Origin of the sequence: Planotetraspora thailandica, from assembly GCF_016863335.1 — a bacterium.
Classification (GTDB): Bacteria; Actinomycetota; Actinomycetes; order Streptosporangiales; family Streptosporangiaceae; genus Planotetraspora; species Planotetraspora thailandica.
The window spans coordinates 55,738-112,153 of sequence record NZ_BOOR01000012.1 but is presented as its reverse complement, the minus strand read 5'-3'; the positions used below and the strand labels follow the sequence as shown (position 1 = coordinate 112,153).

Genomic DNA, 56,416 nt, shown 5'->3' with positions numbered 1-56,416 from the left:
CCCCCGCGGCCCCGAGCTCACGCTGGAGCGTGGAAACGGGCACATGGGCCAGATCCCCCACAGTCCGAATGCCGAGCCGTACCAGGGCCTGCTCCGTGCGCTCCCCCACGCCCCACAACGCGGCGACGGGCAGCGGATGGAGGAACTCCACCACCCCGTCGGCCGGGACGACGAGCAACCCGTCGGGTTTGCACTGCCGGGAGGCCAGCTTCGCCACGAACTTGCTGCTCGCGACCCCCACCGAGCACGTGATGCCGTAGCGCTCGGCCACCTGCTCGCGGATCATCTGGGCGATCGCGGCGGGCCGGCCGAGCCGTCGGCGGGCCCCGCCGACGTCGAGAAACGCCTCGTCGGAGGCGATCGGCTCGACCTCCGGGGTGATCGCCTTGAAGATCTCCATGACGCCCCTGGAGACCTCGGCGTAATTCGCGTGGCGGGGCGGGATGATCGTCGCCTGGGGGCAGAGCCTGCGGGCCCGCGTCATCGGCATCGCCGAGTGCACGCCGAACCGCCTCGCCTCATAGGTGGCGCTGAGGACCACGCCGCGCCCGCCCGTCGCACCGACGATGACCGGGGTGCCCCTCAGCTCCGGGCGGTCGAGCAACTCCACGCTGGCGTAGAAGGCGTCCATGTCCACATGGAGGATCGGGCAGCCGCTGTCGTCGGCCGGGCCGTCCTGAGGCGACGGCTCCCGAGGCAGCAGCTGGTTCCGGGACACGCTCGCCAGCCTACCCGAACAGGATTTCTATTCGAAGGTTCTGAGCGCTACCGGTAGGCGATGAAATGCAGCTGGGTCGCGATGTCGCGCAGCACCGGATGCGCCGACGCGGCCTGCTCCAGCGCGGTCAGCGCGCCGGGGTCGCTTTCGGCCAGCATGCCGGGCACGAGATCGGCGAAGATCCGCACGCCGTGGACGTCGCCCAGGGCGAACCCGGTCCGCGCGAGCAGGCCGGACATCTCCTCGCGGGAGAAGCGGCGGGGTGTGGGGTCGCGGTCGCCCCACCGGCCGGCCGCGTCCGACAACACCTGGCGGGCCTCGTCGAAGTGGCCGGCGAGGCAGCGGTGGATCGCCGTCGCGACCGGATTGGCCGCCAGCACGCTCACCGCACCGCCCTCGCGCAGGACGCCCCTGACCGCGCCGAGCGCACCCACCGGGTCCTCCACGTATTCGAGGACGCTATGGCACAACACCAGGTCGGCGCTGTCGGGCGTGAGGAGGTCGCCGAGATCGGCCGCGTCCCCCTGCAGGCCCTTGACGCCGACGCCGGTCTCCGCGGCGCGGCGCTCCAGGGCCGCCAGCGAGTCCAGAGCCGGGTCGACGACCGTCACGGAGTGGCCCAGCTTCGCGAGCGGTACGGCGAAGCCGCCGGTGCCTCCCCCGGCGTCCACGATGTCGAGCGACTCCCGCCCGGTCGCCGCCACCCGGTCCGCCAGGACCGCGCGCAGCGCCTGCCAGGCGACGGTCTGCCGTGGAGCGTCACGCACGTCCGGCCTCCCAGGTTCCGTGCTCATACCGAGCTCATTCCGACGGGCTCATTCCGACGGTTCCGCGCCTACCGGTCCTGTGAGCGAGAGCGAAGGCTTGAGCTGCTTGAACCGCGCCAACAGGCCGTTGACGAACTGCGGAGACTCGTCCGTGGACAGCTCCGCGGCCAGGTGCACCCACTCGCTGATGACCACGCCTTCGGGAACCTCCTGCGAGGCGAGCATCTCATAGGTGCCCCCGCGCAGGATGTTCCGGTCGACGGCGGGCATGCGCTCGAGCGTCCAGCCTTCGGAATAGGTGGAGATCAGCTCGTCGATCCTGTCGCGGTGCCGGGTCACGCCCTCCACGAGGGTGAAGGTGTACTCGTTGACCGGCGGATCCGACCGTTCGACCCGCTCCGCGAGCACGCTGAGCGGGCTCTCGCTGCGAGCCTCGGCCTCGAACAGGATGTCCAGGGCGCGGCGTCGGGCTTTGCCCCGAGCCGACACTTCAGGCCCGACCGAGGTACTCGCCGTTGCGAGTGTCGACCTTGACCCTCTCGCCGGTCGTGATGAAGAGCGGAACCTTGATCTCGGCGCCTGTCTCCAGCTTCGCCGGCTTGGTGCCGCCGGTGGAGCGGTCGCCCTGGAGGCCGGGCTCGGTCTCGGCGATCGTGAGCTCGACCGCGGCGGGGAGCTCGATGTAGAGGACGTTGCCCTCGTTGATCGCGACCGTGGCCAGCATGTTCTCGAGCAGGTAGTTGGCGGCGTCGCCGACGGCCGCGCGCGAGACGTGCATCATGTCGTACGTCTCGGTGTCCATGAAGACGTAGTCGTCCCCGTCGAGGTAGGAGTACTGCATCTCGCGCTTGTCGACGTTGGCCACGTCGACCTTGACGCCGGCGTTGAAGGTCTTGTCCACGACCTTGCCGGACGTGATGTTCTTCAGCTTGGTGCGGACGAACGCACCGCCCTTGCCGGGCTTGACGTGCTGGAACTCCACGACGGTCCAGAGTTCACCGCCGTCGAGCTTGAGCACCAGTCCGTTCTTAAGGTCGTTCGTCGTCGCCACGTGTGGTTCTCCCGCGTGCGGCTGCCCCTACAGGACGAGCAGCTCCTTGGTCGTCAGTGTGAGGAGCTCCGGCCCGTCGTCACGCGTCACCAGCGTGTCCTCGATGCGCACTCCGCCCCTGCCCGGCAGATAAACCCCGGGCTCGACGGTGATCGGAACTCGATCCTCTAGTCTACCGGTCTTGTCAGGGCCAAGGAACGGGAGCTCGTGGATCTCCAGGCCGACCCCGTGACCCAGCCCATGCCCGAAATGCGGGCCGTGCCCGGCCTCGACGATCGGCTCGCGCGCCGCCGCGTCCACCTCCGCCACGGTCGCGCCCGGCCGTACGGCATGGCGGCCCGCCCGCTGGGCCTGCCGTACGAGTTCGTAGAGGTCCCGCTGCCAGCCGGCAGGCTCGCCGACGGCCACCGTGCGGGTCATGTCGGCGTGGTAGCCGTCGTGGAGCGCGCCGAAGTCCATGGTCACCAGGTCTCCCGGCTCGACCGGCCGGTCGGAGGGCGAGTGGTGCGGAATGGAGCCGTTGGGGCCGGAGGCGACGATCGTGTCGAAGGCGGGCTTGTCCGCCCCGAGCTCGATCATCTGGATCTCGAGCCACCGGGCGATCTCCCGCTCGGTCACGCCGGGCCTGATCCGCCCGATCACCAGGGAGAACGCCTCATCGGTGATCGCGCAGGCGCGGCGCAACGCCTCGATCTCCCCCTCGTCCTTGATCGCCCTGACCGTCTCAACCAGGCCGCCGACCGCAGTGAGCGGCCGCTCGGCCTGGAGGCGGTGATAGACGGAGACCGGCATGCGGTCGCCCTCGACGGCGAGGACACCCGTGCCCGCCCGCGCGGCCAGCACCTTCGCCACCTCGCGATGCTCGATCGTCTCCAGGTCGGGACACACCCGCCGGGCCGTCTCGATGTAGCGGGCGTCGGTGGCGAGCACCGCATCGCCCGACGAGGTCACCAGAACGGCCGCGTTGGAGCTCGCCAGGCCGGTCAGGTAGCGGACGTTGACGGGCGAGGTGACGAGGATGGCGCTCGCGCCGGGAGCTGCGGTCTCCTGGGCGGCGTGGATCTCGGGGGCTGCCTGAAGCTCGACGGCCAGGCGCGCGCGGCGGGCGGCGAATGTCACGGGAGGACTCTACGCCCGGCGCGGCCGGGCGCGGATTCCACGGGTCTGTGCATGATCACGATCGGCGTACGCGCAGGTGGGACGGGCCGGCCGCGAACTTCTGCATGATCACGCATGGGGAAACCGCAGGCCAGGCAGCCCGCGGCCGAACCTCTGCATGATCACGGATCGTGTCCGGGCAGGTGGGGGGCATGATCCGCGAACTTTTGCATGATCACGCGGCGGGGGGTGGGGGTGGGGGTGGTCAGGCGGTGAGGGTTTTGACCTTTTCGATGAGCTTGAGGCGCTCCTCATGGGTGGAGGCGAAGGGCGCGACGTTGAGGGTGGTCACCCCGGCCTCCCGCATCGCGGCGAGACGCTCGCGCACGTGTCCCTCCGAGCCGACCAGCGACATCTTCTCCAGCAGCTCGCGCGGCACCAGGGCTGCGGCCTCGTCCTTCTTCCCCTCCAGGTAGAGATCCTGGATCTGCTCGGCCTCCTTCTCGTAGCCGTAGCGGCGGGCGAGGTCGTTGTAGAAGTTCCTGCCCTTGGCCCCCATTCCCCCGATGTAGAGGGCGGCCATCGGGCGGCCCAGCTCGAGGACGTCGCCGACGTCGTCGCCGATGGCCAGCACGGCCTGGGCGATCACGTCCAGCTCGCCGAGCTCGGGCGCCCGGCGCGCCTTGCCCGCGGCCAGTGAGGCCCCCCACACGTCGGCGGCCTTCTCCGGCATGAAGAAGATCGGCTCCCAGCCTTCCGCCAGCTCGGCGGTCAGCTCGACGTTCTGCGGGCCGATCGCGGCGACGACGATGGGGATTCGCTCGCGCACGGGGTGGTTGATCAGCTTGAGGGGCTTGCCGAGGCCGGTGCCGCCGGGGAGGGGCATCGTGTAGTGCTTGCCGGCGTATTCGAGCCTCTCCCGCCGCCACACCTTGCGGCAGATCTCGATGATCTCGCGCGTACGGCCGAGCGGAGCGGTGTAGGGCACCCCGTGGAATCCTTCGACGACCTGCGGGCCCGAGGCGCCGAGCCCCAGCGTGAACCGCCCGTCGGAGACGTAGTCGAGCCCCGCCGCGGTCATGGCGAGCAGAGCGGGTGTGCGCGAATAGATCGGCAGGATGCCCGAGGCGATCTGCAGCCGCTCGGTGCGAGCGGCGATGTAGCCCATCTGGCTGACGGCGTCGAAGCTGTAGGCCTCGGCGACGAACACGATGTCGAGACCGGCCTTCTCGTAGTCGCCCAGCTCGGCCACGGTCTCCTTGAAGCCCCCGGCATAGTTGAGAGCCATCCCGATGCGCATCCCGACGTCCTTCCCTGGCCGAATACCGAATGTTGTTCCGTTTCGTGCGGCATTCAGAGGTTACTGCACGGCAGCGCCGCCGATCATCGGCCGCCCAGCGACCTCAGGTCCTCCGGGACGTCGATGTCGGCAGGGTCGCCCACGTCGTCGCACGGCACGCCGGTGACGAGGTCAGGGTGCGCGCGCAGGAAGGGCCGGGCACCCACGTCGCCCGTCGCCATGCGGGCGACCTCGGCGAAGTGGGGGCGCGCGATCAGGACCGGATTCCTGGGCGCCCCCCGATACGTCGCCACCGCGACTGCGGCGCCTGCCGCGAACGCGGCGGCAAGCCGGCGCACGGCTTCGGCGGTGACCAGGGGCTGATCGACCAAGGCGATCACGACGGCCTGCGCGGATTCGGGGACGGCGTCCAAGCCCGCACGCAGCGAGGACCCCATCCCGGTGGCCCAGCCGGGGTTGTGCACGGTCAGCGCGCCCGGTACGTCGGCGTCCGCCGCGCCCAGCACGACGATCACCGGGTCGCAGCCGCCGTCACGCAGCAACCGCACGCCGCGGTCGACGAGCCGCTCCCCCGCGAACTCGACCAGCGCCTTGGGCGTCCCGAACCTGCTCCCGGAGCCCGCCGCCAGCAGAACCCCCGCCACACTCACCGCCGCCCCACCCCCCTCTCGTGTCCGTGATCATGCAGAAGTTCGCCCATATCCGCCGCGACCTGCGCCTTCCCTATCCGTGATCATGCAGAAGTTCGGTTCCGGCCCGTCCCACCTGCGCGTTCATGGTCCGTGATCATGCAGAAGTTCGCGCGCATACGCCGCGACCTGCCACGACCTGGCTCACGATCATGCAGGCGAGTCGCCGTGGATGCGCCCGTTCGTCTCCGTCAGCGGCTGACCCGAGCCGCCCCAGCGGAGCTGAATGAGCTCGGCCGCGATCGACACGGCCGTCTCCTCCGGCGTACGGGAGCCCAGATCTAGCCCGATCGGCGATTTCAGCCGGGCGAGCTCGTCGTCGGAAAGCCCCGCCTCGCGCAGCCGCGCCAGCCTGTCGTCGTGCGTCCTGCGCGACCCCATGGCCCCGACGTACGCCGCGGGGGTGCGCAGCGCGACCTCCAGCAGGGGCACGTCGAACTTGGGGTCGTGGGTGAGCACGCAGATGACGGTCCGCTCGTCCACCTGCGCCGTGGACAGGTAGTCGTGCGGCCATTTGACCACCACCTCGTCGGCCTCGGGGAAGCGCTTGGCGGTCGCGAACACCGTCCGGGCGTCGCAGACGACGACGTGGTAGCCGAGGAACTTCCCGATCCGCGCCACCGCCGCGGCGAAGTCGATCGCGCCGAAGACGAGCATGCGGGGCGGCGGGGCGAACGACTGCACGAACACCTGGAGGTCGTCGAGCCGCCGCTCCCCCATGGCGCCGTAGCGCCGGACGCCGGTGATCCCCTGGGCGAGCATGCCCCGCACGTCGTCGTCCACCGCGGCGTCGAGCCGTTCCGACCCCAGCGATCCCGAGGCCGCGCCTTCAGGCGTCCCGTCCGACTCCGGCCAGATGACCCGCCGTGCGCCCACATCACCGGGCCCGGACAGGATGGTCGCCACCGCGACCGGGCGGCGCGCCTGGATCGAGGCGGCGATCTCCCCGAGCTCCGGATAGGTGTCGCGGGAGACCTCCTCCACGAATATGTCGATGATTCCGCCGCAGGTCAGGCCGACCGAGAAGGCGTCGTCGTCGCTGACGCCGTACCGCTGGAGCACCGGCCTTCCGTCGGCGACGACGTCGTGGGCGAGCTCGTAGACCGCGCCCTCGACGCATCCGCCCGACACGCTGCCGACGGCCTCCTCGCCGAAGACGGCCATGGACGCGCCGGGCGGCCGGGGGGCGCTGCGGAAGGTGCCGACGACCGTGGCCAGGCCGAATCGCTCACCCGCCTCCCACCACCGCAGGATCTGCGACAGGACGTCACGCATGACCGCGCCTCTCTCTTCCTGATCCCCGGCCGCCGTCCGCCAGCAGCGCGGCCAGGTCTTCGAACGCGACCAGGCTGTGCCCGGCCACGAAGTCGGTGACGTACGGCAGGGCCGCGACGATGCCCGCCGTGAGCGGCCGGTACGCCGGGTCTCCCTTGTGCGGGTTCGCCCAGATCACCCGGTGGGCCAGCCTGGACAACCGGGCCATCTGGGCGCCGAGGAGCTCGGCCGAGCCGCGCTCCCATCCGTCAGAGGCGATCACGACGGTCGCCCCGCGCGGGTAGGAGAGCCTCAGCAGCGCCTTGATCTCCTCGCCGAGCCGGGTGCCGCCGCTCCAGTCCGGTATGGCGGCGGAGACCGCGGCCATGGCGGCGTCGGGGTCGCGGTGGCGCAGGTCGGCGGTGATCCTGGTCAGCCGGGTGCCGACGCTGAACACCTCGGTCGCCCGCGGCTCGGCCCGCACGAGGGCGTGGGAGAAGCGCAGCAGCGTGTCGGCGTACGGCGCCATCGACCCGCTCACGTCGACCAGCACGACGACGCGGCGGGGCCGGTCGCGGTGGCGCCGCATGCGCAGCCGCGCCGGCTCCCCGCCGCGGCTGACCGCCTCCCTGACCGTGCGGCGGCTGTCGAGCACCCCGCGGTGCGCCGGCGCGAACCGCCGCGAACCGCGGCGTTCCCTCTCGCCGCTCAGCAGCGCCAGCATGCGGTGCACCTGCTCACGCTCCCCCGCGGTCATCCGCGCGACGTCCCTGCTCCGCAGCACCTCGATCTCGCTCGCCGTGGCGGGCACCGCGTTCTGCTCTCCCGCCTGCTCGGGTTCGCGGGAGCCGTACGGCCGGGCCGTCACGCGTGTGACCGTCACGGTCATGCCGGTACGGCCGGGCCGCGGGCGCTCGCCGGAGAAATAGGCGGAGAAGCACCGGTCGTACCGGGGGATGTCGTCGGGGCCCGCGCAGAGGGTGAGCCGGCCGGCCCAGTAGACGTCGCGCTCCTCGGCGACGTTCAAGTGGCCGAGGGCGGTGAGGAACCCCTGCGTGCGCTGGTGGTCGGCGCCGACTCCCGCCGCCCTGAGCGTGCGGGCGAACCCGGTCATCGTGGCGACCAGGGCTCCTGTTCCGGCGGAGCCGATGTCAGGCATTGCCGTTCGCTCCACGGGCGGTGAGCATACCGCCGCGCAGCACGGTCTCCTGGTCCTCGCGGTGCTTGAGCACGGCGCCCAGGGTCGCGGCGGCCAGACCGGGGTCGAGGTCGGCCGCACCGAGGGTCAGCAGCGCCTCGGCCCAGTCGAGGGTCTCCGCGATGCCGGGCGGTTTGACCAGGTCGGCGTTCCTCAGGAGCCCGGCGGCCCGGGCCACCTGGGCGGCCAGCCGTTCCGTGCAGCCGGGCAGGCGTCTGAGCAGGATCGCCACCTCCCGGTCGAATCCAGGATGCTCCAGCCAGTGGTAGAGGCAGCGGCGCTTGAGCGCGTCGTGGACCTCCCGTGTGCGGTTGGAGGTGACCACGACGACCGGCGGGGTCGCGGCGCTGATCGTGCCCAGCTCGGGGATCGAGATCGTGAAGTCCGACAGCACCTCGAGCAGGAACGCCTCGAACTCGTCGTCCGCGCGGTCGATCTCGTCGACCAGGAGCACGCTGGGCTGGGTCTCCACAGCGCGCAGCAGGGGGCGGGCGATGAGGAACCGGCGGTCGTAGATCTCGCCTTCGAGCGCCCGGGCGTCGGTCACGCCCGCCGCCTCCGCCGCCTTCAGATGCAGCAGCTGCCGGGCGAAGTCCCAGTCGTAGAGGGCCTGGGCGGCGTCGAGGCCCTCGTAGCACTGGAGCCTGATCAGCGGGGCGCCGAGCATCGCGGACAACGTCTTGGCCAGCTCGGTCTTGCCGACCCCGGCCTCGCCTTCGAGGAAGAGGGGCCGGCCCATCCTCAGCGCCAGGAAAACCGCCGTCGCCAGGCCCTCGTCCGCGATGTAGTCGTGCCCGTCGAGCAGCTCCGACACCGCGGCCGGGGAGTCGATGTCGGATGCCTTCGTCGTCCGCTCCAGCATCCTTTCAGGCTACGCGTCACCCGGCGGATGACGCTCTGGTCGATTTCGCCAAACCCCGGCCCGGTATCCGGCGGCTCATTCCCCGAGCGCGCTCTTGCGCGCCAGATAACGGCGGAGCAGGAGGGGCTTCAGCAGGCGCACGGGGGCGGGGAAGTTCCCCATCATGATGTCGAGCCCCGGCGCCGGGCGGGGGTCGTGCAGCAGGCCGAGGACCAGCTCAGGACCGGAGCGCGGCGCGCCCGCGATGATCGCCGCGCGCAGGCGGCGGATGTCGGCGTCGGGGACCAGAGGGAACAGGTCCTCCAGCACCGGCTCCTCGTCGTCGAGATGGGCGGTCAGCAGGTCGTGCACCCGCTCCGCCGACTCGGCTGCCAGCCCCGCGTTCCTGCCCCCCGAGGCGGCCGCGCCCTCCCTGCTGACGGCGTCGACGGCCACGGACAGGCTCTTCAGCTCGGCGTCGAGCTTCTCGTGCTCGGCCGTGAGCTCGTCGAGCGCGGCCACCGCGCCGGGGAAGAGGCGGCGCAGCACGGGCCAGAACAGCTCGTCCTCGCTGCTGTGGTGGTGATGGACGAACTCGCCCTGCCACCGGGCCGTCCGCACGATGGCCTGGACGTTCACGGGGGCCTTGACGCCGACGGGTATGCCCTGGGCGAGGCGGCGCGTCGCCGAGGCCGTGAGCGCGGCGCCCCTCCGCATGATCGTGTGTACGGCGAGCAACTCCTCGTAGATGCTCTGGCCTTCCGACAGGCCTGGTGACTGGGGCATGCGGAACCTCCGGGAGAATTCAAGTTATATGGGATGCAACGAATATACAGGTCGCGCATCCAATGCGGAGAGCGCTAGGATTCGGCGGTGCCCCCGACCCGCGCCTACCACTCACCCCGCCGCGAACAGGACGCCGCCGACACGCGCAACGACATCCTGCGGGCGGCACGAGAGCTGTTCAGCGCCCAGGGTTACGCGCGGGTCACCGTGGCCGACATCGCACGGCGCGCGGGCGTGGCGACCAAGACCGTCTACGCGAGCGCCGGCGGCAAGGCCGGCATCTTCACCGAGCTGATCAAGGCGGCGGTGATCGAATCCGGTGCGGCGGAGACGCTGGCCGCGATCCGGCGGACCGGCGACCCCCGCGAGGCGATCGCCGTGCTCGCTCGCGGCACCCGCAACGGCAACGAGACCAAGCGCGACATCATCGACATGCTGTACGCCGCCATGCCCGTCCACGACGACGCCGGGGCCCTGTGGGAAGAGGCGACCGAGAGCTACCGGTCCACGCTGCGCGAGGTCGCCGACCATCTGCACGAGATCGGAGGGCTCGGCGACGGTCTCGACCCCGGCCGGGCCGCCGACGTCCTGTGGCTCTGCTTCGGCATGAGCTCCTGGCGGACCCTCGTCGGAGAGTGCGGCTGGACCTGGGACGAGGCCGAGCGGTGGCTCAGCACGCAGGCCGTCCTGCTCCTCAGGCACGGCCTGCCGGGATCGGCGCTACCGTCGTGAGCGTGACCGACCCCACGCCAGGCACGCGCACCGGGCAGATCGCGCCTTCCGGCTCCGCCCTCGGGCTGCCCGATTCGGCGGCGGCGGACGCGCTCGCCGCGGAGTTGTGCGCGCGCTGGGCCGAGCCGCATCGCCGCTATCACACGACCGTCCACCTGCGCGCGGTGCTGAAGGCGATCGAGCCGCTCGCCGCACTGGCCGACGACGTCGTGGCCGTACGACTGGCCGCCTGGTTCCACGACGCCGTCTACGACGGCCGGCCGGGATGGGACGAGGAGCGCAGCGCCCAGCTCGCCGAGGCGAGGCTGCCCGCCTGCGGCGTGGACCCCGGCCGGGTCCGCGAGGTCGCCAGGCTCGTCCGGGTGACGGCGTCCCACTCCTACGACGCCGGAGATGCCGACGCCGCTGTGCTCTGCGACGCCGACCTGGCCGTCCTCGGCGGTTCGCCGGAGGAATACGCCGCGTATGCGAGAGCCGTACGGGCTGAATATCGCCACGTGCCCGACGACCTGTTCTCCGCGGGGAGGTCGGCGGTCCTGCGCGAGCTCCTCACCGGCCACACCTTGTACGGCACGGCCGCCGCGCGCGACCTCTGGGACGGGCGCGCCAGGGAGAACATGACCCGCGAGCTGGCCGAACTGGCCGGACTCGCCGGCTAACCCGACTGCGACGGCGGCCGGTGCTTGGGGCGGCGCAGGCCTGAGGCGCGGAGGCGGCGGACGAGCTCGGCGCTCGGCACCGGCTCGGCGCCCAGCTCGACGGCACGGTCGTAGACGGTCTCCGGCACGTCGTAGTGGTCGCGGTCGAAGGCCCGCGGGGGCACGTCCAGCGCCTCGGCGAACTCGTGCAGCTCCTCGTACGACTCGTCGCTGACCAGATGCGACCAGAGCAGCCCGCGCGGCCCGGGCCAGTTGGGCCGGTCGATCAGCACGCCCACGTGACCTCCTCAGCCGGACGCTTCCCCGCACTGTATTGCCTTCCGCACACCGCCGCGAAATTACCGATTGACCCGGTAGGAAATATGGGTAACCCTGAAGCGGACATCGCACGCCGTCCCTGCGAGGTACACCCATGGCCGTCCTTGAACTGGAAACCCCGGTCCAAGCCGAGACGCGGCCCGCGCCCCGGGCACAGCGCCGGCGGTTAGGGGGAAAAGCGTGGCAACGCTGGATCAGCCCGCTCGCGCTCGTCGTCGCCTGGCAGGTCGCCAGCTCGACCGGGCTGCTGCCCACGCGGCTCCTCGCCGCGCCCTCCACGATCGCCGCGACCGCGGTCGAGCTGATCCAGACGGGCACGCTGCCCACGGCCATCGCCGTGTCGCTCCAGCGCGTGCTGATCGGCTTCGCCGCGGGCGCGCTCTCGGGAGTCGGCCTGGCGCTGATCTCCGGGCTGAGCCGCAAGGGCGAGAACGCGGTCGATCCGATCATGCAGATGCTGCGGGCGCTGCCGTTCTTCGGGCTCATCCCGCTGTTCATCCTCTGGTTCGGGATCGGCGAGACGCCGAAGGTGCTGCTCGTGGCCCTCGCGGTGTCCTTCCCGCTCTACCTGAACACCTTCGCGGGCATCCGCGGGGTCGACGGCAAGCTGGCGGAGGTCGCCCGCACCCTCGGGCTGGGCAGGGCCCAGTTGATCCGGCACATCGTGCTGCCGGGGGCGCTCCCCCAGACGCTCGTCGGTCTGCGGCAGAGCCTCGGCGTCGCGTGGCTGGCGCTGATCGTGGCCGAGCAGGTCAACGCCAACGCGGGCCTCGGCTACATGATCAACGACGCCCGCGAGTTCCTCCGTACCGACGTGATCGTCGTGGGACTGCTCGTCTACAGCGCCCTCGGCCTGCTCACCGACGCCCTCGTCCGCCTGCTCGAAAGGAGGGCCCTCACGTGGCGACGCGAGTTCCTGGCCCGCTGACCCTTCAGGAGACCCCGGCCCCCGAACGGCAGGTCGTGGCGTCCGTCCAGGGGCTGACCCGCAGGTTCGGCGAGCGCACGGTGCTCGACCGCCTCGACCTGGAGGTCGCGCGCGGCGAGTTCATCGCGCTGCTCGGGCGCAGCGGCTCCGGCAAGTCCACCCTCCTGCGGGCGCTCGCCGGGCTCGACGGGGAGGCCGAGGGCGGCCTCTCCGTCACCGGGTCGGTGGCCGTCGCCTTCCAGGAGCCGCGGCTGGTGCCGTGGAAGCGGGTGCACGCCAACATCACGCTCGGCCTCGCCGTACCGAATCCGAAGGAGAATGCCGACGCGGCGCTCGCCGAGGTCGGCCTGTCGGAGCGGGCGGGCGCGTGGCCGCTCACGTTGTCCGGCGGAGAGGCCCAGCGGGCCAGCCTCGCCCGGGCGCTGGTCAGGGAACCCGACCTGCTCCTGCTCGACGAGCCGTTCAGCGCCCTCGACGCGCTGACCCGCATCACCATCCATCAGCTGGTCCTCCAGCTGTGGTCCGCGCACCGCCCATCCGTGCTGCTGGTCACCCACGACGTGGACGAGGCGCTGCTGCTGGCCGACCGGGTGCTCGTGCTCGACGCCGGACGCATCGCGCACGAGTCGGTCATCAGCGCCGAACGCCCGCGGCACCGCGACCACCCCGACCTCACCTCGCTTCGCACCACCCTGTTGTCCGCCCTCGGCGTCTCCCCCGAAGGAACCTCATGACCAGGAAACTGATCGCCGCACTGTTACTTCTGTTCGCCGGCACGGCCTGCGCCTCGGCCGACTCGACCGGCGGCTCCGCGGGGAGTTCGGGCTCCACCGGCGTCACCTTGCGGGTGGGCGACCAGAAGGCCGGATCCCAGGCGCTGCTCAAGGCGGCCGGCCTCCTCGACGGCACCTCGTACACGATCACGTGGTCGCAGTTCACGTCCGGCCCGCCGATGCTGGAGGCGATCAACGCGGGCGCCGTCGACATCGGCGGCGTCGGCAACACCCCGCCCGTCTTCGCCGCCGCCGCGGGGTCGAAGATCAAGGTGGTCTTGGCGTACCGGCAGAACCTCGCCGGAGCTGCGATCCTGCTGCCGCAGAATTCGGCCATCACCGCACCCGACCAGCTCCAGGGCAAGAAGATCGCCGTCGCCAAGGGCAGCTCGGCTCACTACCACCTGCTGTCGGTGCTCAAGAAGGCCGGACTGTCGTTCAAGGACATCCAGCCGCAGTACCTCCAGCCCGCCGACGCTCTCGCGGCGTTCTCCTCCGGCACCATCGACGCCTGGGCGATCTGGGAGCCCTTCACGTCGCAGGCCGAGCTGCAGAACAAGGCCAAGCTCCTGGTCGACGGCAACGGCTACGTCAACGGGCTCAACTTCCAGGTCGCCGCCCCCGGCGCGCTGGAGGACAAGTCGAAGGACGCGGCGATCCGCGACTTCCTCACCCGTCTCACCAGGGCGCGGGTGTGGGCGGCCAACCACCAGGCCGAATGGGCCAAGGTCTGGGCGCAGGAGACCGGCCTGCCCGTCGAGGTCGCCAGCGCGGCCGTCGCCAACACCGTCGCCACACCCATCGTGATCGACGACTCCGTCGTGTCGTCGGAGCAGCAGATGGCCGACGCGTTCAGCGCCGAAGGGCTCATCCCCGGCGGCCTGAAGTTCTCCGACTACGTAGACGAACAGTTCAACGACATCGTGACGAAGGGGCTGCAGTGAAGTTCCATTGGTTCCTGCCCACGACCGGTGACAGCAGGGCGATCGTCGGCGGCGGGCACGGCCTGCACCGGGCCCACGGCCACTCGGCGTCGGAGGTGTTCCGGCCGCCCACGGTCGACTACTTGGGCCAGATCGCCCGCTCGGCGGAACAGCTCGGCTTCGAGGCCGTGCTCACCCCCACCGGCACCTCCTGCGAGGACGCCTGGCTTATGACGGCCGCGCTCACCCAGGTGACGAAACGGCTGAAGTTCCTCGTCGCGTTCCGGCCGGGGGCGCTGTCGCCCACCCTCGCCGCGCAGATGGCCGCGACCTACCAGCGGATCTCCGGCGGGCGGCTGCTGCTCAACATCGTCACCGGCGGGGAAACGGTCGAGCAGAAGCGCTTCGGCGACCACCTGTCCAAGGACGAGCGGTACGCGCGGACCGATGAGTTCCTCTCGATCGTCCGGGGCGCATGGGATGGGCCGTTCGATTTCAAGGGCGCATACTACGACGTCGAAGGGGCCAGGGTCGCCGAATCGCCTTCCCCCGTGCCCGAGCTGTATTTCGGCGGCTCGTCGGCCGCCGCCGGGCCGGTCGCCGCCAAGCACGTGAACGTGTACCTGACCTGGGGCGAACCGCTGTCGCAGGTCGCCACCAAGCTCGACTGGATCAGGGGGCTGGCCGCCGCCGAAGGGCGCACGCTGCGTTTCGGCATCCGCCTGCACGTCATCGCCAGGGACAGCTCCGCCGAGGCGTGGGAGGAGGCGCAGCGGCTGCTCGACCGCATCGAGCCGGGCGACATCGCCTCCGCAAAAGCCGTCCTCGGCCGCAGCGACTCGGTGGGGCAAAAGCGCATGCTCGCCCTGCACGCGGGCTTCGACAGCGGCAAGGCCCGTGACCTGGAGATCCACCCCAACCTGTGGGCCGGGATCGGCCTGGTGCGCGGCGGAGCGGGAACGGCACTGGTCGGGAGCCACCAGGAGATCGCCGACCTGATCGAGGAGTACGCGGCCCTGGGTATCGAGGAGTTCGTTCTCTCCGGCTACCCCCATCTGGAGGAGGCCTACTGGTTCGGTGAGGGCGTGCTGCCCGAGCTGCGCCGCCGCGGCCTGTTCGGCGCTCCAGAGCCGGTACGGCTCAGCCCCCTCAAGGTGCCGTGATCATGCCTCAAGGTGCCGTGATCATGCAGAAGTTCGACGACATGAGCACTGACCTGGCCGTTCCCGGTTCGTGATCATGCAGAAGTTCGAAGACCTGGCCGCCGACCAGGGCGAACCCCGACCGTGATCATGCAGAAGTTCGCCACCCGCCTCGGCAGCCTGGCCGTACGCCATGCGTGATCATGCGCAGAGGCTCGCCGAGGCGGCGGGGAGGCGAGGCGCCGCCCTCTCCAGCACCGTCTAAACGCGGTCGGGCGCCTCGCCGCGATCATGGATCAGCGCGCTGAGTTCCGAGACCGCCTTCCTCGCCCGCTCCCTCTCCGTGCTCTGGATGCCCATCGCGCCGAGAGCGAGCCCGTTCGCGAGATCCAGCTTGGGCCACGGATCACCCTCGGCCATGGTGATGTCCAGGACCTCGGGCCATTCGTAATGGTGCACCCGGAGCGGGTTCACGATGGTGATCCCCCGCTCGTCGGCCTCGACCCGGGTGCGCCCGAGCAGGTGAAGCAGTCCCGCCACGAGGATCCCGAACACCGCGAGGCCCACCCGGTCAGGCCATTTGAACGCGGCCGGCAACGTGACCGCCAGGAACACGCCGCCGACGACCATGATCACTGCCAGGCCGTACGCGATGATCGGGGCGCGGCGCGGGCGCCATGTCACGGGCAATTTCGGCGTCTCACGCCCGGACGTCTCGTGGTCAGGCATGGCGGCGCTCCACATGCTCCGGGGAACCCGCGGCTTCCCCACGGACACCGGCCTCGATCCCGCAGGCGAAGCCATGGAACCCCGGAACAGGGGCGCCCAACCCATGTCCCGGGAATGCCGTGCCGTACTCGGGGCCGAAGGCACCCTGGCCCACCGTGTGTTCGTGCATGATCACCAATACAGTTTTCCCAGTTGGCGCGGTTCGGATGCGAACATCTGCATGATCACGACCGGAGTCGGGGCAGGCCAGACCGGCTTTCCCCGAACTTCTGCATGATCACGCCAAGGGTAAGGGCTGGCGGGCGCGGGTCTCCCGAGGTTCTGCATGATCACGCCCAAGCCGGGGGGGGCGGGGTCAGGGGGTGAGGGTGCGCAGGGCCAGGGCGGTTTCGAGGGCGGCGACGGTCGCCTCGTATCCCTTGTCCTCCGCGCTGCCGGGCACGCCCGACCTGTCCACGGCCTGGTCCAGGGTGTCGCAGGTGAGCACGCCGTTGCCGACGGGGGTGGACTCGTCGAGCGCCACCCGGGTCAGCCCCGCCGTCACCGAGTCGCAGACGTAGTCGAAGTGGGCCGTCGCCCCCCTGATCACCACGCCGAGCGCCACCACGGCGTCGAACCGCCTCGCCATGGCCTGGGCGACCACCGGGACCTCCAGCGTGCCCGCGACGCGGACCGTGGTCGCGATCGCCCCGCAGTCCTGCGCGGCCTGTACGGCCCTGGCCAGCAACTGGTCGGTGATCTTCTCGTGCCAGCGGGCCGCCACGATGCCGACGGTGAGGCCGCCGGCGTCCACGGCGTGCGCCGCAGGACGCCCGTCTCCACTCATTCCTGCTCTCCTTCTGATGTGTGCGCATCCCCAAAGGTGGCGGGGATGTCGTGGCCGAGGCGTTCGCGCTTGGCCGTGAGATACCGCTCGTTGTGCGGGTTCATGGCGACGGGCATGGCCTCCCGGCCGAGCACCTTGATGCCGAACCCGTCCATTCCCCGCACCTTGGCCGGGTTGTTGGTGAGCAACCGCACCGACTTCACGCCGAGGTCGGCGAGGATCTGCCCGGCATTGGAGAAGTCGCGGGAGTCGACGGGGAGGCCGAGCTCGAGGTTGGCGTCGACGGTGTCGCTCCCCTTGTCCTGCAGGGCGTAGGCCTTCAGCTTGGCGACCAGGCCGATGCCCCGGCCCTCGTGGCCGCGCAGGTAGACGACGACTCCGCGGCCCGCCTCGGAGATGGTCCGCATCGCGTTGTCGAGTTGAACGCCGCAGTCGCAGCGCAGCGAGCCGAACACGTCGCCGGTGAGGCATTCGGAGTGCGCCCGCACGAGCACGTTCTCACCGTCGCCGATGTCGCCGTACACGAGGGCCAGGTGTTCGGCGCCGTCGAGGACGCTCGTGTAGCCGTAGGCGTGCCATATGCCGTACTCGTTGGGGATGCGGGTCTCGGCGACCCGCTCGACCACCCGCTCCGTCCGCCTGCGGTGCTCGACGAGCTGCTCGATCGAGATGAGCGCGAGGTCGTGCTCGTCGGCGAACTCCCGCAGGCGCGGCAGCCGGGCCATCGTGCCGTCGTCGTTGACGACTTCGGCCAGGGCGCCCGCGGCGGACAGGCCGGCGAGCCTGGCGAGGTCGACGGCGGCCTCGGTGTGGCCCTGCCGTACGAGGACGCCCCCTTCGCGGTAACGCAGCGGGAAGATGTGGCCGGGGCGCACCAGCTCGTACGGCTCGGTCGCCGAGTCGCACAGGGTGCGGATCGTCTTCGCCCGGTCGGCGGCCGAGATGCCGGTGGTCACGCCGTGGCGCGCGTCGACGCTGATCGTGTACGCCGTGCCGAGCCGCTCCCTGTTCTCGTGGACCATCAGGGGAAGGCCGAGCCGGTCGAGGTCGGCGCCCTCCATGCCCACGCAGATCACGCCGCTGGTGTACCTGATCATGAACGCGACCAGTTCGGGCGTCGCCTTCGCCGCGGCGAAGATGATGTCGCCCTCGTTCTCGCGGTTCTCGTTGTCGACCACCACGACGGGCTTGCCGTCGCGGATGTCGGCGATGGCCCGCTCGACTGGATCGAGCTTGACGCCCGTCATGCCGTCACCGCCCGCAGCTGCCGGGACTGGCGCAACCAGTCGCGGAACCCGAAGGCGACCATCACCAGGAAGATGCCGTAGACCGCGCCCGAGACGACCAGGCCGGAGGAGAACGCCAGCGGCACGCCGACCACGTCGACGGCCACCCATAGCACCCAGAAGTCCACCAGCGCCTTGCCCTGCGCCCACGTCGCCACCGCGCTGCCGACGAAGATGTACGCGTCGGGCCACGGCGCCCACGAGATGTTGAGCCCGCGCGCGTTGAGGAAGACGAACAGCAGGGCGACGGCGACCGTGCCGAGCGCCATCACGGCGACCAGCAGCGTGCGCTCCCGGGTGCCGGCCGACCTGATCGGCAGCGCGGCTCCGCCCCGGGTGCCCCGCGACCAGCGCACCCAGCCGTAGACGGCCAGCACGCCGAACAGCACCTGCTTGAGCGCGTTGCCCGTGATGTGCGCGCTGACGGAGGCGGCGAACAGCAGCACCGACCCGACGAGCTGCACCGGCCACGTCCAGATCGTCTTCCTGATCGCGAGCCAGACCGTCGTCAGCGCGCAGACGTTGCCGACCAGGTCGGTCCAGAGCACGCGCTGGCTGAAGACGTCGAATCCCGCCTGGGTCCAGCTCATGCCCGCGCCCCGAGGGTGAGCTTCTCGACATACTTCGCGATCACGTCGACCTCCAGGTTCACCGGTTCTCCCGGCTGCTTGCGGCCCAGCGTGGTGAGGCCGAGCGTGGTGGGGATGAGGCTCACGGAGAAGGCGTCCGGCTCGACGGCGACGACGGTCAGGCTGATCCCGTCCACCGCGATCGACCCCTTCTCGACGACGTAGCGGTTCAGGTTCTCGGGGAGGGAGACGCGCACGACCTCCCAGTGCTCCGCGGGTTCGCGCGACAGCACCACGCCGGTGCCGTCGACGTGCCCCTGCATGATGTGCCCGCCGAGCCGCTGGTCGGCCCGTACGGCACGCTCCAGGTTGACCCGCGATCCGGGGCGCAGCGCGCCGAGCGAGGAGCGGTTCAGGGTCTCCTTCATGACGTCGGCGGTGAAGGTGTCGCCCTCGACGCCGGCCACGGTGAGGCAGACGCCGTTGACCGCGATCGAGTCGCCGTGCCTGGCGTCGCCGGTGACGATCTCGCCTCGCACCGACAGGCGTGCCGCGTCGGGCTGGGGCTCGAGCGCGACGACCTCACCGAGTTCTTCGACGATTCCGGTGAACATTCAGCTCTCCTTTGGTGGTGCCGGCCGCAGGACGACCTTGAGGTCCGGCCCGATTCGGGTCACTTCTTCGAATTCGAGACGGTGGGCCTCGGCGATCGTGGTCACTCCCGCCGGCCCGAGTGCCCCGACCCCGGCCCCGAGCAGCGCGGGCGCGACGTATCCGACCACCCGGTCGACGAGTCCCTCGGCGAGGAACGACCCGGCGAGCGTCGGCCCCCCTTCCAGCAGCGCGCTGACGATCTGCCGGCGGTGGAGTTCAGCCATGAGGGCATGCAGGTCTATTCCTCCGGGCCCGCGCGGCAGCCGTACGGCAGGGCCGTGATGACCGCCGAGGTGCTCCGGAAGGGCCGCGTCGTCGGCGACGGCGACGAGGGTCGGGGCGGCGCCGTCCAGCACCCGGGCATGCTCGGGCGTGCGTGCGGCGGAGTCGACGACGACCCGCAGCGGCGGCCGTGCGAGCGTCCGCCCGTCGCGGACACGCGCGGTGAGCAGGGGGTCGTCGGCCAGCACGGTGCCGATGCCGGCGATCACGGCGTCCATGCCGGCACGCAGGCGGTGCACGTCGGCCCGCGCCTCCGGCGAGGTGATCCACTTGCTGGTGCCGTCCCGCGCGGCCGAGCGGCCGTCGATCGTGGCGGCGAACTTCCAGACGATGTACGGCCTGCGCCCGCGCATGAAGGTGAGCCAGGCCTCGTTGACCCGTTCGGCCTCCTCGGCCAGCACGCCGGTCTCGACCGTGATGCCGCTGCGGCGCAGGCGGTCGGCGCCGCCGGTCGCCAGGGGGTTGGGATCGGTGACGGCGATCACGACGCGGGATACGCCCGCGGCGATCAGCGCCTCGCTGCAGGGACCGGTCCTGCCGGTGTGGTCACAGGGTTCCAGGGTGACGTAGGCCGTGCCTCCCCTGGCCCGTTCTCCGGCCTCGCGCAGCGCCTCGACCTCGGCGTGGGGGCCGCCGGCGTAGGCGTGGAAGCCCTCTCCCACGATGTCGCCGGAGGTGTCGAGGATCACGCAGCCGACGACGGGATTGGGGCTCGTGCCCCCCTGGCCGCGGGCCGCGAGACCGACGGCACGCCGCATGTGAAGGATGTCGTCCTGCGGACTCACCCGGGTCGTCCTCTCGTGTCACCACGCGGGCCCCGGGGATGAGACGGACGCGATCACGCGTCACGTCGACGGACACGCCGTGCCTCACGGCACGGTCATCCGTTCGCGCGCTTCCTCCCATCCGGACTTTCACCGTCGGTCCTGGAATCTCACCAGGTCCACCGGCCGATGGCTTCGGCCGGGTCGCGGACTGCCACCCGTCGGTCCCGTGAGGGACCGGGGTGTCACCGCCGGTTCGGAATTACACCGACCCCGGAGCACGCTTGCTCTGTCTTTACCAGTGTGCCACGCATGACACGCACACCATTGTGCACGATCGGTGCAAACCAGGCATAGACCCCCCACCTGCGGCGTAGGTCACGCAGGAAGGGTTTCGGCAGTACCTAAATGTAGTGGATCACCATGGGACCGCGGCCGGCGTGAGAAGTGTCAAGGCTATGTCCGCGTTGTGTCACAAAGTTGTGACAGAGATACCCATGGGCGGATATAAGTATCCTGCTTCGCGTTTTCCGAGGTCAACGGGCACATGAACACAGAATGGTTTACTTTGGACAACGAAGTCGGCAGAAAACCGTGGTGGGCCCTCGAAGCGATTGACCGGCGAAAAATAAGTTGCCAAGGTTCCTTCCAGTCGGATTTCTTCCGGCCGTTAATGGTCCATCTGGGAGCCAGCGCACAACATGACGTCCCCCTCATCGACCGCGACGGAGAACGGCCCTGACGCAGGCGGCTCCGAAGCCGCCGCAACCGGGTCCGCCGCCACCATCGTCGGGCGTTCGCCCGGCCAGCTGATGTGGCGGCGCTTCCGCCGCGACCGGACCGGCGTGATCGCTGCCATCGTCGTGCTCGCGTTCATCTTGATCGCGCTGCTGGCACCGGTGATCTCGTGGGCCTACGGGAAGAATCCAAACGATTACTACGGCCTTAACCAGCCCGGCCTGCTCAACGAGTACGGCTACCCGATCCTGCCGAACGGCGGCATCAGCGGCGACTTCTGGTTCGGCCTCGAGCCCCTCGTCGGCCGCGACGTCCTGACGCAGCTCATCTACGGCATCCGCACGTCGATCACCATTGCGCTCATCGTGACGGTGTTGTCCACCGTCATCGGGGTCACGCTGGGCATCACCTCGGGCTATGTCGGCGGCAAGGTCGACTACGCGATCGGGCGGGTCATCGACACCCTGCTCTCCTTCCCGTCGCAGCTCTTCCTGATCGTGCTCGTCCCGGTCGTCGACGCCGCCCTGGTGCTGCCCACCCAGGAGCCGCCGACCTGGCTCAGGTTCGTGTCGATCTGCATCGTGCTGACCGTGCTCGGATGGGCCACGACCGCCCGGCTGCTCCGCGCGCAGGTGCTGTCCCTGCGGGAGCGCGAGTTCATCGAGTCGGCCCGGGTGACCGGTGCGTCACCGGCCCGGATCATCTTCAAAGAGCTCATGCCCAACCTGTGGACTCCGATCATCATCCAGGCGACGCTCGCGCTGCCTCTGTACGTCGGCGCGGAGGCCGGCCTCGGTTTCCTCGGCGTCGGGATGCCGGAGACCATCCCCGACTGGGGCCGCATGTTCCAAGTGGGCTCCAACGTCTACCACTCCGACGTGACCTATCTCCTGTTCCCGGGCGTGTCGATGTTGATCTTCGTGATCGCCTTCAACCTGCTCGGAGACTCGATCCGCGACGCTTTCGACCCAAAGGCGAAGCGCTGACCCCCCTGAGGAAGGACCATATGAGATCGCATCGCAGGCGAATCGCCACAGCGACGGCAGTGCTCGCCGTGGGTGCGCTGGCGCTGGCCGGCTGCGCCAAGGGCGGAGGCGGCGGCGCCCCCTCCGCGGCAGCGTCGAAGACCCCGCTGGAGAACAAGGCGGTCAGTGCGATCACGGTCGGCACCGCCGCGGACTCGACCGGCCCCGCGCCCGAGGTCCCAGGCGCCAAGCCGGGCGGCACGGCCAACATGATCGACCGTGACGACTTCAGCCACCTCGACCCGGGCCGCGTCTACCTGAACTACAACGCCTCGGTGTCGCTGCTGTTCACCCGGCAGCTCACCAACTACAAGGAAGACGCGTCCGGCAGCATCAAGCTGGTCGGCGACCTCGCCACGGACGCGGGCACCACCACCGACGGCGGCAAGACCTGGCAGTTCACGCTCAAGGACGGCGTGAAGTGGCAGGACGGCACGGCGATCACCTCGGGCGACATCAAGTACAGCTTCGAGCGCCTGTTCGCCGACTTCATCACCGAGGGCCCGGACTACGCCGAGAGCTGGCTCGTCCCGGACCCCAACAAGCCATTCCGCGACCAGTACAAGGGCCCGTACGACGGCAAGGAGCTCGACACGATCGAGACTCCTGACGACAAGACGGTGATCTTCCACCTGAACGCACCCCACCCGGACTTCAACTTCACCGTGGCCATGACCGGCTACGGCGCGGTGCCGAAGGCCAAGGACACCAAGCAGAAGTACGACAAGCAGCCGTTCTCCTCCGGCCCGTACCAGATCGTGAGCCACACCACGGACAAGTCCCTGGAGCTGGAGCGCAACCCGAACTGGGACAAGAACACCGACCCGATCCGGCACGCCTACCCGGACAAGTTCCACATGGAGTTCGGTCTCCAGTCGCAGCAGTCGACGGAGCGGTTCCTGGCCGACACCGGCGCCGACAAGCAGGCGTTCACCTTCCACAACGCGGTGGCGCCCGAGCGGGTCCAGGAGGTGCTCGGCAACGCCGAGGCGATGAAGAGGTCCATCCAGGGCCTGACCCCCTTCACCACCTTCTACAACATCAACACCAAGCGGGTCACGGACGTCAACGTCCGCAAGGCGATCATCACCGCGTGGCCGGCCAAGCAGCTGCAGCAGATCGCCGGCGGTGAGATCAACAGCGGCAAGATCGCCACCACGGTGCTGAGCCCGACCGTCCTCGGTTACGAGGCCTCCGACCAGTACGGCAAGCTGGCCAAGCCCGAAGGCGACCCCGAGGCGGCCAAGAAGCTGCTCGCGTCGTCGAGCACGCCCACCCCGACGATCGTCTACGCGTACAACCAGACTCCGACCCAGGAGAAGATCACGATCGCCATCAAGGACGCGCTGAGCAAGGCGGGCTTCAACGTCGTCGCCAAGCCGCTCAACCCGGCGACCTACTATGACGCGATCGGCCCGGTGGACAACCAGTACGACGTCTACTGGGGCGGCTGGGCGGCCGACTGGCCGACCGGTTCGACCGCGATCCAGCCGCAGTTCGACGGCCGCCTCATCGCGGACAACGCGCCGAACTACACGCACCTGAACGTTCCGGAGATCAACACCGCGATCGACGAGGCCAACAAGGTCACCGACCCCACCGCGGCGGGCAAGGCGTGGGCCGCGATCGACCGGCAGATCATGGACCAGGCCGCGATCGTGCCCGAGTACTACCAGACCTACTTCGGTCTGTACGGCTCGGGCCTCGGCGGCGTCAGGTTCGACCCGATCCAGGGCGAGCAGTCCGCGCTCGACATCTGGGTCAAGTAGCAGCGACCGGCCCCGCCGCCCCGCCCCGAGCGGGCGGGGCGGCGGGGCCACCGGCCCGTTCACCGTCACGACGAGTGCGAGATCATGACCAGCTTTCTGGTACGCCGGGTAGTCGGCGCCCTCGTGATCCTGATCTTCATCAGCCTGATCACGTTCTACCTCTTCTACGCCGTCCCCCGCGACCCCGCCCGGGCCTTCTGCGGCAAGATCTGCCCGCCGGAGACCCTGGAGCTCGTCCGGCACAACCTGGGGATGGACAAGCCGCTGTTCGTGCAGTACTGGCTCTGGCTGTCCGCCATCTTCGTGGGCCGTGACTTCACCCAGTTCGGGCCGTGCCCGGCTCCCTGCCTGGGGTACTCCTTCGCCACCCAGGAGCCGGTCTTCAGCACCATCGTGGACCGATTCCCCGTGACCCTGTCCCTCACGCTCGGCGCGTCCGTCGTCATCCTGTCGTTCGGGATCCTGACCGGGATGCTCGCGGCGTGGAAGGTCGGGCAGCCGCTCGACAAGATCGCCAGCTCCTCGTCGGTGATCGGCGCCTCGCTGCAGATCTACTTCATCGGTCCGCTGGTCGTGTTCCTCCTGGTGGACACCCTCGGGCTGCTCCCGCGCCCCTCGTACGTCCCGTTCACCGAGGACCCCCTCACCTGGTTCGTGCACCTGCTGATCCCGTGGGTGGTCCTGTCGATCATCTTCACCGCCAACTACACCCGCATGACCCGCTCGCAGATGCTCGAGCAGCTCGCCGAGGACTACGTCCGGACGGCGCGGGCCAAGGGGATGTCCGGGCGGTCGGTCTTCTTCCGGTTCGCCTGGCGGGGCGCCATGATCCCCATCATCACGATCTTCGGCGTCGACCTCGCGACGCTGCTGGGCGGCGCGATCATCACCGAGCAGACCTTCACCCTCCACGGCATCGGCGAGCTGGCCGTACGGGCCGTGCTGAACACCGACCTGCCGATGCTCCTGGGGGTGACCGTGGTCGGCGCGGCCGCCATCGTCATCCTGAACATCGTGGTCGACGTGCTGTACGCGTTCATCGACCCCCGCGTCCGGCTGAACTGAGGCGGAGGCCTTCGCACATGCACGCCGTACCCGCCCGCACCGAGCAGACCGAGCAGTACAGAAGCTGGAGCAGTAAGTGACCACCGTGTCGTGGAGCAGCGAGCCGGGGACCTCGCGCGGCCCTGGGCCGTTCCTGTCCGTCCGTGATCTCAGCGTGCGGTTCAGCACCGAGGACGGCGTCGTCCGCGCCGTGGACGGGCTCTCCTTCGACGTGGAGAAGGGCACGACTCTCGGCATCGTGGGCGAGTCCGGGTCGGGCAAGTCCGTCACCAACCTCGCCGTCCTGGGCCTGCACGACCCGGCGCACACCGAGATCGACGGCGAGATCTGGCTGGAGGACCAGGAGCTCGTCGGAGCCTCGGGCGCCACCCTGGAGAAGCTGCGGGGCAACCGGGTAGCGATGATCTTCCAGGACCCGCTGACCTCGCTGTCTCCGTTCCACACGATCGGGCGCCAGATCGGCGAGGTGTACCGCAAGCACAAGGGCGCGAACCGGAAGGAGGCCCGCGAGCGCGCGATCGAGATGCTCGAACGCGTGGGCATCCCGCAGCCGGCCACCCGCGTCGACCACTACCCCCACGAGTTCTCCGGCGGCATGCGCCAGCGCGCGATGATCGCCATGGCGCTCGTGTGCGACCCCGACCTGCTGATCGCCGACGAACCGACCACCGCGCTCGACGTCACCGTCCAGGCGCAGATCCTCGACCTGCTCAAGGACCTGCAGCAGCAGTACGGCACGACCATCATCCTGATCACCCACGACCTCGGGGTGGTCGCCAACACCGCCGACAACGTCCTGGTGATGTACGCGGGGCGGGCCGCCGAGCGGGGCACGGTCCGTGAGGTCCTCAGCAAGCCCCGTCATCCGTACACCTGGGGGCTCCTGTCCTCCATGCCCCGGCTGACGTCGTCGGTGGACGAGCCGCTGGTGCCCGTCCGCGGCACCCCGCCGAGCCTGCTGTCACCTCCCGCGGGATGCGCCTTCCATCCGCGGTGCGACTTCTCGCAGTTGGTCGGATCGGAGCTGTGCTTCACTCAGCGTCCCGACATCTCTCCCGAGAGCGGGCACGGCGACGCCTGCTACCTCACCCTCCAGCAGAAGAGGGACATCCGCACCGGCGAAACCAAGGACCACGCATGAGCGAGACGCTGCTGGAGCTGCAAGGGCTGAAGAAGCACTTCCCCGTCAGGGGCGGCGCGATCATCAAGCATCAGGTCGGCAACGTCCACGCCGTGGACGGCATCGATCTGACGGTGGGCAAGGGCGAGTCCGTCGGGCTGGTGGGCGAGTCGGGCTGCGGGAAGTCCACGACCGGACGCCTGGCCGCGCGCCTGCTGGAACCGACCGCCGGCAAGATCCTCTACGAGGGCCGCGACATCAGCCGCAGCTCCCGTCGTCAGCTCAAGCCGATCCGCTCAGAGATCCAGATGGTCTTCCAGGATCCCTACAGCTCGCTCAATCCCCGCCAGACCGTCGGCACGATCATCCGCGGCCCGATGGAGATCAACGGCATCGAGCCCGAGGGCGGCCGGAAAAAGCGCGTCCAGGAGCTTCTGGAGATCGTCGGCCTGAACCCCGAGCACTACAACCGGTTCCCGCACGAGTTCTCGGGCGGGCAGCGCCAGCGCATCGGCATCGCCCGCTCCCTGGCGCTCAACCCGAAGCTGATCATCGCGGACGAGCCGGTCTCCGCTCTCGACGTCTCCATCCAGGCGCAGGTCGTCAACCTGCTGCAGCAACTGCAGCGCGACCTCGGGATCGCGTTCCTGTTCATCGCCCACGACCTGGCGATCGTCCGGCACTTCTCCCAGCGTGTGGCCGTGATGTACCTCGGCAAGATCGTGGAGGTCGGCGACCGCCAGTCGATCTACGAGCGGCCCCGGCATCCCTACACGCACGCGCTGCTGTCGGCCGTTCCCGAGCCCGACGTGTCGAGCGAGCCCCGTGAGCGCATCCGCCTGGCCGGCGACGTGCCCTCCCCGATCAACCCGCCGTCGGGTTGCCGGTTCCGCACCCGCTGCTGGAAGGCCCAGGAGAAGTGCGCTCAGGAGGAGCCGCCCCTGCTTCAGCTGAACGGCAACCGTGAGGGCCACCTCACGGCCTGCCACTTCCCGGAGGCACCGACCGTGCACGGCGACGACGTGGTGCTCGACCCCGCCCTCGTCTGACCCCGCCTACCCGGAGACCGAGCGGCGCGAGGCTCTCCTCGCGCCGCCCGCAAACTCAGTCCTTCTCGGCCAGCGCGCGCAGATCGCGTATGGCCTGGGCCGGGTCGTCGGCCCCGTAGACGGCGTTGCCGGCCACGAACACGTCGGCACCGGCCTCCGCGCAGCGCTCGATGGTCTGGGCCGACACGCCGCCGTCGACCTGCAGCCAAACCTCCCCGCCGAACTTGTCGATCAGCGCCCGAGCGCGGGAGATCTTGGGCAGCATGATGTCGAGGAAGCTCTGCCCGCCGAACCCGGGCTCCACGGTCATGACCAGGAGCATGTCGATCTCGGGCAGCAGGTCCTCATAGGGGTCGACGGGGGTCGCGGGGTTCAGCGCCAGGCCCGAGCGCGCACCGGCCGCCCGGATCGCCCTCAGCGTCCGCACGGCCGCCTTCGCCGCCTCGACATGGATCGTGACGCTGGACGCCCCCGCCTCGGCGTAGCCCGGCGCCCACCGGTCCGGGTCCTCGATCATCAGGTGGCAGTCCACCGGGATCGACGTCGTCTTCAGCAGCGCCTCGACGACCGGCAGGCCGAGCGTCAGGTTGGGCACGAAGTGGTTGTCCATGACGTCCACGTGCAACCAGTCGGCGACACCTTCGACGCGGGCGGCCTCGTCGGCCAGGCGGGCGAAATCTGCGGAAAGGATGCTGGGCGAGATCTGTACGGCCATAGTGCCAGCAGTCTATTTCTCCTGCCCGCGCCTCCGTTCCCGGCACAGGCCTTGCGGGTTTGTCAGTTGATCGATATATATCGTCTACATGAAGAACCGATCGATGCAGGAACCCACGTTCCTGATCCTCACGGCCCTCGCGGCGGGGCCCCAACACGGCTACGGGATCATCGCCGACGTCCTGCAGATCTCCGGCGAGCAGGTACGGCTGCGCGCGGGCACCCTCTACGCGGCGCTCGACCGCCTCCAGGCGGAGGAGCTCATCGAGACCGACCGCGAAGAAATCGTCGACGGCCGGGCGCGCCGCTACTACCGGCTGACCCCCACGGGCACGAACAGGCTCTCCGCCGAGACCGAGCGGCTGCGCCGCAACGTGGAGACCGCCACCGCCCGGCTACGCCGGCGTCCCGGCCTCGCCCTGTGGTCGCCCGCCCTGCGTCCGGGAACCGCTGAGGGGAGCGCCACGTGAACGCGCTCGAGCGGCGTTATCGCCGATTACTGGCGTGGTATCCGAAGGAGCACCGCGCGGAGCACGAAGCGGAGATGCTCGCCGTCCTGCTCGCCGGGTCTCTCCCCGGCCAGACCCGGCCGTCCGTGCGTGACACGTTGGACCTGGTCCGCGGAGGCCTGTCCATCCGGCTTCGCCGTACGATCAAGCCGGAATCGCGCGGGCACTGGGTCGACGCGTTGAATCTCGCGGCGCTGATCGGGCCGATCATCCTTCTCCTCATGGAGCTCAGCCGGGCGGCCGGTGTCACCGAGGAGGTTCTCCGGGGATTCTCGCCCCCCGAGGATGTGCTGAAGGCGATGGCCTACGTCGCCCCCTATGGGCTGATCGCCGTGCTGGCATGGCTCGGCCGGGCGAAGGTCGCGGCCGTGTGCGCGTGGGCCTGGCTGGCGTTCTATGTCTGGCTGATCATCAGTCCCGACGCGGGTTTGTCCCGTTTCGTGGTGATGGATTCGGGGACCACCGTCCTCTTGGCAACCGCGCCGTGGGCGTTCCCCGGCTGCGTGGTCGCCGCCATGCTCACCCTCGCCCCCTCGCCGGGGCCCGCCCCGCTGGGAACCCGGCGGTTGCTCGCCTGGGCGGCCGTCTTCCTGGCCACGATGGTGCTGGGTGTGCGCTTCGCTCCCGTGGGAGGCCTGCTCATCTACGCCCTGCTGATCGTGACGCTGGCGACCGCATTGCGCTCTCCCATCGGGCGCAGGGCGGCGATAGTGCTGGTGCCCTGGTTGACCGCCGAGATCGGGTTGATACGGGCGGCATGGGTGGTCCCGGCCATCGCCGCATTCACCGCGGCCGCACTCGCCTTCATGTCCTGGCAGGCAAGGGTCGGCCGTGCGCCCGCGGCATCGGACAGGGGCCGAGACTGACCACTCGTCGGTGCGTCACCTACGGCGTAGCAGCGCCAGGAACATCGCGTCGGTGCCGTGCCTGTGCGGCCAGAACTGCACGTACGGACCGTCGCCCAGCGACGGCACCTCGGGCAGGAACTCCCTGGCGTCCAGCACGTCCACCCGCTCCGCGACGCCTTCCACGACGTCGCGCGTCTCGGCGAGATGCGGCGAGCACGTGACGTACGCGACGACGCCACCGGGCCGTACCGACTCGAGCGCGGAATCGAGCAGGCGGCGCTGCAGAGACGTCAGCTCGGGGATGCTCCGGGGGTCTCGCCGCCACCGGGCCTCCGGCCGCCTGCGCAGCGCGCCGAGCCCCGTGCAGGGGGCGTCGAGCATGACCCTGTCGAAGGCTCCGGCACGCCACGGAGGCCGGGTCCCGTCGGCTGTCACGACCTCGGCGTCCTTGGTGGTGCTCCACACCAGGCGGGCGCGGTGATACTGCGCGTCCGCGGCCAGCAGGTGTCCCCCGCCCTGTACGGCGAGCGCGTCGAGCAGCCCGGCCTTGCCGCCCGGTCCCGCGCACATGTCGAGCCACCGGCCGTCGTGGTCGAGCGGCACTCTCGTGAGCGCGAGGGCCACGAGCTGGCTCGCCTCGTCCTGTACGGCCGCACGCGCCTCTCCGACCGCGCGCAGCGAACCGGGGTCGCCCTCGGGCAGGTAGACGCCGTACGGCGAATATCTGGCGCGCTCCCCGCCCGCCTCGAGGAGTTCGTCGACCGAGCACCTGCCCGGGCGTGCCACCAGGGCCACCCGGGGGCGCTCGTTGTCGGCCTCGAGCAGGGCGGCGGTCTCCTCGACGTCGCCGCCGAGTGCGTCGCGGAGCGCGCCGACGATCCAGGCGGGGTGGCTGTAGGAGACCGCGAGGTTGCCGACGGCGTCCTGCTCGCGCGGCGGGGCGACGATGGCGAGCCACTCCTCCAGCGTGCGCCCGGCGACCTTCCGCAGCACCGCGTTGGCGTAGCGCGAGGGGCCTGCGCCGACGCGGAGCCGCACGAGGTCGATCGTGGCGCTCACGGCGGCGTGCGGGGGGATGCGCGTCTTGAGCAGCTGGTGCACGCCGAGGCGTATCGCGTCGAGCAGGGGCGGGTCCACGTGCTCCGGGGCACGGTCGCTGCACGCGGCGATGATCTCGTCGTAGGTGCCGAGGCCGCGCAGCGTCCCGTAGGCGAGCTCGGTGGCGAGGGCGGCGTCGCGCCCGGAGATGCGGCGCTGGCGCAGCAAGGTCGGCATGAGCAGGTTGGCGTACGCGTCGCGCTCGTCGACCGCGCGCATGAGGTCGTAGGCGGCGTTCCTGGCTTCGTCGCGGGCCGGACGCGGCGGGCGGCGCCGGCCGGTCGGGCGGCCTCCCCCGCGTCCCTGTGCTCCGGCGGAACCCGTCCCGTCTCGGCCCTGGCCCGACTTGGACTGGCCCGACTTGCCCTGGCCGGCCGCGCCCTGACCCGAGCGGCTCTGCCCACCGCTCTGACCCGATCTGCCCTGGTCCGATCGTCCCTGGCCGGGGGTGCCACCACTTCGCTGACCGTTCATCGTGCTCAGCCCAGCCGGTCCTGATCGCCGGCCCGGACGCCGCGGGCCCATTCGGCCGCCGTCATCAGGCGCTTGCCCTGCGGCTGCACGTCGCCGAGCTCGACCGGGTGGCTTCCGGTGCCGACGAGCACGCTCTTCTTGGTGGTGGCGACCTCGCCGGGCTCCAGCTTGGGGGCCTCCGGCGCCTGCCGCACGGGCCCCAGCTTGACCCGCTGGCCGCGGAATTCCGTCCAGGCACCGGGGTTGGGCGTGCAGGCGCGCACGAGCCGGTCGACCCGCAGGGCGGGCGCCGTCCATTCCACCCGGGCGTCGTCGACGCCGATCTTGGGGGCGATGCTCACGCCGTCCGAGGGCTGGGGCCGGGCCTCGAGCATGCCGTCCTCGACGCCGTCGAGGGTCGCGAGCAGCAGCCCGGCGCCCGACTCGGCGAGCCGGGCGAGCAACTCACCGCTGGTGTCGTCCGGCCTGATCTCCTCGGTCACCACGCCGAAGACCGGCCCGGCGTCGAGCTCCTTCACGATGCGGAACGTCGACGCTCCGGTGATCTCATCGCCGTGCAGGACGGCATGCTGCACGGGGGCGGCTCCGCGCCACGCCGGCAGCAATGAGAAATGCAGATTTATCCATCCCTGGGGTGGAATGTCGAGGGCGACCTGCGGCAAAAGCGCTCCGTACGCCACGACCGGGCAGCAGTCCGGCTTGATGGCGCTGAGGCGATCGAGAAAGGCGGGGTCACCGGCCTTCGGCGGCTTGAGCACCTCGACACCCGCCTCCTCGGCGAGCTGGGCCACCGGGCTCGGGTGCACCTGCCTGCCCCGCCCCGACTGCGCGTCCGGGCGGGTGACGACGGCGGCCACCTCGTGGCGGGGCGAGTCCAGCAGCGCGCGCAGCGACGGGAGCGCGGTGTCCGGGGTGCCGGCGAAGACCAGGCGCACTACACGGCCCTCCCGTTGGTGGCGTGCGGGGAGAACTTCACGGCGGGGGCCGAAAGGCCGCTCCACTCGGCCTCCCGGACGGCCTTCATCGCCAGCTTGCGCTGCTTGGGGTCCATCCGGTCGATGAACAACACGCCGTCGAGGTGATCGGTCTCATGCTGGAAGCACCGCGCCATCAGGTCGGTACCCTCCAGAGTGATCGGCTCCCCGTGCATGTCGAAGCCCTTCGCGACGGCCCTGATGGCACGCGGCGTGGGGAAGGACAGGCCGGGGAACGACAGGCACCCCTCCTCGCCCTCCTCGTCGAGGTCGTCGGACAGGTCGAGGTCCGGGTTGATCAGGTGACCCAGCTGCTCATCGATGTAGTAGGTGAACACCCGCAGGCCCACCCCGATCTGCGGGGCGGCGAGGCCCGCGCCGGGGGCGTCCATCATCGTGTCGGTGAGGTCTTTGACGAGCTTGCGCAGCTCCTTGTCGAAGTCCACCACCGGGTCCGCCGGCGTGCGCAGCACCGGGTCGCCGAAAAGGCGGATCGGCTGGATGGCCAACAGTGGACTCCATTCACATCTCGTTCTGTGGGATCACCACAGTTTACGGGCGCGAACGGACCTTCATCGCCGTCTTCCTCGCCACCTTGGCGATCACGGGGTCAGGATGGTGCCTGCTGAGCATCTCGAGTACGGCCAGGGCGTCCGGGTGGCCGGTGCGTCCCATGGCGGGCATCAGGGTCAGCAGGTCCTCGCCGAGGATGTCGTACTGCGTCATCGAGTCGACCGGCGTGGTGATGTACAGCAGGGCCGCAAGGGTGTCCACGGCCACCCAGGCGCCGTCGCCCTCCGCCAGGGCAGGCGCCTCGAGGTCCCGCACGCCGAGCCAGGCCGCCGCGTAGCGCGACATCATGGGCTCGTCCAGCGCCTCGCGTACGGCTGGCTCCGCCTCGGGGCCGAGTTCCTCCAGGATGGTGCCCGCGGTGCCCCGCTGCGCGGCGTTGCCGGAAGCCGCGATCTTGATGAGCTCCCGCGCGGCGTCCTCCGGGATGCGCTGCTCCAGCCAGAGCGTGGCCGCGCTGGCCGACGCCTTGCCCTCGAGCATCGCGTCGATCAGCTCGGCGGCGGTGAGTTCCGCGAATCCGGCGACCTCTCCCAGCGACGGCGCGTCGTGGCCCTCCCTGAGCAGGTCGCGCCGCACGGCCCACACGCCGGGCTGGGTGAGCCGGGCGAGGTCGCCCGACAGCTCGATCAGCCCGCAGTATGCGAGCAGCCGCATGGCCTCGGCGAGCTCTCCGGGCAGGGTCATCCGCAGCCGCTTCAGCTCGCTCTGGCGGGCCTCGCAGCCCACCTCGTGCGCCTGGAGGATGCCTGTGGCGAGCGCGGGCACCGACATGCCGTCGCGCACGGAGTAGATCGTCGCGAGGATCTCGGTGAGGTGCTCGTCGACGACGCTCGACCCGGTGAGGCCTTCCTCGGTGCGGTCGAGGACGTCCATGACCACGCCGTCCCAGAACTCCATGGGATCGGCCACTCCGGGGCCGGGGCGCGCGCCCGCACGCGTGATCTCGATCAGACGGCCGTTGACCGCGACCACCCACAGCAGGTGCAGCCGCTTGGCGACGAGCCCCAGCTCGGCCACAGCCGCGTGGGCGTCCTCCACGGTGAGCAGCCCCTGCTCGGTGACCTCGCGGACCCCGGTCCACTCGGCCAGTCGACGGGCGTCCCGTACGAGGGGGATCGCCTCGACCGCTCGGGTCAGCTCATCGTCGGGGGCGAGCTCGACCGGCGGGAAAGTGAGCACGTCGCTGTCGGCCATTCCAGCAACTTACTCCACACGCGTTACCGAATGCCCCTCGAACGTGCCTTGAACGCCGCCTTCCGGGCAGCCTTGGCTGCCGCCTTGTCAGGAAGGGAGTTACCGAGCAGCTCCAGCACCTCAACGACGTCGGGGTGCTCCACCCGCCACATGTCCTCGATCAGATGGGCGGGCGGCCCGGAGACCGCGATGTTCTCCGCGAATCCCTCGGGGTCGGCCTCGGCGGCCGGCAGCGCGAGCGCCAGCATGTCGACGCTGATCCACAGCACCTCGTCCTGGGTCAGCGTCGGGGCCGGCAGCCCGCGTGCCGTCAGCCAGTGAATGGCGTGCGGCCGCAGCTCCGCGTCGTCGAGGTAGGTGCGCACCACGGGGGCGGCCTCCTCCCCCAGCCGGTCGACGATGGTGACGGCGATGCCGCGGACCTCGGCCGGCGCGCCGGCGACCGCTCCGAACAGCTCCTGCGCCGCCTCCTGCGCCGTACGCCTGGACAACCAGGCGACGATGTCCCGCTCGGCCACCTCGGCCGGCAGGCCGTCGGTGATCAGCCCGCCGATCAGGCCGCTCGCGTCCCCCTCGGCCAGGTCGGCCGCGACGGGCGCGTGCATGCCCAGCAGCTCATATCGTGCGCGCAACCCCCACACACCGTGGGGCGTGAGCATGAGCCCGTCGTCGCCGTACTGGACCGTTCCCGCGTATGCGAGGTCGTGCAACGCGGTCTCAAGTCGTTCCATGGTCCGGCCGTCGGCGAAGTCGCTGAGGTAGTCGCGGATCGCGTCGGCGGGCACCGGCGCCTGGAGCCGGTAGAGCAGCTCGTGAATGGAGCCGAGCTCCTCGTCCACGATCTCCTCCCCGGTGATCAGCCACGCCGAGCTCGTGACGAACTTCACCGTGCCGTGCCACAGAGCGAGCACGTCGTCGTCGGAGCGGTTCGCGAGCGACGGGTGACCCTCCTCCACGTGCACCGCCGTACCGTCCAGGCGGGCCAGGCCCAGCTCGAGCGCGAGCCGGAACACGGCGGCCGGCCAGCGGATGCCGAGCTCGGCCTCGATCTCCCGCGCGTCGCTGACCCTCAGCGACTTGCGCGTGGTGGCGGTACGCCCCCGCTCGGCCAGCCATCCGGCCAGCCGGTGCGCGTCGCCGAGCAGCGGCACCTCGCGTACGGCCCCGGCCACCTCCTGGGCGGGCACCAGCCGTACGGCGGGCAGCGGAGCGGTGCCGAACATGTCGGACGGCGACGCCCCGAGCAGGCCCTCGTCGTCCTCGTCGTCGCCGGTGTCGACCAGATCGAGCGCGTCGGCCCCGATGGCGCTGAAGATGCTCTTGGCCATGCCGAACTTGGTGGTGTCGGCCAGGGCCCGCGGCATCTCGGGCTCGATCTCGGTGATGGTCGCCCGCATCCTGGCGGCCGTCTTGGTGCCGATCTCCCCGGTGTCCAGCAGGAAGTCGACCAGCGTCCGCGCGGCCGCCACGGTCTCCGGCGCGCTCTCCGGCGGCGCGATGACCTTACGCGGGTAGATCTCCAGCAGGAGCTCCTCGAACGTGCCCGGCCGGAAATCGCCGAGCTCGTCCACCTCCAGATAGTCGCTGGCGTAGTCGCACAGCAGCCGAACCTCGTCGACGTCGACCTCGACGCCCTTCTCACGCCCCCACGCGCGAAGGCCATCGATGGCCCGGTTCACCCATTCGATCGACACAGGGAGACGCTAACGGGTTACTGACAGCATCGCGAATCGGTCAGATCAGATCCAGCGGATCGATGGTCACTCGCACCACGTCCGGGGTCTTGCGTGCCGACCTCACCCCGCTGGCCCCCTTGAGCGCTCTGGCCAGCCCCGATCCCCGGTCACGCGGCACCCTGACCATCGCCCGCTCCAGCCCTCCGTCGACCGGCACCGGCCCGAGCACCTGCGCCCCGCCGGGCAGGGCGGCTCCGGCCAGCATCTCCCTGACGGCCGCCGCGGGACCGGTGAGCGCGGCCATCCGCACGGCGGGCGGGAAACCCAGTTCCGCGCGGTCGGCGAGCTCCCGCTCGGCGAAGGTCACCGGATCCCACCGGACGAGCGCCTGCACGGCCGCGACCGCGGAGTCGGCGAGCACGACCACGTCTGCCCCCGGCCGGGCCAGGGCCGAGGCGTTCATCCATCGCCGCAGCGCCTCCTCCCCCGCACGCAGGTCGGGGCGGCCGAGCAGGGCCCAGCCGTCCAGCAGCACCACCGCCGCGTACCCGGCGGCGGGCAGCGGCTCGGCCCCGGGAGTGGCCACGACGAGCGCGGGAGCCGTACCGACGGTGGCGAGCACGCCGTCACGACCCGAGGTCTTCACGGTGACGGAGGGGAAGGCGCGGCCCAGTTCCTCGGCCGTGCGGCGGGCGCCGATCACGACGGCGCGCACGCGGCGGCCGCCGCACGAGGAACAGCGCCAGTCCCCGGCCACCCGCCCGCACCACCGGCAGTACGGCATGGCGTGACCGTTGCGCAACGCCAGCGGGCCCGAGCACACCGGCCCCGCCCCTGCCTGCGCGGGCGGCAGAGGCAGGGGCTCACCGGCTTCCGCATGGCTCTGCAGGGGCGCGCCGCACCGGGCGGGGGCGCGGCAGTCGCGGCAGGCGAGCGCGGGCAGATACCCCCTGCGGGGCACCTGGACGAGCACCGGCCCGGTTTCCAGGCCCTGCTTGAGCGTGCGCCACGCCAGGCTGGGCAGCCGGGCCGCACGGGCGGCCTCGTCGCGCGCGAGCTCCGCGTCGTCGCCCGCGGGGCGCACGCGCGGCGCCGTGGCCCTGACCGCCTCGCGGTGGGGTGTCAGCGGCCCTGCCCATCCCGACGCCACCAGTTGCGTCGCCTCGGCCGTCCGGGCGTAGCCGCCGATCAGCAGACCGGCCTCCGCCCGGTGGGCGCGCAGGGCCAGCACCTCGCGCGCGTGCGGGTGCGGGGCGAGCCGCTCGGCGTGGACGTCGTCGCCGTCGTCCCAGATGACCGCCAGGCCGAGATCGGCGACGGGGGCGAACACCGCGGCCCGGGTGCCGACGACCGCCCTGACCTCTCCCCTGAGCACCTTGAGCCAGCGGCGGTAGCGTTCGGCCGGACCGAGGTCGGCGGTGAGGGCGACGTGCGGGGTGTCCCCCAGCGCCGCGTCGGCCACGGCGACGTCCTTGCCGTCCGGGACGACCACCACCGCGCCCCGCCCACTCGCCAGGGTGGCGCGCACGGCCGCCGCCACCGCGGCCGGCCACGACGGGCCGCCCTCGCCGGTGCCGGGCAGGGCCGACCAGACCGCCCGCGGCGAGCGGCCCTCGGCCAGAGCGTTCAGGTAGGACCGGCCCGCCGGATAGGCCGCCCACACGCCCCCCGCCGCCGCCTCCTCGACGTCGTACGGCAGGCCCACCGCGGTCTCGGACGCAACGGTCTCGGCCACCGCCGTCTCGTGCGCCTCCGCCACCGCCCTCTCCCCGTGAGGCTCCGCCTCCACCTTCTCCCCGTGGGGCTCCGCCTCCACCCTGGCGTGGCGAGGCGGCACGGCCAGGCGCAACACATCGGACATGGTGCCTGCGTAGCGGTCGGCGACCGCCCGGGCGAGCCCGGCGATCTCGCCCGTGAGCACCGGCTCGGCGGAGACGACCCGGTCCAGGAAGGACAACCGGCCCGTGTGGTCGCTGTGCGCCAGCCGTTCGAGCAGGAAGCCGTCGGTCAGCTGGCCGGAGAAGCGCACCCGCACCCGGCAGCCGGGCACGGCGTCCTGCGCCATCTCCGCCGGCACCAGGTAGTCGAACGGCCGATCCAGATGCGGCAGCGGGTTGTCGATCACGATCCGCGCGACCGGCAGCTCTTCGGCGGGCTCCTTCGCACCCTTGCCCCGGGAGCCGGTCGCAGAGCCGGTCCGCGCGCCCGCCCCGGAACCCCGTGCGGGCCGCTCCGGCTCCGGAAGCAGCGCCTCCTGAGGGTAGGCTTCGCTCGTCGGCTCGGTCACGTCTACGTCCTACCAGACCCGGCCGACGCAAGACGCACGGCTACTGGCTGGCGGTGGCATGAACAGCGAGAACAAACTCCCCATCTGGCTGAAGGAGACCGAGGCGGAGGGGCGCTGGTGGGCCGCGGCCGCGGTCATCGCCCTGATCGTCATCCATGTGTCGTTCCGGAGCGCCTTCGGATTCGAGCCGTCGTGGCTCCTGCCCGCCCTCGAATCCGCCCTGCTCATCGGTCTCATCATCGCCAATCCTGTGACCCTGACCCGGGAAAGCCGCCTCCTGCGCGTGGCCAGCCTCGCGCTGATCGGCGTCATCAGCGCGTCCAACGCCTGGATCATCGGGCGTGAGGTCGTCCGCCTCGTCCATGGGGAGGAGCACGACGCCGGCAGGCTGCTGACCACGGGCGCCGGCGTCTGGGTCATCAACGTCCTGCTGTTCGCGCTCTGGTACTGGGAGCTCGACCGGGGCGGCCCCGTCGCGCGGTCCAAGGCGCGCGAGCCCTTCCCGGACTTCCTCTTCCCGCAGATGACCGACAGGGAGGTGGCCCCGCCCGACTGGCGGCCCACCTTCGCCGACTACCTCTACCTGGCCTTCACCAACGCCACCGCGTTCAGCCCGACCGACGTGATGCCGCTCACCCGCTGGGCCAAGATGGTGATGCTCGTACAGTCCGCGATCTCGCTGGTCATCGTGGCGCTGGTGGTCGCCAGGGCCATCAACGTCCTGGCCTAGACGCCCGGAGGGCGACGCGGCCCCCGAACGCGCGAACGGCGCCCGCGGAGAGCGGGCGCCGTTTCAGCGAGTCTTTCGGTATCCCCTGCGCTCCCCGCCATCACGCCCCTGCCCGCGCGGTCGCGCGCCGGCAGGGGTGGAGCAGCGGGGAGGGGCCGTCAGAGGCCGGCGGCCTTGCGGAGGGCCTCGGCGCGGTCGGTGGACTCCCAGGAGACGCCCTCGCGGCCGAAGTGCCCGTAGGCGGCGGTCTCGGCGTAGATCGGGCGCAGCAGGTCGAGGTCGCGGATGATCGCGGCGGGGCGCAGGTCGAAGACCTGGAGCACCGCCTCCTGGATCGTCTCGACCGAGACCTTCTCGGTGCCGAAGGTCTCGATGAACAGGCCGACCGGCTTCGCCTTGCCGATGGCGTAGGCGACCTGGACCTCACAGCGGTCGGCGAGCTCGGCCGCGACCACGTTCTTGGCGACCCAGCGCATGGCGTAGGCGGCCGAGCGGTCCACCTTCGACGGGTCCTTGCCGGAGAAGGCACCGCCGCCGTGACGGGCCATGCCGCCGTAAGTGTCGATGATGATCTTGCGACCGGTGAGGCCGGCGTCGCCCATCGGGCCGCCGATCTCGAAACGCCCGGTCGGGTTGACCAGCAGGCGGTAGCCCTCGGTCTCGATCTCCAGGTCGGCCAGGACCGGCTCCACGACGTGCTCGCGGATGTCGGGGGTCAGCATCTCCCTGAGGTCGATCTCCGGAGCGTGCTGGGTGGAGACGACGACCGTGTCGAGGCGGACCGGGCGGTCGCCGTCATACTCGATCGTGACCTGCGTCTTGCCGTCGGGGCGCAGGTACGGCACGGTGCCGTTCTTGCGGACCTCCGACAGGCGGCGCGCCATGCGGTGGGCCAGCGTGATCGGCAGTGGCATCAGCTCGGGGGTCTCGCGGCAGGCGTAGCCGAACATCAGGCCCTGGTCGCCGGCGCCCTGGCGGTCGAGGTCGTCGGCGCCCTCGCCCTCACGAAGCTCGTAGGCGGAGTCGACACCCTGGGCGATGTCGGGCGACTGCGCGCCGATGGACACCGAGACGCCGCAGGAGGCGCCGTCGAAGCCCTTGTGCGAGGCGTCGTAGCCGATCTCGAGGATCTTCTCGCGGATCAGGGCTGGGATGTCGATATAGGTCTCCGTCGTCACCTCGCCGGCGACGTGGACCTGGCCGGTGGTGATCAGCGTCTCGACGGCGACCCGGCTCTTGGGGTCGTCCTTGAGCATGGCGTCGAGAATCGCGTCACTGATCTGGTCGGCGATCTTGTCCGGGTGGCCCTCGGTAACCGACTCGGAGGTGAACAGGCGACGGGACAACTCAGTGGCTCCTCATGCAGCGGCTGCTGACGTTCGAGAGTGACCGGCGATAGGGCTCTACCGGCGGCCACTCCAATGCAGACGCGAGTCTAGCCTCACCTGGCCTTGCGCCGCGAAACCATCCAGATTCCGGGCGTTCCGCCAATCTCGCACAACCTTCCCCGGGCATGGTCTCAAAGATCGGGTAACGGGTCGCGCGGCAGGTCACCCGGGGTGAAGGCCTCCGCGTCCGCGGCCGCGACCACGGCGGCGTACTCGCCGTCGACCTCGAACGCCATTCCGCCGAACTCGATCGTCGGCCCTTCCCGGGTGGCGATCGGCCCGAGACGCGTACGGCGGGGAAAGGTGGCCCAGACGCCCGACGGCTCCGGGCGGCCGAACACCGACGTGGACAGGAGCGTGACCGACAGGTCCGTCACGACGACGAGGAAGGGGGCGGTGTGCGGGGGGCCGAGCGACGACACGGGGAAGACGTAGCGGATGTCCTCACCGGGACGGAGAAACGTACGGCAGCGCTCCCTGATCGAGGCGGACACCGGCATGGCCATCGCTCCCTCGCGCCACCACCCATGTAACGGCCAGGTCACGGCAGGCCCGTGACATCCACGCCGACGGCAGGACGGGCCCGTGAGGGGGTCTGGCTCTACCGGGGGCTTTCAGGAAAGACGCGCCGCCACCAGATCCCAGACTACGTCGGCGAGATCCTCTTTGGGACCCCTCGGAATCTCCACGGGATCGCCGCCCCGCACGAGCACGACGGCGGCGTTGTCGGGTGTGCCGAACGCGAGGCCGGCGCCCACCTGGTTGACCACCAGCAGGTCGCAGCCCTTGCGCTCGAGCTTGGCCCGCCCGTTGGCGAGCACGTCGTCGGTCTCGGCCGCGAAGCCCACGACGACCCTCGGGAAGGGCGCCGTCTTGCGCATGTCGCCGAGCTCGGCCAGCACGTCCGGGTTCTTGGCGAGATGAATGGGCTCGGGCTCGCCGGGCGACTTCTTGATCTTGGATTCGCTCTGCCGGACGGGCCGGAAGTCGGCGACGGCGGCGGCCATCACCACGGCGTCGGCGTGCGCCGAGGCCGACAGCACCGCCTCGCGGAGCTGTCCGGTGGACTCGACGCGCACCACCTTGGCCCCCGCGGGGTCGGGCAGCGCGACGTTGGCCGACACGAGGGTGACCTCGGCTCCGCGGGCCACGGCCGTACGGGCGAGCGCATAGCCCTGCAGGCCCGACGAGCGGTTGCCGATGAAGCGGACGGGGTCGATGGCCTCGCGGGTCCCGCCGGCTGAGACGACGACGTGCCTGCCGGCCAGGTCGAGGGTCCGGCCGGAGAGCACCCGGCGGCAGACCTCGAAGATCTCGGCGGGGTCGGGGAGGCGGCCGGGGCCGGTGTCGGCGCCGGTGAGCCGGCCGACGGCGGGCTCGATCACGATCGCGCCCCGCTCGCGAAGGGTGGCCACGTTGGCCCGGGTGGCGGGGTGCTCCCACATCTCCGTGTGCATCGCGGGGGCGAAGACCACCGGGCAGCGGGCCGTCAGGAGCGTGTTGGTGAGCAGATCGTCGGCGTGGCCGCCGGCGGCCCGCGCGAGCACGTCGGCCGTGGCGGGAGCCACGACCAGCAGGTCGGCGTTCTGGCCGATGCGGACGTGCGGGACCTCGTGCACCGATTCCCAGACCTCGGTCGTCACGGGGTTGCCCGACAAGGCGGCCCATGTCGGCTCGCCGACGAACCGCAGGGCGTCTCGGGTGGGCACGACGCGTACGTCATGGCCGGATTCGGTGAAAAGGCGCAGGAGCTCGCAGGATTTGTAGACCGCGATGCCGGCGCTGACGCCCAGGACGATCGAACTCATGGATGTGCCACAGGGTCACGCCCGCTCATGGGCGCCCGTGGCCGCGTGAGCGGGACGAGCGCCGAAAGCGGCTCAGCCCTCGATGGGCTCGGAGGTGAGCAGGCCCTCGCTGACCTCGCGGAGCGCGATGGACAGCGGCTTCTCCTGCGCCTGGGTCTCCACGAGGGGCCCGACGTATTCGAGCAGGCCCTCGCCGAGCTGCGAGTAGTAGGCGTTGATCTGGCGCGCCCGCTTCGCACCCATGATCACCAGGCTGTACTTGCTGTCGACGATGTCGAGCAGCGAGTCGATCGACGGGTTGGTGATGCCTTCGGCATACCCTGCGCTGCTTGCCACGTTGTGATTCCTCTAGCTAGACGAACGTCTCATCAAGGCTATCAGCCGATGGCACACGTCCTTGACGGATGTGTTGACCAAGGTGAGGTCGAATTCCTTCTCGGCCGCCATCTCGATCCGGCCGACGTCGAGCCGGCGGGCAATGACGTCGGGCGGCTCGGTGCCGCGCCCGCGCAGCCGCCGCTCCAGCTCTTCCCAGCTCGGCGGGGCCAGGAAGACGAGCAGGGCCTCGGCCATGCTACACCGCACCTGGCGGGCGCCCTGAAGGTCGATCTCCAGGAGTGCGGGCACTCCGGACGCGAGCTTCTCCATGACGGCCGCGCGCGGCGTGCCGTACCGGTTGCCCGCGAACTCGGCCCATTCGAGGAGCTCCCCCGCGGCGACCATCCGGTCGAACTCCGCGTCGTCGGCGAAGAAGTACTCCACGCCGTGGGTCTCCCCTGGCCGGGGCTTACGGGTGGTCACCGAGACCGACAGCCACACCTCTGGGTGAGACCGCCGGAGCTCGGCGACGACCGTGGACTTCCCGACGCCCGACGGACCGGACAGGACCGTCAGGCGCCGGTTCTGGGGCATGGAGTCACCGCCACTTGTCTCGGATCCACTGGAAACCACTGCCTCGTGGGCACGGTCCTCAGCGGACCAAGACGTGCCGGACACTCCGTACCCCCCGTGAAACGTGCTCGTGCGTAACCGAGATCAGCTCTCGGCGCCGCCGAACTCGCGCTCCAGGGACGCGCGCTGGTTGGCGCCGAGACCCCGCACGCGGCGGGATTCGGCGATACCAAGGCGCTCCATGAGCTGCTTGGCGCGGACCTTGCCGACGCCAGGGAGCGACTCCAGCAGAGCCGAGACCTTCATCTTGCCGATGACGTCGTCGGTCTGCCCATCCTTCAGCACCTCAGCCAGAGAAACCCCGCCGTGCTTGAGCCGGTTCTTGACCTCGGCACGCTCCTTGCGTGCCTTGGCAGCCTTCTCAAGAGCTGCGGCGCGCTGCTCGGGGGTCAGGGGAGGAAGAGCCACGCCGGGTCACCTCGAATTTCTGTCGATGTACTCGGACGGGAGGGGAAACTAGCTGGTCTATGCCCCATCCGGCAACGTCAAGGGCTGTTTCCGTGCCCACAAAATCAATTCTACTACTCGTGGTAATGTAAATCTCACTCTATGTATATCAAAACCGCCTCATCAGCCCTGTAACCGAGCAGCGCTCGGAATGGATCTTCCAACCCCGAAACAGTGCCTGTCGGACGCCGCCGCGCCCCCGCGAAGGGCTCTTCGCGAAGGCTCGCGGAACCGCCTTCCCGGCCCCCCGCGGCGCCCGAATCAGCCTCCGGCAGAGCCCTCGCACGGCCCACGGCGCGCCCCCGGCGGGACCCCTCCGAGGCCTCCGCCGAACCCGCCACGCGAAGCCCTGGGGGCCTCCCCGAGAACCTCCGTGAAGCCCTCCGGGGAGCCGTCCCGAACCGCCGTACGGCCCCGGCGGGAACGTCCCGTGAACTCTCGGGTGCCCGCGCGCCGGCGTCAGTGGCTCACCTTGCGCAGCGCGGCGGCGATCGCGGCGGCGGCCGCCCCGGGGTCGGGAGCGCCGGTGATCGGCCGCCCGATGACGAGAAGATCGGCCCCGTGGCTCAGAGCGTCCTCGGGAGTCGCTACTCTTGCCTGATCCTGAGTGTCGGCACCGGCGGGCCGCACACCCGGGGTGATGAGCGTGATGCCCGGCCCCACCTCTGCCCGCACGGCGGCGACCTCGCGCGGCGAGCAGACGAGGGCCTGGGCGCCCGCGCCGACCGCGATGGCCGCCAACCGGCGCGCGGCGTCGACGGGGGTGCCCTGGACGCCGAGCGCGGCCAGGTCGGTCTCGGACAGCGACGTGAGAAGTGTCACGGCGGCGATCTGGGAATTCGGCGCGGCCTCCACGGCGGCCTTGATCATCGCGGGCCCGCCCGACGCGTGGACGGTCAGGATGGCCGGCTTGAGCCGGGCGACCGCACGCGCGGCTGCGGCCACGGTGTTCGGGATGTCGTGGAGCTTGAGATCGAGGAAGACCTGCACGCCGCTCGCGCCGCGAACCGACGCGATGACGTCGGGGCCGTAGCGCAGGTAGAGCTCCAGCCCCACCTTCACGGTCGACACGTGTGGCGTCACCAGGCCCGCCCAGTGTGCCGCGGTGTCCAGGTCGGGTGCGTCCAGCGCGACGGCGATGGGAGCGGACGTGCTCAAAGGGAACTCTCCTCCAGATCGGTTCTGCCCCGGGGTCCTGATCCCGGTGGGCGGTGGGCCAGGCCGACGGCGTCGGCGAGGCGGTCGAACCCGCGCTCTGTGAGGAGCTCCTCGAGCTCCCTCATGATGCGCGGGCAGGCGTACGGGTCGTGGAACAGGGCGGTGCCCACCGCGACGGCGCAGGCGCCCGCCAGGACGAACTCCAGCGCGTCCCTGCCGGTCGTCACGCCGCCCATGCCGATGATGGGTACCCCCGGCAGCGCCGCGTGGACCTGCCAGACGCAGCGGACCGCCAGGGGCCGTACGGCGGGCCCGGAAAGGCCTCCTGTGCCCGCCGCCAGGGACGGGCGCATGGTCTCCACGTCTATGCTCATGCCGACAGGTGTGTTGATCATGGCGAGGGCGTCGGCTCCGCCGTCCACGCAGGAGCGCGCGACGGCGACGATGTCGGCGACGTCAGGGGTGAGCTTGGCGATGACGGGGACGTCGTACCGCGTGGCGGCGCGCACGGACGCGATCACCTCGGCCGCCGAGGAGCCGTCGCGGGCGAACACCCGGCCGCGGTCCTCGACGTTGGGGCACGACAGGTTGACCTCGACGGCCGTCACTCCGGGCGCGTCGGCCAGCCGCCGCGCCAGGGCCGTGTATTCGGCGACGGTGCCGCCGCCGATGGACACCACGGTCCTCGCGCCCCGCTCGGCCAGCCAGGGCAGCTCCTGGGTCAGGAACGCCTCGATGCCGGGGCCCTGGAGCCCGACGGCGTTCAGCAGCCCCGAAGGCGTCTCCGCCATCCTGGGCGTCGGGCGTCCGGCCCGCGGCGCCATGGTGATCGACCGGGTGGTGAAGGCGCCCAGCCGCATGACGTCGAAGAACTGCGCCAGCTCCCGGCCCGTGCCTCCGCAGCCGGAGGCGGTGAGGACCGGGTTGGGCAGCTCGACGTGGGCGATGTAACTGCGGAGGTCGGCCCCTATCGCCGCTCACCCCAACCCGGCTCAGGCATGGCGTCCCCCGGGCGCGCCGAGGGCGTCGAACGGGATGGTGCCGACGTCGTCGAACCGCACCCGCTCCCCCCGGAACACCGGACCATCGACGCAGGCCCTGACCATGCGGGTGACGCCGTCGTCGCCGATCACCGGCAGCACGCACGTCATGCACACGCCGATCCCGCAGGCCATGGCCTCCTCGACGGCGACCTGCACGGGGATGTCGAACTCGACGGCGACCGACGTCACCCCGCGCAACATCTCCATGGGGCCGCACGCGTAGACCACGTCCGCCCTGGCGTCGGCGATCACGCCGGGCAGCACGTCGGTCACCTTGCCGCGCATGCCGAGCGAGCCGTCCTCAGTGGTCAAGGTGGTGGTCTCCCCCATCCTGCGGGCCCTGAGCGCGCCGAACACCCGGTCGGCGCTCGGCGCTCCCAGCACGAAGTCGATACGGCAGCCGCGCCGCTGCAGCGCGTCGCCCAGGGCGAAAAGCGACGCCGAGCCGTACTCGGAGCCCACGAGGACGCACGTGCACGGGTCGCGCGGAAGGGGAAACGGACGCCCCAGCGGGCCGACCAGGTCCAGGGTGTCCCTGGCCCTCAGGTCGGCCAGCCAGGCCGTTCCCGGGCCGCGCACGCTGAAGACCAGCTCCACCGTGCCACCGTAGTCCGGCTTCACATCGTGTACGGCGAAGGCCCGCCGTGTCAGCATCGAGGTGCCTGGGCCGCCGACGGCGACGCCGACGAAGTGCCCCGGCCGGGACCGGTCGGCCACACCGGGGGCGACGACGGTGAGCGCATGGTAGGCGTCCACCCGGCGCGTCGTCAGCACCGTGCCCGTCACCTGCACCGGACTACCGGCCACCGGCCGCTCCTCCCCTACCCCTTGAGCCTCCGCGCGTGCTCCTGGAGCGACCGTACGCCCACGTCGCCCCGGACGATGTGCTGGATGCCCTGAACCGCCGCGGCGAGCCCCTGCACCGTCGTGATGCAGGCGATGCCGCGCAGCACGGCGGCGGTGCGGATCTCGTAGCCGTCGAGCCGCGGCCCGGCCTGGCCGGGGCTGCCGAACGGCGTGTTCACGATGAGATCCACCTCGCCGTCCAGGATGCGCCGCACGATGGTCGGCTCACCGTCGGGACCGGGCCCGTCACTCTGCTTGCGCACGATCTTGGCATGGACGCCGTTACGGCGCAGCACCTCCGCCGTACCCTCTGTCGCCAAAATCTCGAAACCGAGGTCGGCCAGCGCCTTCACCGGGAAGATGACGGCGCGTTTGTCCTTGTTCGCCACGGACACGAAGGCCCGGCCCTTGGTGGGGAGGGCCCCGTAGGCGGCCGACTGCGACTTGGCGTAGGCGGTGCCGAAGAACTCGTCGATGCCCATCACCTCGCCGGTGGAGCGCATCTCCGGGCCGAGGACCGTGTCGACCCCGCGGAACCGGTTGAACGGGAGCACCGCCTCCTTGACCGCGATGGGCGCGTCCAGCGGCAGCGTGCCGCCGTCGCCCGTGGCGGGCAGCATGCCCTCGGCGCGCAACTCGGCGACGGTCGCCCCCAGCATCACGCGCGCGGCCGCCTTGGCCAGCGGCACCGCCGTCGCCTTGGACACGAACGGCACCGTACGGCTGGCCCGCGGGTTGGCCTCCAGGACGTAGAGGACCCCGGCGGCCATGGCGTACTGCACGTTCAGCAGCCCGCGCACGCCCACTCCACGGGCGATGGCCTCGGTGGCGGCGCGGATGCGCTTGATGTCGAAGCCGCCGAGCGTGATCGGCGGCAGGGCGCACGCCGAGTCGCCGGAGTGGATGCCGGCCTCCTCGATGTGCTCCATGACTCCGCCGAGGTAGAGCTCCTCACCGTCGAACAGGGCGTCCACGTCGATCTCGATGGCGTCGTCGAGGAACCTGTCGATGAGGACCGGATGGTCGGTCGCCGCCTTGGACATGTAGGTCTGCAGGGTGTCGTCGTCGTAGACGATCGCCATGCCGGCCCCGCCCAGGACGTACGACGGCCGCACCAGCACCGGGTAGCCGATCTCCGCCGCGACGGCCTGCGCCTCGGCCACGGTCCTCGCGGTCCCGAACTTGGGCGCGGGCAGCCCGGCCTCGGCCAGCACCTGCCCGAACGCGCCGCGCTCCTCGGCCAGGTGGATCGACTCGGGCGAGGTGCCGACGACCGGCACCCCGGCGTCCTTGAGCGCCTGCGCGAGCCCGAGCGGGGTCTGCCCGCCGAGCTGCACGATGACGCCGACGACCGGGCCGGTCTCCTGCTCGGCGTGCACGACCTCCAGGACGTCCTCCAGGGTGAGCGGCTCGAAGTAGAGCCGGTCGGAGGTGTCGTAGTCGGTCGAGACCGTCTCGGGGTTGCAGTTGACCATCACGGTCTCGTAGCCGGCCCTGGCCAGCTCGAACGACGCGTGGACGCAGGCGTAGTCGAACTCGATGCCCTGCCCGATCCGGTTGGGCCCGCTGCCAAGGATGATCACCTTGGGGCGCTCGCCGTGCGGAACCTCGGTCTCCTCGTCGTAGGTGGAGTAGAGGTAGGGCGTGCGCGCGGCGAACTCGGCGGCGCAGGTGTCGACGGTGTTGTAGACGGGCCGCAGTCCGAGCGCGTACCGGGCCTGCCGCACCTCGCTCTCCTCGGCGCCGACGATCTCGGCGATCTGGGCGTCGGAGAACCCGTGCGCCTTGGCGGTGGCGAGCGTGGCGGCGTCGAGGCCGCCGATCGAGCGGGCCACCTCGTCGATCGCGAAGAGCTGGTCGACGAACCAGGGGTCGATCCGCGTCGCCTCGAAGAGCTGCTCGGGGGTCGCCCCTGCCCTGATGGCCTGCTGCATCGTGCGCAGCCGGCCGTCGTGCGGGATGCGGCAGGCGTTCAGCAGCTCGGTGAGATCACCCGGCTCGCCCGCCCACGTGAACGACGACCCCTTCTTCTCCTGCGACCTGAGGGCCTTCTGAAGCGCCTCCGGGAACGACCGGCCGATGGCCATGACCTCGCCGACCGACTTCATGTGCGTCGTCAGGGTCTGGTCGGCCCCGGCGAACTTCTCGAACGCGAACCGCGGCACCTTGACGACGATGTAGTCCAGGGAGGGCTCGAACGACGCCGGGGTCTCCTTGGTGATGTCGTTGGGCACCTCGTCGAGCGTGTAGCCGATGGCCAGCTTCGCCGCGATCTTCGCGATCGGGAAGCCGGTGGCCTTCGACGCCAGAGCCGAGGACCGGGAGACCCGCGGGTTCATCTCGATGACGATCATGCGCCCGGTGTCCGGGTCGACCGCGAACTGGATGTTGCAGCCGCCGGTGTCCACGCCGACCTCGCGGATGACCGCGATCGCGACGTCGCGCATGTTCTGGTATTCGCGGTCGGTGAGCGTCAGGGCGGGCGCCACGGTCACACTGTCGCCCGTGTGCACGCCCATGGGGTCGATGTTCTCGATCGAGCACACGATCACGACGTTGTCGTTGCGGTCGCGCATGACCTCGAGCTCGTACTCCTTCCAGCCGAGGATGGACTCCTCCAGGAGCACCTCGGTGGTCGGCGACGCGTCCAGCCCGGCCCCGGCGATGCGGCGCAGGTCGGCCTCGTCGTGGGCGAACCCGGAGCCGGCCCCACCCATGGTGAAGGAGGGCCGCACGACGACCGGGTAACCCAGCTCCTGCGCGCCGCGGAGGCACTCCTCCATGGTGTGGCACACGACACTGCGGGCCGACTCGGCGTTCAGGCCGCGCTCCTCGGCGACCTTGGCGACGATCTCCTTGAAGCGCTCGCGGTTCTCCCCCGCCTGGATGGCGTCGAAGTTGGCGCCGATCAGCTCGACGCCGTACTTCTCCAGCACGCCCGCCTCGTGCAGCGCGACGGCGGCGTTGAGCGCGGTCTGGCCGCCCAGCGTGGGCAGCAGCGCATCGGGCCGCTCCTTGGCGATGATCTTCTCGACGATGTCCGGGGTGATCGGCTCGACGTAGGTGGCGTCGGCGAACTCGGGGTCCGTCATGATCGTGGCCGGGTTGCTGTTGACCAGGATCACGCGGAAACCCTCGGCCCGCAGCACGCGGCACGCCTGAGTGCCCGAGTAGTCGAACTCGCAGGCCTGCCCGATGACGATCGGACCGGAGCCGATCACCATGATCGACCTGATGTCCGTGCGCTTAGGCACCCTGCGTCTCCTTCTCACTCGCCGTGTCACCGGTCGCGCCCGGTCGCTCACTCGCAGGATCGAAGACCCCTTGAGCGCCGCTCGCTCGCTCCCTCCTGCGCTCCATCAGCTCGCAGAACTCGTCGAACAAATACGCCGCGTCGTGCGGCCCGGCCGCGGCCTCAGGGTGGTACTGCACACTGAACGCCGGCCGGTCGAGCAGCCGCAGCCCCTCGACGCATCCGTCGTTGAGATTGACGTGGCTCACCTCGGCCCTGCCGTACGGGGTGTCGAACGGCCCGTCCAGCGGAGCCTGTACGGCGAAGCCGTGGTTGTGCGCGGAGATCTCGACCTTGCCCGTGCGCCGGTCCTGCACGGGCTGGTTGACCCCGCGATGGCCGTAGCGCAGCTTGTAGGTGCCGAGACCGAGCGCGCGGCCGAAGATCTGGTTGCCGAAGCAGATGCCGAAGAACGGCACGCCCGCCTCCAGCACGCCGCGCAGCGCCGCCACGGCGTCGTCCGCGGTGGCGGGGTCGCCGGGCCCGTTGGAGAAGAAGACGCCGTCGGGCTTGAGGGCGAGGATGTCCGCGTGCGTCGAGCCCGGGGGCAGCACGTGGACCTCGCACCCGCGCTCGGCCATCCGCTGGGGCGTCATGCCCTTGATGCCGAGGTCGACCGCGGCCACCGTGAAGCGGCGCTCCCCGACGGCCTCCACGACGTACGGCTCGGCCGTGCCGGCCTCACCGGCCAGGTCGGCTCCCTCCATGCGGGGCGAGAGCCGTACGCGCTCGACCAGTTCCTCGACCGGAGCGAGGGCCGGGCCGGAGAAGACGCCGGCGCGCATGGCCCCGCGTTCACGCAGATGACGGGTGAGCGCCCGGGTGCCGCGCATCGCGATCCCGACGACGCCCTGGTCGCGCAGGTAGTCGTCGAGCGAGCGGGTGGAGCGCCAGTTGGAGGGGATCCGGGACGGCTCCCGCACGACGTAGCCGGCGACCCAGACCCGGCCCGACTCGGGGTCCTCCTCGTTGACGCCGGTGTTGCCGATGTGCGGCGCGGTCATCGCCACGATCTGCCGGTGATACGACGGGTCGGTCAGGGTCTCCTGGTATCCGGTCATGCCGGTGTTGAAGACGATCTCCCCGAAGGTCTCCCCCACCGCGCCGTACGGCGTTCCCTCGAAGACACGGCCGTCCTCGAGCACGAGCAGCGCTGTCATACCAGCTTCCCTTCCAGAACGGTCGGGCGGCCGCGCAGGAACGTGGCCACGACCCGGCCGGGCAGTTCCATGCCCTCATACGGCGTGTTGCGGCTTCGGGAGGCCATCGCCGACGGGTCGACGAGAGCCCGGAACGAGGGGTCGTACAGGGTGATGTTGGCCAGGGCGCCGGCCTCGAGCGGCAGGCCGTGGCCGGGCAGGCGGCCGATCCGCGCAGGCCGCGCCGACATGCGGTCGGCGACGGCCGCCCAGTCGAGCAGGCCGGTCTCGACCATGGCCTCCTGAACCACCGACAGCGCGGTCTCCAGGCCGATCATGCCCATGGCCGCGGCGCTCCACTCGGTCTCCTTGTCCTCGACCGGGTGGGGGGCGTGGTCGGTGGCGACGCAGTCGATCGTGCCGTCGGCCAGCGCCTCGCGCAGCACCCGCACGTCCTCGTCGGTGCGCAGCGGCGGGTTGACCTTGTAGATCGGGTTGTACGGCCCGATCGGCGAGCGCTCGGCGCGCGAGTCGGTGAGCAGCAGGTGGTGCGGGGTGACCTCGGCGGTGACGTCCCAGCCCTTCGACTTGGCCCAGCGGATGATCTCCACGGAGCCCGCCGTGGACACGTGGCACACGTGCAGGCGCGAGCCGACGTGCGCGGCCAGCAGGCAGTCACGCGCGATGATCGCCTCCTCGGCGACGGCCGGCCAGCCGGTCAGGCCGAGCCTGCCGGAGACCTCGCCCTCGTTGAGCTGCGCGCCCTCGGTCAGTCGCGACTCCTGGGCGTGCTGGGCGACCACGCCGTCGAACGCCTTGACGTATTCCAGCGCCCGGCGCATCAGCAGCGCGTCGGAGACGCACTTGCCGTCGTCGGAGAAGACGCGGACCCGGGCGGCCGAGTCGGCCATCGCCCCGAGTTCGGCCAGATGGCGGCCCTCCAGGCCGGAGGTCACGGCGCCCACCGGCTGCACGTCGCAGTGGCCGTACTCCTGGCCGAGCCGCCAGACCTGCTCGACGACGCCGGCGGTGTCGGCGACCGGGGAGGTGTTGGCCATGGCGTGGACCGCGGTGTATCCGCCGCGGGCCGCCGCCTGGGTGCCCGTCTCGACGGTCTCGGCGTCTTCCCGGCCCGGCTCCCGCAGGTGCGTGTGCAGGTCGACCAGGCCGGGCAGCGCGATCAGGCCGTCCGCGTCGACGGTCAGGCCGGCGCTCGCCGCGCCGAGGTCGCCGATCTCGGCGATCACGCCGTCCTTGACGAGGATGTCGGCCGGGGCGCCGCCGAGGATCGCGGCCCCCTTGATCAGGATGGTGTTCACGCGATTCCTCCGATGGCGGGCTCAGAGCCGCCCAGCAGCAGATACAGGACGGCCATGCGCACGGTGACGCCGTTGGCCACCTGTTCCACGATGGTCGAGCGCGGCGAGTCCGCGACCTCGGCGGAGATCTCCATGCCGCGGTTCATCGGGCCGGGGTGCATGACGATCGCGTCGTCGTGCAGGCGGGCGAACCGGTCGCGGTCGAGACCGTAGCGCCTGCTGTACTCCCTGGCGGAGGGGAAGTAGGCGGCGTTCATCCGCTCCAGCTGCACGCGCAGCATCATCACCACGTCCGACTTGGGCAGCACGGCGTCGAGGTCGTAGGACACCTGGCACGGCCAGGTCTCCACCGAGACCGGCAGCAGCGTCGGCGGGGCGACGAGCGTGACCTCCGCGCCGAGCGTGTGCAGCAGCAGCACGTTGGACCGGGCGACCCGGCTGTGCAGGACGTCGCCGACCACGGCGACCTTGAGCCCTTCCAGCCTGCCCATCCTGCGCCGCATGCTGAACGCGTCGAGCAGCGCCTGGGTCGGGTGTTCGTGGGTGCCGTCGCCGGCGTTGACCACGCTGCCGCGCACCCAGTTCGCCAGCCGGTGGGGGGCGCCGGAGGCGCCGTGCCTGATGACGACGGCGTCGGCTCCCATGGCCTCGAGGGTGAGCGCGGTGTCCTTGAGCGACTCGCCCTTCGACACGCTCGACCCCTTGGCCGAGAAGTTGATCACATCGGCCGACAGGCGCTTGGCCGCCGCCTCGAACGAGATGCGGGTGCGGGTGGAGTCCTCGAAGAAGAGGTTGACCACGGTGCGGCCGCGCAGCGTGGGCAGCTTCTTGATGGACCGCTCGGTGACCCTCGCCATCTCCTCGGCGGTGTCGAGCACGAGGAGGGCGTCGGCGCGGGTCAGCTCGCCCGCCGAGATCAGGTGCCTCATCGGGCCTCCTCCTTGATGAGCAGGACGGCGTCGCGCCCGTCGGTCTCCTCCAGGTAGACCTTCACCTTCTCCGCCATGGACGTCGGCAGGTTCTTGCCCACGTAGTCGGCCCGAATGGGCAGCTCGCGGTGGCCGCGGTCGACGAGGGTCGCGAGCTGCACGGCCCGGGGGCGGCCCACGTCGTTGAGCGCGTCGAGCGCCGCACGCACGGTGCGGCCGGAGAACAGGACGTCGTCGACGAGCACGACGGTCCGGCCGTCGATGCCGTCGGGTGGCAGGTCGGTACGGCCCAGCGGACGAGCCGGCCGCAGGCGCAGGTCGTCGCGGTACATCGTGATGTCGATGGTGCCGACGGGCACCTTCATCCCCTCGAACTGCGCGATTCGCTCGGCCAGCCGGCGGGCCAGCGTGGCGCCGCGGGTGGGGATGCCCAGGAGCACGACGCTTTGGGCGCCCTTGGTGCGTTCGAGGATCTCGTGAGCGATGCGGGTGAGAGCCCGGTGGATGTCGGGGCCCTCCAGCACGGCACGGGCCTGATTCTGGACGTCGGGCATGAAAAAATCACCACCTTTCCCGCCTCACGGGACGGGTCTTAAAAGGGTGTTCGGTCGTTTCAGGTTAGCAGCACGGCCTTCGCCGCCCTCTAGCCAGGGACGATGCGTGGAAGGTCCCACTCGGCCCCGTACGGTGGAGGGGTCCGAAACTCCCCGCCTGCGCCGGGTGTCGGGGATTTCAGTCAGAGCACTGTTTGACGCTCTTTTTTCCAATCGGCTTGACCTTTGACAGTGTCGGCTTTACCGTCACTGTCCGTAACCACAACTCGCGACCTTCCTGGGTAAAACCCGACGCAGTGGTCACCGAAGGTGCCCGGCTCGGGCACCAACCCCGGTGTTCGGAACGCTCGGGCCAAGGACGCACAATCAAGTGAGAACAGACATAGAAAGCCGGGGGCCATCCAATGCCGTCTGACTACGCCAAGTCCCTGGGCGCACGACTCCGCGCCATCCGCACCCAGCAGGGCCTGTCCTTGCACGGTGTCGAGGAGAAGTCACGTGGCCGCTGGAAGGCCGTGGTCGTGGGCTCCTACGAGCGTGGCGACCGTGCGGTGACCGTGCAGAAGCTCGCCGAACTTGCCGATTTCTACGGGGTGCCGGTGTCGGAGTTGCTTCCCGGGGGCGCCGCGCCGAGCCCGCTCGCTCCCGCCCCGAAGCTTGTCATCGACCTTGAGCGGCTCTCACAGCTGCCCAAGGAGAAGGCCGGCCCGCTGGCCCGTTACGCGGCGACCATCCAGAGCCAGCGCGGCGACTACAACGGCAAGGTGCTGTCGATCCGCCAGGAGGACCTGCGCTCCCTCGCCGTCATCTATGACAAGTCGCCGGTGGAGCTGACCGAGGAGTTCATCACCTGGGGTGTGCTCGACGCGGAGGCTCGACGCGCGGTCGAGTCGTTCTGACGTTTCTCGCGCCGGTGTTTCCGGCACCGGCGCGCCTGCGGAGACCGGCGTCCCCTGCCCTGTGGCGTAGTCGCGGGGGGCCCGGTCCGTCCCATGATGCCCGGGTCCAGTTGCGGAGATCAGGCCCTCATATGAGGATATGGGGGAAATGACCTTTTATGTCGGCTCGGAGGTCGGGAAGCTCCGCCAGGTCCTGGTGCACATCCCCGAACTCGCCCTGAAGCGGCTCACCCCCTCCAACAAGGACGATCTGCTCTTCGACGACGTGCTCTGGGTGGAGCGCGCGCTGGAGGAGCACGAGGAGTGGCGAGAGGCCCTCGCGGCCCACGGCGTCCAGGTCCATGTGCTCGGCGACCTCATCGAGGAGACCGTCGCCGCCCCCGAGGCCAGGAAGCACATCCTCGACGGGTCCGTCGACGAGCGCTGGTTCGGCCCGCTCGCCGCCGACGCGATCCGCAATGCGCTGGAGACGCTCGACGCGGCCGCCCTCGCGCGTTTCCTCACCGGCGGCATCACCAAGCGCGAGATCATGGAGCTCGGGTGCGACCCGAAGTCCATCGCGTTCCACACCCTGCGGGACGACGACTTCGTGCTGTCCCCGCTGCCCAACCACATGTTCACCCGGGACACCTCGTGCTGGGTCTACGACGGGGTGTCCGTCAACGCGATGCGCAAGAAGGCCCGCAGGCGGGAGACCCTGAACTACGAGGCCGTCTACCGCTGGCACCCGATGTTCGCCCCCGGCTACGGCTCCCCCGGGGCCGGCGGTTTCCACGTCTGGTACCACGGCACCCGTACGGCTCCCGCCACCGTCGAGGGCGGCGACGTGTTGGTGCTCGGCGGCGGCGCCGTACTTGTGGGAATGAGCGAGCGCACCCAGCCGCAGGCGGTCGAGATGCTCGCGACCAGCCTGTTCGCGGCGGGGTCGGCGAGCAGGATCGTGGCGCTCGACATGCCGAAGGCCAGGGCGTTCATGCACCTCGACACGGTGATGACCAACGTCGACGTGGGGGTCTTCATCCAATACGCCGGGCTCGGCATGCTCCCCTCGTACACGATCGAGCCGGGCGACAACGAGAAAGAGCTCAAGGTCACCGATCACGCGCCCGAGGACATGCACACGGCCATCGCGCAGGCGATGGGCCTGGACTCCATCAAGGTGCTGACGCCCACCCAGGATGTGCGGTCCGCCGAACGGGAGCAGTGGGACGACGGCTGCAACGTGCTGGCGCTGGAGCCCGGCGTCGTCATGGCCTACGAGCGCAACACCACGACGAACGAGCATCTGCGGCGGCACGGAATCGAGGTCGTCACGATCAGGGGCAGCGAGCTCGGCCGCGGCCGGGGCGGGCCCCGGTGCATGAGCTGCCCCCTGGAGCGCGACGCCGCCTGATCCGCGGTCCGATCACCGCCAGGCCCCGCGGGCCTGGTCTCCGCGCATCGGAACCGTCGGCCGACTGTCCTATCCGGCCATCGGAAGGGCCGGCTGGCCGGGCACGCCGAGAATCGACTCGATCTCCCCGACGAACCTGTCCGCCTCGGCGATGAGCTCCTCGGCGTCCCTGGGCGTGACGACCCGGACCAGGCCGGCCTCGGCCGCCGCCCGCTTGGTGGCGCTGGCCGCGAAGAAGGCGGCCCAGTCGGCGAGCCGCGGCTCCGCCTCCGGCAGCAACTCCCATGCGCTGCGCAGCCGGCGCCTGCGCCCGTCCATCGGCCGGGGCCGCGCCGCGAGGATGGCCGCCGCGGCACGCAGCGCCGCCAGGTGCGCCGACACGTACCTGTCCGCGGGGGTCGGCCCCGCGGACGCGTCGGCCAGGAACACCCTGGCGTCACCGAGGTGCGCCAGAACGGTCTGCGAGACCCTCGGCCCGCTCCGCTCTTCGATCGGTCCTGTCATGCCCGCCTCCCTGAGTCGTGGCAGCCGGCGGATGATCGCCGGTGAGATCACAGTCGCAGACCGCACCGACAATTCCTCCGAGGTCAGAATCTCCGACGACGACATGGAATTCCCGAACATCATTTCGTACCCCCGGAGGGGTGGCCGGACGAGGAGCTTCCCCTCTCCCCGTCCGGCCCACGCCGCGGGCCCTGCCGCGCTCGTCTCCGCCGACGACGAAAGCACGGGTCCGACGGGGTGGGCGCGAGCCGCGAGTCTCGCACCCACCTCATCGAACATAGATTCGACCCACTCACATGTCAAGGATGACAACGAACACATATTCGATGAGCGCCGAATCCGCGGAGCCGTGCCGTGAGACGGCGAAGGCCCCGCGCGAGCACCTCGCGCGGAGCCTCATGTGACGCGGAACCGCCGGCGGCGGGCCGCCGTCAGCGCACGAACTTGCCCCGGACGTGCACGGGAACGCCCGTTCCCACCAGCCCGGGCAGGATCTCCGCCACCGGCATGGGCAGGCGCACGCACCCGTGGGACGCCGGGTAGAGGGGAACCGAGGTGGCGCCGTGGAGCGCGATGCCGCCGTTGAAGAAGATCGGGTTGTACAACGACCCCAGGT

The 56,416-nt window shown here is 70.6% G+C and carries 57 protein-coding genes and 1 riboswitch (2 of these 58 running past the window's edge); of the genes, 16 read left to right on the top strand and 41 right to left on the bottom strand.

The annotated features are described in order from the left end of the window. The 11 genes from Pth03_RS11455 to Pth03_RS11405 all read right to left on the bottom strand — a co-directional run. A protein-coding gene (locus Pth03_RS11455) for a DNA polymerase IV (protein ID WP_203944159.1) crosses the window boundary here: on the bottom strand, window positions 1-718 show its 5' portion. The gene continues 524 nt to the left of window position 1, outside the view; the window shows 718 of its 1,242 coding nt (coding positions 1-718); its start codon is at window positions 716-718; its stop codon lies beyond the left edge, outside the window. 47 nt (window positions 719-765) lie between these two features. Beyond that, the gene (locus tag Pth03_RS11450; protein WP_203944158.1) at window positions 766-1,512 is read right to left on the bottom strand and encodes a methyltransferase domain-containing protein; all 747 of its coding nucleotides are present in this window, start codon (window positions 1,510-1,512) and stop codon (window positions 766-768) included. Between the two features lie 21 nt (window positions 1,513-1,533). Then, on the bottom strand, window positions 1,534-1,974 hold the full coding sequence (gene nusB / locus Pth03_RS11445) for a transcription antitermination factor NusB (protein ID WP_203944157.1): 441 nt from the start codon (window positions 1,972-1,974) through the stop codon (window positions 1,534-1,536). A gap of 1 nt (window position 1,975) precedes the next feature. Further along, window positions 1,976-2,536: an elongation factor P gene (gene efp, locus Pth03_RS11440; RefSeq protein WP_203944156.1), complete on the bottom strand. Its 561-nt coding sequence runs from the start codon at window positions 2,534-2,536 to the stop codon at window positions 1,976-1,978. Between the two features lie 27 nt (window positions 2,537-2,563). Further along, window positions 2,564-3,655, bottom strand: coding sequence for an aminopeptidase P family protein (locus Pth03_RS11435; protein WP_308442344.1), 1,092 nt, complete (start codon window positions 3,653-3,655; stop codon window positions 2,564-2,566). Window positions 3,656-3,899: 244 nt separating this feature from the next. Continuing rightward, a complete protein-coding gene (locus Pth03_RS11430; RefSeq protein WP_203944155.1) occupies window positions 3,900-4,934 on the bottom strand; it encodes an LLM class F420-dependent oxidoreductase in 1,035 nt (344 codons plus the stop codon). An 83-nt stretch (window positions 4,935-5,017) separates the two neighbouring features. After that, the gene (locus Pth03_RS11425; protein ID WP_203944316.1) at window positions 5,018-5,578 is read right to left on the bottom strand and encodes a nucleotidyltransferase family protein; all 561 of its coding nucleotides are present in this window, start codon (window positions 5,576-5,578) and stop codon (window positions 5,018-5,020) included. Window positions 5,579-5,773: 195 nt separating this feature from the next. Next, complete coding sequence (locus tag Pth03_RS11420; protein ID WP_203944154.1) at window positions 5,774-6,898, bottom strand: XdhC family protein; 1,125 nt, start codon at window positions 6,896-6,898, stop codon at window positions 5,774-5,776. Further along, entirely contained in the window at window positions 6,891-8,036 is a 1,146-nt protein-coding gene (locus Pth03_RS11415) for a vWA domain-containing protein (RefSeq protein ID WP_203944153.1), read from the bottom strand. Before Pth03_RS11415 ends, Pth03_RS11420 begins: the two co-directional genes overlap by 8 nt. Continuing rightward, window positions 8,029-8,937, bottom strand: coding sequence for an AAA family ATPase (locus Pth03_RS11410; protein WP_203944152.1), 909 nt, complete (start codon window positions 8,935-8,937; stop codon window positions 8,029-8,031). The genes Pth03_RS11415 and Pth03_RS11410 overlap by 8 nt, the downstream gene beginning before the upstream one ends. Window positions 8,938-9,012: 75 nt before the next feature. Then, the gene (locus Pth03_RS11405; protein ID WP_203944151.1) at window positions 9,013-9,702 is read right to left on the bottom strand and encodes a hemerythrin domain-containing protein; all 690 of its coding nucleotides are present in this window, start codon (window positions 9,700-9,702) and stop codon (window positions 9,013-9,015) included. An 87-nt stretch (window positions 9,703-9,789) separates the two neighbouring features. On the opposite strand from Pth03_RS11405, the gene Pth03_RS11400 reads away from it, so the two are divergent. Together Pth03_RS11400 and Pth03_RS11395 are read left to right on the top strand one after the other, a co-directional pair. After that, on the top strand, window positions 9,790-10,434 hold the full coding sequence (locus Pth03_RS11400; RefSeq protein ID WP_203944150.1) for a TetR/AcrR family transcriptional regulator: 645 nt from the start codon (window positions 9,790-9,792) through the stop codon (window positions 10,432-10,434). 2 nt (window positions 10,435-10,436) lie between these two features. Beyond that, a complete protein-coding gene (locus Pth03_RS11395) occupies window positions 10,437-11,093 on the top strand; it encodes an HD domain-containing protein (protein ID WP_308442343.1) in 657 nt (218 codons plus the stop codon). On the opposite strand, the gene Pth03_RS11390 is transcribed toward Pth03_RS11395, so the two are convergent. After that, a complete protein-coding gene (locus Pth03_RS11390) occupies window positions 11,090-11,371 on the bottom strand; it encodes a DUF4031 domain-containing protein (protein ID WP_203944149.1) in 282 nt (93 codons plus the stop codon). The two genes, Pth03_RS11395 and Pth03_RS11390, sit on opposite strands and share 4 nt — an antisense overlap. A 134-nt stretch (window positions 11,372-11,505) precedes the next feature. On the opposite strand from Pth03_RS11390, the gene Pth03_RS11385 reads away from it, so the two are divergent. Genes Pth03_RS11385 through Pth03_RS11370 form a run of 4 tightly spaced genes read left to right on the top strand, consistent with a single transcriptional unit; the run spans window position 11,506 to window position 15,198 of the window. Next, window positions 11,506-12,339 (top strand): ABC transporter permease, encoded by an 834-nt coding sequence (locus tag Pth03_RS11385; RefSeq protein ID WP_203944148.1) that lies wholly within the window; start codon window positions 11,506-11,508, stop codon window positions 12,337-12,339. Beyond that, a complete protein-coding gene (locus Pth03_RS11380; RefSeq protein ID WP_373318525.1) occupies window positions 12,312-13,073 on the top strand; it encodes an ABC transporter ATP-binding protein in 762 nt (253 codons plus the stop codon). Before Pth03_RS11385 ends, Pth03_RS11380 begins: the two co-directional genes overlap by 28 nt. Then, on the top strand, window positions 13,070-14,056 hold the full coding sequence (locus Pth03_RS11375; protein WP_203944147.1) for an ABC transporter substrate-binding protein: 987 nt from the start codon (window positions 13,070-13,072) through the stop codon (window positions 14,054-14,056). The genes Pth03_RS11380 and Pth03_RS11375 overlap by 4 nt, the downstream gene beginning before the upstream one ends. Beyond that, a complete protein-coding gene (locus Pth03_RS11370; RefSeq protein ID WP_203944146.1) occupies window positions 14,053-15,198 on the top strand; it encodes an LLM class flavin-dependent oxidoreductase in 1,146 nt (381 codons plus the stop codon). Before Pth03_RS11375 ends, Pth03_RS11370 begins: the two co-directional genes overlap by 4 nt. A gap of 240 nt (window positions 15,199-15,438) precedes the next feature. Here Pth03_RS11370 and Pth03_RS11365 read toward each other — a convergent pair whose 3' ends face one another. From Pth03_RS11365 to ribD, 6 genes are all read right to left on the bottom strand, one after another. Further along, window positions 15,439-15,906: a PH domain-containing protein gene (locus Pth03_RS11365; protein WP_203944145.1), complete on the bottom strand. Its 468-nt coding sequence runs from the start codon at window positions 15,904-15,906 to the stop codon at window positions 15,439-15,441. Window positions 15,907-16,261: 355 nt separating this feature from the next. Beyond that, window positions 16,262-16,732 (bottom strand): 6,7-dimethyl-8-ribityllumazine synthase, encoded by a 471-nt coding sequence (gene ribH / locus Pth03_RS11360; protein ID WP_203944144.1) that lies wholly within the window; start codon window positions 16,730-16,732, stop codon window positions 16,262-16,264. Beyond that, on the bottom strand, window positions 16,729-17,979 hold the full coding sequence (locus Pth03_RS11355; protein WP_203944143.1) for a bifunctional 3,4-dihydroxy-2-butanone-4-phosphate synthase/GTP cyclohydrolase II: 1,251 nt from the start codon (window positions 17,977-17,979) through the stop codon (window positions 16,729-16,731). Before Pth03_RS11355 ends, ribH begins: the two co-directional genes overlap by 4 nt. Beyond that, on the bottom strand, window positions 17,976-18,608 hold the full coding sequence (gene pnuC / locus Pth03_RS11350; protein WP_203944142.1) for a nicotinamide riboside transporter PnuC: 633 nt from the start codon (window positions 18,606-18,608) through the stop codon (window positions 17,976-17,978). Before pnuC ends, Pth03_RS11355 begins: the two co-directional genes overlap by 4 nt. After that, the gene (locus Pth03_RS11345) at window positions 18,605-19,201 is read right to left on the bottom strand and encodes a riboflavin synthase (protein ID WP_203944141.1); all 597 of its coding nucleotides are present in this window, start codon (window positions 19,199-19,201) and stop codon (window positions 18,605-18,607) included. The genes pnuC and Pth03_RS11345 overlap by 4 nt, the downstream gene beginning before the upstream one ends. Further along, the gene (ribD, locus tag Pth03_RS11340; protein WP_239118941.1) at window positions 19,202-20,308 is read right to left on the bottom strand and encodes a bifunctional diaminohydroxyphosphoribosylaminopyrimidine deaminase/5-amino-6-(5-phosphoribosylamino)uracil reductase RibD; all 1,107 of its coding nucleotides are present in this window, start codon (window positions 20,306-20,308) and stop codon (window positions 19,202-19,204) included. A 103-nt stretch (window positions 20,309-20,411) separates the two neighbouring features. Continuing rightward, window positions 20,412-20,573, bottom strand: a riboswitch (FMN riboswitch). A 415-nt stretch (window positions 20,574-20,988) separates the two neighbouring features. Here ribD and Pth03_RS11335 point away from each other — a divergent pair. The 5 genes from Pth03_RS11335 to Pth03_RS11315 all read left to right on the top strand — a co-directional run bounded on the left by Pth03_RS11335 (window position 20,989) and on the right by Pth03_RS11315 (window position 27,053). Next, window positions 20,989-22,011, top strand: a complete 1,023-nt coding sequence (locus Pth03_RS11335) for an ABC transporter permease (protein ID WP_203944140.1) — start codon at window positions 20,989-20,991, stop codon at window positions 22,009-22,011. Window positions 22,012-22,031: 20 nt separating this feature from the next. Continuing rightward, on the top strand, window positions 22,032-23,819 hold the full coding sequence (locus Pth03_RS11330; RefSeq protein WP_203944139.1) for an ABC transporter substrate-binding protein: 1,788 nt from the start codon (window positions 22,032-22,034) through the stop codon (window positions 23,817-23,819). An 84-nt stretch (window positions 23,820-23,903) separates the two neighbouring features. Beyond that, entirely contained in the window at window positions 23,904-24,884 is a 981-nt protein-coding gene (locus Pth03_RS11325; protein ID WP_203944138.1) for an ABC transporter permease, read from the top strand. A 76-nt stretch (window positions 24,885-24,960) separates the two neighbouring features. Next, the gene (locus Pth03_RS11320; protein ID WP_275413077.1) at window positions 24,961-26,025 is read left to right on the top strand and encodes an ABC transporter ATP-binding protein; all 1,065 of its coding nucleotides are present in this window, start codon (window positions 24,961-24,963) and stop codon (window positions 26,023-26,025) included. Continuing rightward, window positions 26,022-27,053 carry an ABC transporter ATP-binding protein gene (locus Pth03_RS11315; protein WP_203944137.1) on the top strand — a complete coding sequence of 344 codons (1,032 nt, stop codon included), beginning with the start codon at window positions 26,022-26,024 and terminating at the stop codon, window positions 27,051-27,053. The genes Pth03_RS11320 and Pth03_RS11315 overlap by 4 nt, the downstream gene beginning before the upstream one ends. Window positions 27,054-27,108: 55 nt before the next feature. On the opposite strand, the gene rpe is transcribed toward Pth03_RS11315, so the two are convergent. After that, window positions 27,109-27,768: a ribulose-phosphate 3-epimerase gene (gene rpe, locus Pth03_RS11310; RefSeq protein ID WP_203944136.1), complete on the bottom strand. Its 660-nt coding sequence runs from the start codon at window positions 27,766-27,768 to the stop codon at window positions 27,109-27,111. A gap of 88 nt (window positions 27,769-27,856) precedes the next feature. Here rpe and Pth03_RS11305 point away from each other — a divergent pair, with 88 nt between their 5' ends. Both Pth03_RS11305 and Pth03_RS11300 read left to right on the top strand, forming a co-directional pair. Then, window positions 27,857-28,237 carry a PadR family transcriptional regulator gene (locus Pth03_RS11305; RefSeq protein WP_239118940.1) on the top strand — a complete coding sequence of 127 codons (381 nt, stop codon included), beginning with the start codon at window positions 27,857-27,859 and terminating at the stop codon, window positions 28,235-28,237. Further along, on the top strand, window positions 28,234-29,142 hold the full coding sequence (locus Pth03_RS11300; RefSeq protein WP_203944135.1) for a hypothetical protein: 909 nt from the start codon (window positions 28,234-28,236) through the stop codon (window positions 29,140-29,142). The genes Pth03_RS11305 and Pth03_RS11300 overlap by 4 nt, the downstream gene beginning before the upstream one ends. A gap of 15 nt (window positions 29,143-29,157) precedes the next feature. On the opposite strand, the gene Pth03_RS11295 is transcribed toward Pth03_RS11300, so the two are convergent. Genes Pth03_RS11295 through Pth03_RS11270 form a run of 6 tightly spaced genes read right to left on the bottom strand, consistent with a single transcriptional unit; the run spans window position 29,158 to window position 37,400 of the window. Further along, window positions 29,158-30,696, bottom strand: a complete 1,539-nt coding sequence (locus tag Pth03_RS11295) for an RsmB/NOP family class I SAM-dependent RNA methyltransferase (RefSeq protein ID WP_203944134.1) — start codon at window positions 30,694-30,696, stop codon at window positions 29,158-29,160. A gap of 5 nt (window positions 30,697-30,701) precedes the next feature. Beyond that, a complete protein-coding gene (gene fmt / locus Pth03_RS11290) occupies window positions 30,702-31,631 on the bottom strand; it encodes a methionyl-tRNA formyltransferase (protein ID WP_203944133.1) in 930 nt (309 codons plus the stop codon). Continuing rightward, entirely contained in the window at window positions 31,631-32,179 is a 549-nt protein-coding gene (def, locus tag Pth03_RS11285) for a peptide deformylase (RefSeq protein ID WP_203944132.1), read from the bottom strand. The genes fmt and def overlap by 1 nt, the downstream gene beginning before the upstream one ends. Window positions 32,180-32,222: 43 nt before the next feature. Beyond that, the gene (locus tag Pth03_RS11280) at window positions 32,223-33,437 is read right to left on the bottom strand and encodes a hypothetical protein (protein ID WP_203944131.1); all 1,215 of its coding nucleotides are present in this window, start codon (window positions 33,435-33,437) and stop codon (window positions 32,223-32,225) included. A 23-nt stretch (window positions 33,438-33,460) separates the two neighbouring features. Then, on the bottom strand, window positions 33,461-35,131 hold the full coding sequence (locus Pth03_RS11275) for a hypothetical protein (protein ID WP_239118939.1): 1,671 nt from the start codon (window positions 35,129-35,131) through the stop codon (window positions 33,461-33,463). 40 nt (window positions 35,132-35,171) lie between these two features. After that, a complete protein-coding gene (locus tag Pth03_RS11270) occupies window positions 35,172-37,400 on the bottom strand; it encodes a primosomal protein N' (protein ID WP_239118938.1) in 2,229 nt (742 codons plus the stop codon). A gap of 58 nt (window positions 37,401-37,458) precedes the next feature. Between Pth03_RS11270 and Pth03_RS11265 the strand changes: the two genes are divergently transcribed. Next, window positions 37,459-38,130 carry a DUF1345 domain-containing protein gene (locus Pth03_RS11265; RefSeq protein WP_203944130.1) on the top strand — a complete coding sequence of 224 codons (672 nt, stop codon included), beginning with the start codon at window positions 37,459-37,461 and terminating at the stop codon, window positions 38,128-38,130. A 158-nt stretch (window positions 38,131-38,288) separates the two neighbouring features. On the opposite strand, the gene metK is transcribed toward Pth03_RS11265, so the two are convergent. The 14 genes from metK to pyrR all read right to left on the bottom strand — a co-directional run bounded on the left by metK (window position 38,289) and on the right by pyrR (window position 53,004). Further along, window positions 38,289-39,476 (bottom strand): methionine adenosyltransferase, encoded by a 1,188-nt coding sequence (gene metK, locus Pth03_RS11260; RefSeq protein WP_203944129.1) that lies wholly within the window; start codon window positions 39,474-39,476, stop codon window positions 38,289-38,291. 173 nt (window positions 39,477-39,649) lie between these two features. Continuing rightward, a complete protein-coding gene (locus Pth03_RS11255) occupies window positions 39,650-40,018 on the bottom strand; it encodes a hypothetical protein (protein WP_203944128.1) in 369 nt (122 codons plus the stop codon). 114 nt (window positions 40,019-40,132) lie between these two features. Then, window positions 40,133-41,326 (bottom strand): bifunctional phosphopantothenoylcysteine decarboxylase/phosphopantothenate--cysteine ligase CoaBC, encoded by a 1,194-nt coding sequence (gene coaBC / locus Pth03_RS11250; protein WP_203944127.1) that lies wholly within the window; start codon window positions 41,324-41,326, stop codon window positions 40,133-40,135. A gap of 72 nt (window positions 41,327-41,398) precedes the next feature. Beyond that, on the bottom strand, window positions 41,399-41,662 hold the full coding sequence (gene rpoZ / locus Pth03_RS11245; RefSeq protein WP_203944126.1) for a DNA-directed RNA polymerase subunit omega: 264 nt from the start codon (window positions 41,660-41,662) through the stop codon (window positions 41,399-41,401). A gap of 12 nt (window positions 41,663-41,674) precedes the next feature. Further along, the gene (gene gmk / locus Pth03_RS11240; RefSeq protein ID WP_203944125.1) at window positions 41,675-42,238 is read right to left on the bottom strand and encodes a guanylate kinase; all 564 of its coding nucleotides are present in this window, start codon (window positions 42,236-42,238) and stop codon (window positions 41,675-41,677) included. Window positions 42,239-42,361: 123 nt separating this feature from the next. Next, window positions 42,362-42,685, bottom strand: coding sequence for an integration host factor, actinobacterial type (mihF, locus tag Pth03_RS11235; protein WP_203880608.1), 324 nt, complete (start codon window positions 42,683-42,685; stop codon window positions 42,362-42,364). A gap of 498 nt (window positions 42,686-43,183) precedes the next feature. Then, the gene (gene pyrF, locus Pth03_RS11230) at window positions 43,184-43,882 is read right to left on the bottom strand and encodes an orotidine-5'-phosphate decarboxylase (RefSeq protein ID WP_239118937.1); all 699 of its coding nucleotides are present in this window, start codon (window positions 43,880-43,882) and stop codon (window positions 43,184-43,186) included. Next, entirely contained in the window at window positions 43,879-44,853 is a 975-nt protein-coding gene (locus tag Pth03_RS11225; RefSeq protein ID WP_203944308.1) for a dihydroorotate dehydrogenase, read from the bottom strand. The genes pyrF and Pth03_RS11225 overlap by 4 nt, the downstream gene beginning before the upstream one ends. 21 nt (window positions 44,854-44,874) lie before the next feature. After that, a complete protein-coding gene (locus tag Pth03_RS11220) occupies window positions 44,875-45,732 on the bottom strand; it encodes a dihydroorotate dehydrogenase electron transfer subunit (protein WP_239118936.1) in 858 nt (285 codons plus the stop codon). Window positions 45,733-45,746: 14 nt separating this feature from the next. Then, entirely contained in the window at window positions 45,747-49,025 is a 3,279-nt protein-coding gene (carB, locus tag Pth03_RS11215) for a carbamoyl-phosphate synthase large subunit (RefSeq protein ID WP_203944124.1), read from the bottom strand. Then, window positions 49,018-50,223: a glutamine-hydrolyzing carbamoyl-phosphate synthase small subunit gene (gene carA / locus Pth03_RS11210; protein WP_203944123.1), complete on the bottom strand. Its 1,206-nt coding sequence runs from the start codon at window positions 50,221-50,223 to the stop codon at window positions 49,018-49,020. The genes carB and carA overlap by 8 nt, the downstream gene beginning before the upstream one ends. Then, a complete protein-coding gene (locus tag Pth03_RS11205; protein WP_203944122.1) occupies window positions 50,220-51,521 on the bottom strand; it encodes a dihydroorotase in 1,302 nt (433 codons plus the stop codon). The genes carA and Pth03_RS11205 overlap by 4 nt, the downstream gene beginning before the upstream one ends. Further along, a complete protein-coding gene (locus Pth03_RS11200) occupies window positions 51,518-52,450 on the bottom strand; it encodes an aspartate carbamoyltransferase catalytic subunit (protein WP_203944121.1) in 933 nt (310 codons plus the stop codon). Before Pth03_RS11200 ends, Pth03_RS11205 begins: the two co-directional genes overlap by 4 nt. Next, on the bottom strand, window positions 52,447-53,004 hold the full coding sequence (gene pyrR, locus Pth03_RS11195) for a bifunctional pyr operon transcriptional regulator/uracil phosphoribosyltransferase PyrR (RefSeq protein ID WP_203944120.1): 558 nt from the start codon (window positions 53,002-53,004) through the stop codon (window positions 52,447-52,449). The genes Pth03_RS11200 and pyrR overlap by 4 nt, the downstream gene beginning before the upstream one ends. Before the next feature lie 404 nt (window positions 53,005-53,408). Here pyrR and bldD point away from each other — a divergent pair, with 404 nt between their 5' ends. Together bldD and Pth03_RS11185 are read left to right on the top strand one after the other, a co-directional pair. Next, window positions 53,409-53,903: a transcriptional regulator BldD gene (gene bldD, locus Pth03_RS11190; RefSeq protein ID WP_203944119.1), complete on the top strand. Its 495-nt coding sequence runs from the start codon at window positions 53,409-53,411 to the stop codon at window positions 53,901-53,903. A gap of 148 nt (window positions 53,904-54,051) precedes the next feature. Next, window positions 54,052-55,296 carry an arginine deiminase gene (locus tag Pth03_RS11185; RefSeq protein ID WP_203944118.1) on the top strand — a complete coding sequence of 415 codons (1,245 nt, stop codon included), beginning with the start codon at window positions 54,052-54,054 and terminating at the stop codon, window positions 55,294-55,296. Between the two features lie 69 nt (window positions 55,297-55,365). Here the strand turns inward: Pth03_RS11185 and Pth03_RS11180 are convergent, their stop codons facing one another. Both Pth03_RS11180 and Pth03_RS11175 read right to left on the bottom strand, forming a co-directional pair. Continuing rightward, window positions 55,366-55,800 (bottom strand): SAV_6107 family HEPN domain-containing protein, encoded by a 435-nt coding sequence (locus tag Pth03_RS11180; protein WP_203944117.1) that lies wholly within the window; start codon window positions 55,798-55,800, stop codon window positions 55,366-55,368. Between the two features lie 431 nt (window positions 55,801-56,231). Beyond that, window positions 56,232-56,416, bottom strand: the 3' end of a protein-coding gene (locus tag Pth03_RS11175; protein ID WP_203944116.1) for a L,D-transpeptidase family protein. Its footprint extends 667 nt past the window's final position; 185 of the gene's 852 nt are visible here — the last part of the coding sequence; its start codon lies beyond the right edge, outside the window — the gene reads right to left on this strand; its stop codon occupies window positions 56,232-56,234.

Coding starts and splice junctions, on each gene's coding strand:
- Pth03_RS11450 (WP_203944158.1), bottom strand. CDS start 1,512: ATGAGCACGGAACCTGGGAGGCCGGACGTGCGTGACGCTCCACGGCAG.
- Pth03_RS11430 (WP_203944155.1), bottom strand. CDS start 4,934: ATGCGCATCGGGATGGCTCTCAACTATGCCGGGGGCTTCAAGGAGACC.
- Pth03_RS11420 (WP_203944154.1), bottom strand. CDS start 6,898: ATGCGTGACGTCCTGTCGCAGATCCTGCGGTGGTGGGAGGCGGGTGAG.
- Pth03_RS11415 (WP_203944153.1), bottom strand. CDS start 8,036: ATGCCTGACATCGGCTCCGCCGGAACAGGAGCCCTGGTCGCCACGATG.
- Pth03_RS11410 (WP_203944152.1), bottom strand. CDS start 8,937: ATGCTGGAGCGGACGACGAAGGCATCCGACATCGACTCCCCGGCCGCG.
- Pth03_RS11405 (WP_203944151.1), bottom strand. CDS start 9,702: ATGCCCCAGTCACCAGGCCTGTCGGAAGGCCAGAGCATCTACGAGGAG.
- Pth03_RS11385 (WP_203944148.1), top strand. CDS start 11,506: ATGGCCGTCCTTGAACTGGAAACCCCGGTCCAAGCCGAGACGCGGCCC.
- Pth03_RS11375 (WP_203944147.1), top strand. CDS start 13,070: ATGACCAGGAAACTGATCGCCGCACTGTTACTTCTGTTCGCCGGCACG.
- Pth03_RS11365 (WP_203944145.1), bottom strand. CDS start 15,906: ATGCCTGACCACGAGACGTCCGGGCGTGAGACGCCGAAATTGCCCGTG.
- ribH (WP_203944144.1), bottom strand. CDS start 16,732: ATGAGTGGAGACGGGCGTCCTGCGGCGCACGCCGTGGACGCCGGCGGC.
- Pth03_RS11355 (WP_203944143.1), bottom strand. CDS start 17,979: ATGACGGGCGTCAAGCTCGATCCAGTCGAGCGGGCCATCGCCGACATC.
- pnuC (WP_203944142.1), bottom strand. CDS start 18,608: ATGAGCTGGACCCAGGCGGGATTCGACGTCTTCAGCCAGCGCGTGCTC.
- Pth03_RS11345 (WP_203944141.1), bottom strand. CDS start 19,201: ATGTTCACCGGAATCGTCGAAGAACTCGGTGAGGTCGTCGCGCTCGAG.
- Pth03_RS11335 (WP_203944140.1), top strand. CDS start 20,989: ATGACGTCCCCCTCATCGACCGCGACGGAGAACGGCCCTGACGCAGGC.
- Pth03_RS11330 (WP_203944139.1), top strand. CDS start 22,032: ATGAGATCGCATCGCAGGCGAATCGCCACAGCGACGGCAGTGCTCGCC.
- Pth03_RS11325 (WP_203944138.1), top strand. CDS start 23,904: ATGACCAGCTTTCTGGTACGCCGGGTAGTCGGCGCCCTCGTGATCCTG.
- Pth03_RS11315 (WP_203944137.1), top strand. CDS start 26,022: ATGAGCGAGACGCTGCTGGAGCTGCAAGGGCTGAAGAAGCACTTCCCC.
- rpe (WP_203944136.1), bottom strand. CDS start 27,768: ATGGCCGTACAGATCTCGCCCAGCATCCTTTCCGCAGATTTCGCCCGC.
- Pth03_RS11305 (WP_239118940.1), top strand. CDS start 27,857: ATGAAGAACCGATCGATGCAGGAACCCACGTTCCTGATCCTCACGGCC.
- Pth03_RS11295 (WP_203944134.1), bottom strand. CDS start 30,696: ATGAACGGTCAGCGAAGTGGTGGCACCCCCGGCCAGGGACGATCGGAC.
- Pth03_RS11280 (WP_203944131.1), bottom strand. CDS start 33,437: ATGGCCGACAGCGACGTGCTCACTTTCCCGCCGGTCGAGCTCGCCCCC.
- Pth03_RS11265 (WP_203944130.1), top strand. CDS start 37,459: ATGAACAGCGAGAACAAACTCCCCATCTGGCTGAAGGAGACCGAGGCG.
- Pth03_RS11255 (WP_203944128.1), bottom strand. CDS start 40,018: ATGCCGGTGTCCGCCTCGATCAGGGAGCGCTGCCGTACGTTTCTCCGT.
- coaBC (WP_203944127.1), bottom strand. CDS start 41,326: ATGAGTTCGATCGTCCTGGGCGTCAGCGCCGGCATCGCGGTCTACAAA.
- gmk (WP_203944125.1), bottom strand. CDS start 42,238: ATGCCCCAGAACCGGCGCCTGACGGTCCTGTCCGGTCCGTCGGGCGTC.
- carA (WP_203944123.1), bottom strand. CDS start 50,223: ATGACAGCGCTGCTCGTGCTCGAGGACGGCCGTGTCTTCGAGGGAACG.
- Pth03_RS11200 (WP_203944121.1), bottom strand. CDS start 52,450: ATGAGGCACCTGATCTCGGCGGGCGAGCTGACCCGCGCCGACGCCCTC.
- pyrR (WP_203944120.1), bottom strand. CDS start 53,004: ATGCCCGACGTCCAGAATCAGGCCCGTGCCGTGCTGGAGGGCCCCGAC.
- bldD (WP_203944119.1), top strand. CDS start 53,409: ATGCCGTCTGACTACGCCAAGTCCCTGGGCGCACGACTCCGCGCCATC.
- Pth03_RS11185 (WP_203944118.1), top strand. CDS start 54,052: ATGACCTTTTATGTCGGCTCGGAGGTCGGGAAGCTCCGCCAGGTCCTG.
- Pth03_RS11180 (WP_203944117.1), bottom strand. CDS start 55,800: ATGACAGGACCGATCGAAGAGCGGAGCGGGCCGAGGGTCTCGCAGACC.